The organism is Klebsiella sp. HMSC16A12 (genome assembly GCF_001808265.1).
GTDB lineage: Bacteria > Pseudomonadota > Gammaproteobacteria > Enterobacterales > Enterobacteriaceae > Klebsiella > Klebsiella pneumoniae.
This window is the reverse complement of the sequence record NZ_KV792651.1, coordinates 1-55,477: the sequence shown is the minus strand read 5'-3', so window position 1 is coordinate 55,477 and position 55,477 is coordinate 1. Positions and strand designations below refer to the sequence as shown.

Here is a 55,477-nt window from a genome sequence, read left to right as displayed (position 1 = left end):
TCCATTTAAACGGCTGGTACATCTGATGGAAGAAGCCGACCAGGAAGTATAAAGGGAACACCACCGGCAGCCAGGTCGGCGGCACAAAGAACATTACGACGCCAACCAGGACCAGCAGGAGGTTGATATTTTTAAACAGCGATACCGCGCGATAGCGCTTGGCCAGCCATCCGGCGGCGATGCTGCCGATAATCGTGCCAACGACGCTGGTGGAAACAAAAGCTGATTTCATGGCCGTTCCCGCCGCTGACTCCACACCGCCTAACATCAGGTAGGTTGCATAATAGAGCGTGGCGGCGCTGCGCATAACCCCGGCCATACTGGAGAAAAAAGTAATTATCGCCACAATACGCCACTGGTCATTCGCCAGCAGCTGACGGAGGTCTTCGCGTATGCTCCCCTGCTGTTCAACAGCTGGAGCCACGCGTTCTTTGGTAGAGAAGAAGCAAAAAGCCAGCATTACAATAGCGATCGCGCCCATGATTCCCATTGTCGCCTGAAAACCAAACTGCTTATTTTCTTTACCGAAAAAATCCACCAGGAACAGGGTTGCGACAGAAACCATCAGACCGGCCAGAGATGAGATCGTAAAACGATATGACTGGGCTGAAAGGCGATCCTTCTCATCACGCGTAATGACTCCGCCCAATGCGCAGTAGGGAATATTGATAAAGGTGTAACACAGCATGAGTAAGGTGTAGGTCAGGTAGGCATAAACCAGTTTACCCGATGCGCCAAATTCCGGAGTCGTGAAGGTCATTACCGCCAGCACGGCATAAGGTACGGCAAACCAGATAAGCCACGGGCGAAAATGGCCCCAGCGGGTCTTTACACGGTCTGCAACAATGCCGGTTAGCGGATCGGTAATCGCATCCAGAACCCGCGTCACCAGGAACATCACTCCGACTGCGGCAGCAGAAAGCCCGTAAATATCCGTATAAAACCATGTCAGAAACATGGTTACCGAAGAGTAAACGATACCGCAGGCTGCATCCCCCATGCCATATCCCAGCTTCTCCGCAAATGACAGTTTATTATCGTGATTCACAATATAATCCCTCTCAGATGAAGTGGTATTCACTGTAGAGGCAGGATAAAAACTATCCTATTGTCATTTTTCGCATCGGGTTTATGTTTTCTGTTAACTGAGAAAGTTGTCACACATCTATAAGATTGGTCTTACAAGTTATTGCGCCACCTATTAAAAAGCTGGCGCAAGGCCAGCCTGAGGAGAAAAGTGGAAAGGGGGAGGTTACTTCGCTTTGACGGTCTCTTCGCCCACCAGCCCGATCTTGAGATAGCCCGCCTGATGCAGGGTATCCATCACTTTCATCATCGTCTCGTAATCGACGGTTTTATCCGCGCGGAAGAAGACGGTGGTATCTTTTTTGCCGGCGGTCAGGCTATCCAGGGCGTTAATCATATTCGCTTCGGTAACCGGGTCGTTGCCGAGGAACATGCTCTTATCCGCCTTCACCGACAGGTAGATGGGTTTTTCCGGTCGCGGTTGCGGCTGGCTGGAGGAGGCCGGCAGATTGACCTTCACGTCGACCGTCGCCAGCGGCGCGGCCACCATAAAGATAATCAGCAGAACCAGCATGACGTCGATAAACGGCGTCACGTTGATCTCATGCATTTCGCCGTTATCGTCCAGGTTTTCATTAAGACGCATCGCCATAGCCGATCAACCTACCCGTAATTTCTGCGCGCTGCGCACCGGCTTCACGCCGCTGGCGCTGAGGTCCAGATCGCGGCTTTGCAGCAGGAGTACCTGAGCGGCGACGTCGCCGAGCGAGGCCTTGTAGCTGCCGATCATGCGGGCGAAGATGTTATAGATGACCACCGCCGGGATGGCGGCGAACAGGCCGATGGCCGTCGCCAGCAGCGCTTCTGCGATGCCCGGCGCTACCACCGCAAGATTGGTGGTCTGGGTCTGGGCGATGCCGATAAAGCTGTTCATGATGCCCCAGACGGTACCAAACAGGCCCACAAACGGGGAAATGGCGCCGATGGTCGCCAGATAGCCGTTACCGCGCCCCATATGGCGACCAACCGCCGCAACGCGGCGCTCAAGGCGAAAACCGGTTCGTTCCTTGATGCCTTCATTGTCTTCGGCACCGGCAGAGAGTTCGAGTTCGTTCTGCGCTTCATTGATAAGCTGGGTGGTGAGGCTTTTCGCCTCAAAGGCGCTGGCGATATCGCTGGCCTGATCGAGAGAGCGGGCTTCCGCCAGCTGCTGCTGTTCACGTTTGAGGCGACGCTTGCTGGCAAGGATTTCCGCCCCTTTACCGAAGAAGATGGCCCATGTGACGACCGACGCCAGAATCAGGCCAATCATCACCACCTTAACGACAATATCGGCATGATGATACATACCCCAAACGGAGAGATCCGCCTGCATCAAATTATTACCCACGCTCTATCTCCACGACGATAATCACAAAATCTGCCCACAATAATATCAAAACGACATCGAATTGATAGTGGTTCTCATTAGTATTTACACTGTGCAGCAAATCACGTTTATTTTCCTTGCGCTTACGCAGTAAAAAAGCGGCTAACCGCGGGCCTGGTAAAATTTTCGCCTGTATCGGCGGTGCGCTGGTACAGAAAAGCAGATTCATGTTAGTTTAGACGTCCAGACGTATAAAAACAGGTTCGTCAACATGGCTGATAAACATCTTGATACCGCGCTGGTCAACGCCGGGCGGAGCAAAAAGTACACCCAGGGCTCAGTGAACAGCGTTATCCAGCGCGCGTCATCGCTGGTTTTCGACACCGTCGAGGCCAAAAAGCACGCCACCCGCAATCGGGCCAACGGCGAGCTGTTCTACGGTCGTCGCGGCACCCTGACCCATTTCTCGCTGCAGGAAGCGATGTGCGAGCTGGAAGGCGGCGCCGGCTGCGCCCTCTTCCCCTGCGGCGCCGCGGCGGTGGCTAACACTATCCTGGCGTTTGTCGAGCAAGGCGACCATGTGCTGATGACCAATACCGCCTATGAGCCAAGCCAGGACTTTTGTACCAAAATTCTCGCCAAACTCGGCGTCACCACCAGCTGGTTCGATCCCTTAATCGGCGCCGATATCGCCCGTCTGGTTCGCCCTGAGACCCGCGTGGTGTTCCTCGAATCGCCCGGCTCGATCACCATGGAAGTGCACGATGTGCCGGCGATAGTCGCCGCCGTGCGTCAGGTCGCCCCGGAAGCGATTATCATGATCGATAACACCTGGGCGGCGGGGATCCTGTTTAAAGCCCTGGATTTTGGCATTGATATTTCCATTCAGGCAGGCACCAAATACCTGATCGGCCATTCCGACGCCATGGTGGGCACCGCGGTGGCGAACGCGCGCTGCTGGCCGCAGCTGCGTGAAAATGCCTACCTGATGGGGCAAATGCTGGACGCCGATACTGCCTATATGACCAGCCGCGGCCTGCGCACCCTGGGCGTGCGCCTGCGTCAGCATCATGAAAGCAGCCTGCGCATCGCCGAGTGGCTGGCGCAGCACCCGCAGGTGGCGCGGGTAAACCACCCCGCCCTGCCCGGCAGTAAAGGTCATGAGTTCTGGAAACGTGATTTCACCGGCAGCAGCGGGCTATTCTCGTTTGTGCTCAGCAAGCGCCTCAATGATGCCGAACTGGCGGAGTATCTCGACAATTTCAGCCTGTTCAGTATGGCCTATTCGTGGGGCGGCTTTGAGTCGCTGATTCTCGCCAACCAGCCGGAGCAAATCGCCCACATTCGACCGGATGCTGAAGTCGACTTCAGCGGCACGCTGATCCGCCTGCACATTGGTCTCGAAAATGTTGACGATCTGCAGGCGGATTTAGCAGCGGGCTTCGCGCGTATCGTGTAAAGTGACAGTCAGTGGCAACAATAGCGGACGCTTTTTAGCAAAGCGGCCGCTTTTGTTGCGCCCGGGATCAAGGTGCTCGGGCCTCTTCAGGAGTACACTAGTCAACAATACGGTACCACTTAGGAAAGTCCATGGTTGTCATTCAAGAGATTGTCGCCGCGCTGTGGCAACATGATTTTGCCGCATTGGCGAACCCTCACGTTGTGGGCGTTGTATATCTGGTTATGTTCGCGACCCTGTTTCTGGAAAACGGGCTGCTGCCCGCCTCCTTTTTACCGGGAGACAGCCTGCTGCTGCTCGCCGGCGCGCTGATTGCTAAAGGCGTCATGGACTTTGTGCCCACTATCGCCATTCTGACCGCCGCCGCCAGCCTCGGCTGCTGGCTGAGCTATGTGCAAGGGCGCTGGCTGGGCAATACGCAAACGGTGAAAGGCTGGCTGGCGCATCTGCCGCATAAGTACCATCAGCGCGCCACCTGCATGTTTGACCGCCACGGCCTGCTGGCGCTGCTCGCGGGCCGTTTTCTGGCGTTTGTCCGCACCCTGCTGCCAACCATGGCCGGGATTTCTGGCCTGCCGAACCGCCGCTTCCAGTTCTTCAACTGGCTGAGCGCCCTGCTGTGGGTCTGTGTGGTGACGGGTCTTGGCTATGCGCTGAGCATGATCCCGTTTGTGAAGCGCCATGAAGATCAGGTGATGACCTGTCTGATGATCCTGCCGATTGCCCTGCTGCTGGCTGGCCTGCTCGGCACGCTGTTCGTGGTCATTAAAAAGAAATATTGCAGCGCCTGACGCTTACCTGCCGGGGGGCCTGCGCCCGCCCGGCCGCCCTTTCCCGGTATTACATCCCCTGCATCGTGCGAATACGCGCGGCGTCTTCTCCCGGCGTCAAACCGAAGTAGCGCTTAAACTCGCGGCTGAACTGCGAAGGGCTTTCATATCCCACGCGCATCGCCGCCGCGCTGGCCTTCATGCCGTCATGGATCATCAGCATTCGTGCTTTGTGCAAACGGTAGTTTTTCAGATACTGCAAAGGAGAAGTGCTGGTCACCGCTTTAAAATTATGGTGAAACGCTGACACACTCATATTCGCTTCCGCCGCCAGCCGATCGACGCTGAGGTTTTCGGTGTACTGGCTTTCGATATGCTTGAGCACGCGACTTATCAGGCTGAAGTGGGTCTGCCGGCTGACCAGCGCCAACAGCGCGCCGCCGCAGGGCCCCGTCAGCACATAATACAGAATTTCGCGGACGATTTGCTTGCCAAGGATCCGTGCGTCCAGCGGCCGCTCCATCACGTCAAGCAGCCGTTCGGCAGCGCACAGAATATCCTCCGAGAGTACCGCGGAGTTTATCCCGCTGGAGGCGACCGCGGGCTGAAACAGCGGATCTTCGCCAATATCCATCAGCAGCTCTTGCAGTTGCAGGATATCGACGTTCAGGCGCATCCCGGCGAGGGGCACCTCCGGGGTGGCAAAGGTTTCGCACTCGAAAGGTAGCGGCACGGTCAACAGTAAATATTCGTTTGTATCGTAGCGAAAAGTCCGTTCATTGATATAACCAATTTTATGGCCCGAAAAGAGAAAAACGATCCCCGGCTGATACATCACCGGCGTCCGGGGCCCCGGTTGCGTTCCGTACAGCAAACGGACGTCAGGCAGCAACGAACTTAACATTTCGTGCTTATCTTTCAGCAGGTTAATCTTCTCCGTTAATGTCCGACATATCTCTGCGTGTTGCATTGCCACCGTCTCTCCCGATGTTTCTTCACCTGTACATTGTGCGCAGGCCGCTACAAATTCTCCAGCCATATGGAGAAATAGGCAAGACATCGGCAGGAATGTGCATTGAGGGTCAACGGCGCCAGGACCACAATAACCTTCATCGGGCAGCGGTATCGTCCCTGTCGACGGTTTTACTCTTTGGAGGACTTAAGCAATGAATAATTTCGACCTGCATACCCCAACCCGCATTCTGTTTGGCAAAGGCGCGATTGAAAAGCTGCGTGAACAGATCCCGGCGGAAGCCCGCGTACTGATCACCTACGGCGGCGGCAGCGTCAAAAAAACAGGCGTCCTGGATCAGGTCCTCACCGCTCTGAATGGCCTGGATGTCCTTGAATTTGGCGGCATCGAGCCGAACCCGTCTTACGAAACCCTGATGAATGCGGTGAAACTCGCCCGGGAAGAGAAAGTGACCTTCCTGCTGGCGGTCGGCGGCGGTTCGGTGCTGGATGGCACCAAGTTTATCGCTGCAGCAGCCCACTACGACGCGGATATCGATCCGTGGGAAATTCTGGAAACCTATGGCAGCAAAATTGCCAGCGCCATTCCAATGGGCTCGGTACTGACTCTGCCGGCGACCGGTTCTGAATCCAACAAAGGCGCGGTCATATCGCGGAAAACCACCGGCGACAAACGCGCGTTTATGTCTTCGCACGTCCAGCCGCAGTTCGCGATCCTCGATCCGGTTTATACCTATACCCTGCCACCGCGCCAGGTCGCGAACGGCGTGGTTGACGCCTTCGTCCATACCGTCGAGCAGTACGTGACCTACCCGGTTGACGGCAAAATCCAGGACCGCTTCGCCGAAGGCATTCTCTTGACCCTGATCGAGGATGGCCCGAAAGCCCTGCAGGAACCGGAGAACTATAACGTGCGCGCCAATATTATGTGGGCGGCGACGCAGGCGCTGAACGGCCTGATCGGCGCAGGCGTGCCACAGGACTGGGCGACGCATATGCTCGGCCACGAGCTGACGGCGATGCACGGCCTGGATCACGCCCAGACGCTGGCTATCGTGCTGCCGGCGCTGTGGAATGAGAAACGCGATGCCAAGCGCGAGAAGCTGCTGCAGTATGCCGAGCGCGTGTGGAATATTACCGAAGGCTCTGACGACCAACGTATCGATGCCGCCATCGCCGCAACGCGTCAGTTCTTCGAGCAGATGGGCGTGCCGACCCGCCTTTCCGATTACGGTCTCGACGGTAGCTCCATCCCGGCGCTGCTGGCGAAACTGGAAGAGCACGGCATGACTAAACTTGGCGAACATCAGGATATCACCCTGGACGTCAGCCGCCGTATTTACGAGGCTGCACGCTAAGCGCTCCCCGCCTGATTCACCTCTCCTTACGTTAAACAAACGCCGGGGAGAGGTGTTTTTACTACCGTTTTTAGCTATTTCGTCCAGACTTAATGCTACCCCTCGGCGGATCCTGCTTCGCCGAGTTCATTAACAGGAGGAAGGCATGACACATCCAACCGTTATAAAACTGCACGACGGCAACCTGATGCCGCAGCTGGGTCTCGGCGTGTGGAAAGCTGGCAACGAGGAAGTCGTCTCCGCCATTCATAAGGCGCTGGAAGTCGGTTATCGCTCTTTTGACACCGCCGCCGCGTACCAAAATGAGACCGGCGTCGGCAATGCGCTGCACAGCGCTGGCGTCAACCGCGATGAGCTCTTCATCACCACCAAGCTGTGGAACGACGATCAAAAACGGCCGCACGAGGCGCTGAAAGAGAGCCTCAGCAAACTGAAGCTGGACTATGTGGATCTCTATTTAATCCACTGGCCGGTACCGGCTATCGGCCATTACGTCGAGGCCTGGCAGGCGTTGATCGAGCTGCAGCAGCAGGGGCTGACCAAAAGCATTGGCGTGTGTAATTTCCAGGTACCGCATCTGCAGAAGCTGATTGATGAAACCGGCGTCGCCCCGGTGATCAATCAGATAGAACTCCATCCACTTATGCAGCAGCGTCAGCTGCACGCGTGGAACGCCACCCACAAGATCCAGACCGAATCCTGGAGCCCGCTGGCCCAGGGCGGCGAAGGCGTCTTCGATCAAAAAGTCATCCACCAGCTCGCCGATAAGTACGGCAAAACGCCGGCGCAAATCGTCATCCGCTGGCATCTTGATAGCGGTCTGGTGGTGATCCCGAAATCCGTCACGCCGTCGCGTATCGCGGAAAACTTTGACGTCTGGGACTTCCGTCTCGACAAAGATGAGCTGGGAGCGATCGCGAAGCTGGACCAGGGTAAACGTCTCGGTCCTGACCCGGATCAGTTCGGCGGATAATGCACTCTCTTGCCATCGCCTTTAGCGCCTCGGCGTTAAAGGCGATGGCAGACCAGATGAATATCCTCTGGCTCCAGCGCAAACAGCGCCGGGTCGGGCTTATCCGCTAAGCGACATCCCTGAGCCAGATAAAAATCGACGGTGTTTTTGTTGGGGATCGACGAGATATAGAGGCCGGACGCCCCCATTTCTGGCAGCTGGTGCAGGGCATACTGAAACAGTCGCCGCCCCCAGCCCTGGCCGCGTGTTCCCGCCCCGACATAAAAGAATAATAGCTGGCGCAGCTCGCCATTCATGCCGCGAGGCAGCGTATCCAGCGCCGCTGCGGCAATCATCTGCTCATCGTCAAAAAAGGCGAAAAAAATACCGCCGCGATCGTAACAGGCCTCGTGAATCGGAGTATAAACCTGACGATCGTGAGGGTCCCAGCCACGCACGTCATAATATTCCCGATAAGCCCGCAGCTGACCGTTATCGAGACGGTAGAGCGTATCGATAATTTCGCTGCGGTCTATCTCCCAGAGCTGGTCCAGTTGTTGTCGCGACAGGATGACCGGCGTCATCACCTCTCTCCTTTTTTCACAGATGTTCCCGGCGAGCGATCCCGCCGGGCCAGCCGCTTAGCGTGATACGGCCTTCGGCTTAACGCGTTTTTTCGCGCCCGCAGCGGCAGGCGTCTGGCGTTGATGGGCGATCGGCGTGTGCTTGGTCAGCGCCGGACGAGTATGGCGGTTCTGGCGACGCGCTTCACGCATTTCGTCCAGGGTTGGCGCTGGCACCAGGCAGTCGCGGCGGGAGCCAATCAGGTGCTTCTTGCCCATCGCCTCCAGCGCCTGACGGATCAGCGGCCAGTTTGCCGGATCGTGGTAGCGGAGCAGCGCTTTGTGCAGACGGCGCTGTTTATCGCCCTTCGGCACCACCACCTCTTCGCTCTTATAACCAATTTTACCCAGCGGGTTCTTGCCGGTGTAATACATGGTGGTCGAGTTCGCCAGCGGCGACGGATAGAAGTTCTGCACCTGGTCGAGACGGAAGCGATGCTTCTTCAGCCACAGCGCCAGGTTCACCATATCTTCATCACGGGTCCCCGGATGAGCGGAGATAAAGTACGGGATCAGATACTGCTCTTTACCCGCCTGCTTCGAATAGGTGTCGAACAGCTCTTTAAAGCGGTCGTAGCTGCCCATTCCCGGCTTCATCATCTTCGACAGCGGTCCCTCTTCGGTATGCTCCGGGGCGATCTTCAGATAGCCGCCGACGTGGTGGGTCGCCAGCTCTTTGATATAGCGCGGATCTTCGACCGCGATGTCATAGCGTACCCCGGAGGCGATAAGGATCTTTTTGATGCCCTTCAGCTCGCGAGCGCGGCGATAAAGATTGATCGTCGGCTCATGGTTGGTATCCATGTGCGGGCAAATATCCGGATAGACGCAGGAGAGACGGCGGCAGGTCTGCTCAGCGCGCGGCGATTTACAGCGCAGCATATACATGTTGGCCGTTGGCCCGCCGAGATCGGAGATCACCCCGGTAAAGCCGGGCACGGTGTCGCGAATGGCTTCGATCTCATTAATGATCGAATCCTCAGAACGGCTCTGGATTATGCGTCCTTCGTGCTCGGTGATCGAGCAGAACGAACAGCCGCCGAAGCAGCCGCGCATAATGTTGATTGAGAAGCGGATCATCTCATACGCCGGAATACGCGCATCGCCATAGGAAGGATGCGGCACCCGCTTGTACGGCAGCGCGAAGACGCTGTCCATCTCTTCGGTGGAGAGCGGGATTGCCGGCGGATTGATCCAGATGTAGCGCTCGCCGTGCTTTTGCATCAGCGCCCGGGCGCAGCCGGGGTTGGTTTCGTGGTGCAAAATGCGCGAGGCGTGAGCGTACAGGACCTTATCGCCTTTCACCTTCTCGAAGGAAGGCAGCAGCACATAGGTTTTTTCCCACGGTTTGGGCCGCGGCGGTTGCACAGTAATGCTTTTCGCTTCCTGTTTTTTCGGCGCGACCGGTTTGTTATCGGCGCACGGCAGATCTTCACCGTACGGATGCGGGATGGGGTCAATTTTACCGGGCGTATCCAGACGGGTGGAGTCCACGCCGCTCCAGCCGGGCAGCGCCTCTTTCACCATGATGGCGGTATTGCGCACATCGCGGATCTGGTCGATGGTTTCGCCCATCGCCAGGCGATGAGCCACTTCCACCAGCGGACGCTCGCCGTTGCCGAACATCAGCATATCGGCCTTGGAGTCCACCAGCACCGAGCGGCGCACGGTGTCGGACCAGTAATCATAGTGGGCGGTACGACGCAGGCTGGCTTCGATGCCGCCGAGGATCACCGGCACATCTTTCCACGCCTCTTTACAGCGCTGGGTGTAGACGAGGGTAGCGCGGTCCGGACGTTTGCCCGCCACGTTACCCGCCGTATAGGCATCGTCATGACGTAGTTTACGGTCGGCGGTGTAACGGTTGATCATTGAGTCCATGTTGCCGGCGGTCACGCCGAAGAACAGGTTCGGTTTGCCCAGACGCATAAAGTCGTCTTTGCTGTTCCAGTCCGGCTGGGAGATGATCCCAACCCGGAAACCCTGCGCTTCCAGCATGCGGCCGCAGATAGCCATCCCGAAGCTCGGGTGGTCGACATAGGCGTCGCCGGTGACCAGAATAATGTCGCAGCTATCCCAGCCAAGTTGATCCATCTCTTCACGCGACATCGGTAAAAAGGGCGCAGGGCCAAAACAGGCAGCCCAGTATTGCGGCCAGGAAAAAAGGTCACGATCCGGTTGGATCAGGGATATTGCGCTCATATTGCTTCCGGGGAAAATGATAAAAAAATAACCAAAAGGGCGTGGATTATAAGCCGGAATGATAGTGGAAATGAAGGAGGATTTTCTCAAACCCTGACCGTGCGCCGGCCAGGGTCAAAGAGATTACGGCGCGGGATTCACCAGCATCTGGCCGATCGAGCCGCGATCGGCAAGCTCCAGCGTCTGGCTCAGATACTGGAACGGGAAGTGCGGCCACGACGGTTGAGCGTAATAGACCAGCAGCTCAACCTGCCCGTCGACCCACACGGTGTCCTTCCAGCCGCGATCTTCCGGGAAAGGAGACGAGCCGTTGACATTACGGATCTGGAACATCACCCCTTCAATATGGAACGACTGCGGGCGGTCGGCGCGCACCGTCCAGCGCTCCCAGGTCCCCTGCTGCGCCGTGATATCGATACGCTGCGGATCCCACAGCTGGCCGTTGATGCCCGGATCGTCGCCAAGGGTGATATCCCGGCTGCGGATCGGCGTACCGGAGAGCAGCTCGGTCGGCAGCAGGCGCACCGGCAGACTGTCGGTCACCAGCGGCAGCAGCCCGGTCGGACGCAGCGTCAGCACCAGCGTGGAGACCAGGATGCTTGACGGTTCAAAAAAACCGCGGATACGGTCGACGATGCTCGCCGCTTCGCCGCAGGTAATGGACACTTCATCGCCGTTAGTCATATCGACCAGAATTTCACGCCGCTCCCCCGGGGCCAGCGATAGCTGCTTGAGCGAAACCGGCGCCGGCAGGAATCCCTGATCGCCGGAAATCACATGCAGCAGTCGGCCATCGCTCATCTGCAGCTGATAGCGCCGGGAGTTGGAAGCGTTCAGCAGGCGCAGGCGCACCCAGCCGCGCGACACTTCAACATACGGGCTCTGCACGCCGTTAACCAGCAGCGTGTCGCCCACAAAGCCGCCGCTGCCCGGTTCGCTATATTCTGGCGTGCCGAAGTTATCCAGCCGTTTATCCTGAATAATCACCGGGAAGTCATCGACGCCATAGTGGTTAGGGATCGGCAGGTTCTTGCTGACCTCGTCTTCCACCAGCCACATGCCCGCCAGACCGTTGTAAACCTGTTTCGCCATCCGGTTCGGCGTGTTGGCCTGATACCACAGCGTCGCCGCGCTCTGGCGGATAGGCAGCACCGGCGCCCAGTCGGCGTTCGGCGACATCATGCGCGCCGCGCCGCCAATCAGCGGGCCAGGCACCTGCAGACCGCGGATGGTCATCGCCACGTTCTCCGTCAGGCGGTTGCTGTAGATAAGCTTGACGTCGTCTCCGTTCCAGACGCGGATCGTCGGCCCCATATAGCGGCCATTGATCCCCCAGACGGGGGCGCGGGTGCCGGGGGTAAACGACCAGTGGGAACGCTGCAGCGTCAGAAACAGCGGCTGGCCGCGACGAGATTCCAGCAGCGGCGGAACCGGCAGCGCAGGCTGCTGGCCGGCGGCATGGACCTTCAGCGGCGCGGCGCCAGCGCACAGCGCTACGCCGGAAGCCTTAATAAACTGACGCCGACTGAGTGACATATTAACTCCATGACATACTGACAAATGAAAAAGGGAATTCGTTTCCCGCCAGCAATACGCGCGCGTTGGCGGCGTTTCCTGTCTTATTGCTTTCCAGCCGCTTCGCGCTCGGCCACTTCGTTGTCCAGATCAGCGATTTTGGCGGCCATCAGCTCGCGGCAATGCGTCGCCAGCGCGCGCACGTTGTCTTTACCAAACTGAGTGGTATCTACCGGCGGCAGCATTTCCACAATCACCAGACCGTTGTTCCAGCGATTGAGCTTTATTTTATTCGATGTATTCGAGACACACACCGGAATAATCGGCACCCCAGCGGCAATAGCCGCGTGAAAAGCCCCGGTTTTAAACGGCAGCAGGCCGCGGCCGCGGCTACGGGTCCCTTCCGGGAACATCCAGAACGAAATTTTACGCTTTTTAAAAGCGTTGACGACTTCGGCAATAGTGCCGTGCGCTTTGGTTCGGTTATTACGGTCAATCAGCAAATTGCCCGTCAGCCAGTACAGTTGGCCAAAGAACGGGATCCACAGCAGGCTCTTTTTACCTACAGTGACCGTCGGAGCCTGCACGATATTCGACGCCGTCACCATATCATAGTTGTTCTGGTGGTTAGCGATGTAGATCGCGTTGCCATAGCTTTCCGCGTCGGCGGGTTTGCGTAGCTCTACCTTGAGGCCAAATACCGGAGATAAACGGCCAAACAGATGGCCGAAAGTGGCAACGTGTTTTGGATTACGTGGGCTGAACAAGCAGTACAGACAGCCAAGTACGCACACTACGATGCAATAAATGACCACGAAAATTACTCGAAAAATGAATAGCATAGCTACCTCTAAAACCCAAACCGCTTAGAATTATTCGCTGCTGGCAGAAGGCAGGCTCACAAGTTCTGCGCAGGCCGGGACCGTTCTTCCTGGGTCCCTGATGATGGACATTGTTAATCGCAACGCCTGAATAAACAACGATTTTGCGGCATTTTTTCGTTTCCTCCCGTCAAAGACGGGAGGAGACGCGCTTACTCTTCGCTATCGCCTGCCGCGGCACGACGCGGCGAGTCAATTTCCACGCGGTCAATTTTCTGCAGCCCGCGCATCAGCGAACCGCGGCGGCCGCGCTCGCCGGTGACTTTTTGCAGCTCTTCCGGACGCAGTTTGATCTTCCGTTTGCCGACGTGAATGGTCAGCGTACTCTGCGGCGGCAGAACAAACAGATGTGCCAGACCGTCCTGGCCGGCTGCGGCTTCCGCCGCCGGAATGCTGATAATTTTGTTGCCCTTGCCTTTCGACAGCTGCGGCAGATCGCTGACCGGGAACATCAGCATCCGCCCGGCGGCGGTGATGGCCAGCAGCATATCGGACTCATCCTCAATCACCAGCGGCGGCATCACGTGCGCGTTGTCAGGCAGGGTGATTAGCGCTTTACCGGCACGGTTGCGCGCCACCAGATCGTTGAAGGTACAGACGAAACCGTAGCCCGCGTCGGAAGCCATCAGCAGTTTCTGATCGTCGCTTTCCATTAGCATATGCTCCACGGTCGCGCCCGGCGGCAGGGTCAGTTTGCCGGTAAGCGGTTCACCCTGGCCACGCGCGGAAGGCAGAGTAATCGGATCGATGGCATAGCTGCGTCCGGTGGTATCGATAAACACCACCGGCTGGTTGCTCTTGCCCTTCGCCGAGGCTTTCCAGCTGTCGCCCGCCTTATAGCTCAAGCCCTGGGCGTCAATGTCGTGTCCTTTGGCGCTGCGCACCCAGCCCATCTGCGACAGAACGATAGTCACCGGCTCGGACGGCAGCATGTCATGCTCGCTCATCGCTTTCGCTTCTTCACGCTCGTGAAGCGGCGAGCGACGGTCGTCGCCGAAGGCATCGGCATCGGCCTGCAGCTCTTTTTTCAGCAGGTTGTTCATCTTACGTTCAGACGCCAGAATCGCCTGCAGCTGGTCGCGCTCTTTTTCCAGCTCGCTCTGCTCGCCGCGGATCTTCATCTCTTCCAGTTTGGCGAGGTGGCGCAGTTTTAATTCCAGAATCGCTTCCGCCTGGGTTTCGCTGATGCCAAAGCGCGACATCAGGGCCGGCTTCGGTTCATCTTCAGTGCGGATGATCTCAATCACTTCATCGATATTAAGAAACGCCACCAGCAAACCTTCGAGGATATGCAGGCGCTTCAGCACTTTCTCTAACCGATGGTTTAGACGGCGACGCACGGTATCGCGACGGAACACCAGCCACTCGCTGAGGATCTCCAGCAGGTTTTTCACCGCCGGGCGGCCGTCAAGGCCGATCATATTGAGGTTGATGCGGTAGCTCTTCTCCAGATCGGTGGTGGCGAACAGGTGGTTCATCACCTGTTCCATATCCACCCGGTTGGAGCGCGGGACAATCACCAGACGGGTCGGGTTTTCGTGGTCCGATTCGTCGCGCAGATCGTCAACCATCGGCAGCTTTTTATTGCGCATCTGCGCCGCAATCTGCTCCAGCACTTTGGCGCCAGAGACCTGATGCGGCAGCGCACTGATCACCACCGCGCCGTCCTCTTTACTCCACACCGCGCGCATGCGCACTGAGCCGCGCCCGTTCTGGTAGATTTTGCGAATTTCCGCCCGCGAGGTGATGATCTCCGCCTCGGTCGGGAAATCCGGCCCCTGTACGATATCCAGCAGTTCGTCGAGGGTGGTTTTCGGCTGCTCAATCAGCGTAATCGCCGCTTTGGCCACTTCCCGCAGGTTGTGCGGAGGAATATCGGTCGCCATGCCTACCGCGATGCCGGTGGTGCCGTTCAGCAGGATGTTCGGCAGACGCGCTGGCAGCATTTTCGGCTCCTGCAGCGTGCCGTCAAAGTTTGGCACCCAGTCGACCGTCCCCTGCCCCAGCTCGCTGAGCAGCAGCTCGGCATACTTCGACAGGCGGGATTCGGTGTAACGCATGGCGGCGAAAGATTTGGGATCGTCCGGCGCCCCCCAGTTTCCCTGACCATCCACCAGCGGATAGCGGTAAGAGAACGGCTGCGCCATCAGCACCATCGCTTCATAGCAGGCGCTGTCGCCGTGCGGGTGATATTTACCCAACACGTCGCCGACGGTGCGGGCGGACTTTTTGAATTTCGCGCTGGCGTTCAGCCCCAGCTCGGACATCGCATAGACGATGCGACGCTGGACCGGTTTTAAGCCATCGCCAATAAACGGTAATGCCCTGTCCATGATCACGTACATGGAGTAGTTCAGGTAAGCATTTTCCGTAAATTCATGCAGCGCAAGGCGCTCTGCCATATCGCTCATTAATCGTGGATCCTCAATCTGGGTACCGACCGTTCGGACGGCAAAACTACCCGCGATAATACCCGATCTCACGCCCTGAGTCACAGGCCGTGAGATCGGCTGAGGATTCCGTCACGCTTAATCAGGCCAGCGGCAGATAAATATCGGTTTGCAGTTCATGCTCAGCCACCTCATGGACAAAATTGAGGTAACGGAAGTACACCGGAAAATCCCGTAACGTCTCGCCTGAAGCGGGTAACCAGTCGCGATAGAGAAACCAAACGCTGTTCGCCAGCGTGTCCAGCGAGCCGTGATGGCGCACGACGGCGCAGCGTCCGCCGGGGATTTCGCCGTTAATCACGCCAAAGGCGTTTTCACCAACCGGCCGATCGACCGTACCGCAGATATCAAAACGAAATGCCTCCTGCGGGGTGGTCTGCGGATCGTCCCAGGCGATCCCCCAGGTATCGCTGGTGGCGACGGGCGATAGTCCGCTCGTCTTACGCCAGGCGATAAAACGCGCGGCGGTGGCGTTGACAAGGTCCGGGCTACCGCGATGTTGCAGTACGGCTATCCGGGTGGAGGGGCACGAAATAATGTTGACGTCCATCGACGTTTGCTCCTGTAGCGTATGTTTCGGTACGCGTCGATGCCACTCGGCCCAGTCCGGTTGTTGACGGAATTGGGTCGGGCTTTGGTCAAACGCGGTACGGAAGGCACGACTGAACGACTCCGCATTCTGAAATCCGGCATCAAGGGCAATATCAATGACTTTATCGCGGGGGTTGAACGCCAGGCGCCAACAGGCGCGTCGCAGACGCAACCACTGAATATACCGGTACAATGGAATGCCGGTATAAGCGCTAAATTGCCGGTGAAAATGGTAAGGCGAACTGTGCGCTATCGCGCTCAGCGTCTCCAACGACAGCGGCTCATCAAGATGGCGCGCAATGTACCTACAGACGCGCTGGAAGCGCCCGACATACGCCGGGCTGGCCTTAATATCGTTCATCGTCTCCTCCTCGCGACATACTCTGACAGAGCGAGGATCGCGATTCCTGACCGATCTTGCGCTTATCCGACGGAGACTTATGGCGCGATTTTACGGATCTGTTTAACGTCGATTTCTACCGAGTTCCAGTCCTTATCGACTTCCCCCTGAATTTCTACTGTGTCCTGCGGGCCGACGGTCACGCCGTTCCAGCGCTTGTGGTCGATATCGACATTGATCACCCCGGAAGCATCCTGGAATTTATACAGGTCATCAGAGATGCGCTCGACGATTTTACCGCGCAGGGTCACCCAGGTGTCATCGCGCAGCGACTTGGCGTTCGCCACGGTGGTCACCGCGCCGCTCGGCCCGGTGAAGCCGCCAGCCTGGGTGGTAGTGGTAGTCGACGGTCCGGTGAATCCTCCCTGCCCGGCGGCCAGTACCGGCATGGAAACCAAAGCAATAATCGCGGTCATCGCAGCAATTTTTTTCATCTTATATTCTCCCTTTTGTGTTGGTATGGCTCCTATTACGCCCGACAAAACTTAACGACTTCTTAAGCGGAAAAAAGAAATTTTAATGCTGTACATCACCCGCTTCAACGCGGTTTACTGCGCAAAGAAACGGGATCGTCGGAGGGAAACATGCGCATATTACTGGTGGAAGATGACAAGCTTATCGGCGACGGCATCAAAGCCGGGCTGAGCAAAATGGGCTTTAGCATTGACTGGTTTACCGCCGGGCTGGAGGGCAAAAATGCCTTATACAGCGCCCCCTACGACGCCGCAATCCTTGACCTCACCCTACCCGGCATCGATGGCCTCGATATTCTGCGCGAATGGCGCGATAAAGGCCGCCATGAGCCGGTGTTGATCCTCACCGCCCGCGATGCCCTCAGCCAGCGGGTGGAGGGCCTGCGCCTGGGCGCCGATGACTACCTGTGCAAACCTTTCGCCCTGATTGAGGTGGCAGCGCGCCTCGAAGCGTTGATCCGCCGCGCGCACGGCCAGAGCAGCAGCGAACTGCGCCACGGCAAGGTGATCCTCGATCCGAACCGCTTAACCGCCAGCCTCGACGGCGAAAGCCTGGCGCTGAAGCCGAAGGAGTTCGCCCTGCTGGAACTGCTTATGCGCAACGCCGGGCGCGTATTGCCGCGTAAGCTTATCGAGGAAAAGCTCTACACCTGGGACGACGAGGTCTCCAGCAACGCCGTGGAAGTTCACGTCCATCATCTGCGCCGCAAGCTCGGCAGCGACTTTATCCGTACCGTCCACGGCATCGGCTATACCCTGGGTGACGCATGAAACGACTTGCCCGCCTGAGCCTGCGCCTGCGCCTGACGCTGCTGTTTGCCGTACTGACCACCGCCGCCTGGGGGATGGCCAGCGTTATCGCCTGGCAGCAGACCAGCAAAAAGCTGGATAAGCTGTTCGATACCCAGCAGCTGCTGTTCGCTCGCCGCCTGAGCGTCATGCATTTCGATGAACTGCGCGCCCCGCCCGCCTTGCTCGGGGAAAAGAAAAAGGTACGCCACGGGCACATCGATGACGACGCGCTGGCGTTCGCCATCTTCACCCGCGACGGCAAAATGGTGCTTAATGACGGCGAGAACGGAGAGGATATTCAGTGGAATTCGCAGCGCGAGGGATTCAGCGATGGCTATCTGCGTGACGACGATGACGAGTGGCGTTTCCTGTGGTTAACCACCGCCGACGGCCGCTACCGCATCGCCGTCGGCCAGGAGTGGGATTACCGGCGCGAAATGGCGATGGATATCGTGACCTCGCAGCTCACCCCGTGGATGGTTGCCCTGCCGCTGATGTTCGTGCTGCTTATCGTGCTGTTAAGCCGCGAGCTGGCGCCATTGAAAAATCTGGCGCGCACGCTGCGCCTGCGCGCGCCGGACTCGGCGGATTCGCTCAGCGTGGAGAAGATCCCCGCCGAAGTTCGCCCGCTGGTCGAAGCGCTGAATCAGCTGTTCCGACGCACTCACGACGCCATGCTGCGCGAGCGTCGGTTTACCTCTGATGCCGCCCATGAGCTACGCAGCCCGCTGGCGGCGCTGAAGGTACAGACCGAAGTCGCCCAACTCTCCCTGGACGATCCCGAAGGGCGTGAGAAAGCGTTGGATCAGCTCCACCAGGGGATCGATCGCGCCACCCGACTGGTGGATCAGCTGCTGACGCTGTCGCGGCTGGACTCGCTCGCCCAACTGGATGATGTGCAGCAGGTCGCTATCGCCGATCTGCTGCAGTCGGCAGTGATGGAGATGTATCACCCGGCGCAGCAGTCCGGGATTGAGCTGCGCCTGCATCTTAATGCCAGCCATATCGTCCGCACCGGCCAGCCGCTGCTGCTCAGTCTGCTGGTGCGCAATCTGCTGGATAACGCCGTACGCTATAGCCCGCGCGGCAGCCAGGTCGATATCACGCTCAACGCCCGCGAGTTCCGGGTGCGCGATAACGGCCCAGGCATTAGCCCGCAGGCGCTCTCGCGTATTGGCGAGCGTTTTTATCGTCCGCCGGGGCAGGAGGCGCCGGGCAGCGGCCTGGGCTTGTCGATCGTCCGGCGCATCGCCTCGCTGCACGGCATGCAGGTTGATTTTGCCAACGCGCGCGACGGCGGCTTCGAGGCCCGCGTGTACTGGTAGCGAGATTATTGCTCATTTGGCAAAAGACTTTGCACATTTTGCTCATTTTACTGCCCCGCTTCGCGGGGTAAGATCGTCGGCAATTTTCATATATGAGGGTAAAAAATGAGCAACATCCTGATTATCAATGGGGCGAAAAAGTTCGCGCACTCTAATGGTCAACTGAACGACACCCTGACCGAGGTCGCGGAGAGTTATCTGCGCGACGCCGGGCACGATGTTAAAAGCGTTCGCGCCGAAAGCGAGTACGACGTAAAAGAAGAAGTACAGAATTTCCTGTGGGCCGATGTGGTGATCTGGCAGATGCCGGGCTGGTGGATGGGCGCTCCGTGGACGGTGAAAAAATATATGGATGACGTCTTTACCGAAGGCCACGGCTCGCTGTACGCCAGCGATGGCCGTACCCGCTCCGACGCCAGCAAAAAATATGGCTCCGGCGGCCTGGTGCAGGGGAAAAAATATATGCTTTCTCTGACCTGGAACGCGCCGATGGAAGCCTTCACCGACAAAGACCAGTTCTTCCACGGCGTCGGCGTTGACGGCGTTTACCTGCCGTTCCATAAAGCCAATCAGTTCCTCGGCATGGAGGCATTGCCGACCTTTATCGCCAACGACGTGATTAAAATGCCTGATGTCCCACGGTATATCGCAGAATATCGCAAGCATCTGGCGGAAATTTTTGGTTAACTAGGGGTCTATGCTCTACATATTTCGAGTTATTGGAACCTGGAGTATGACAAGATCCACACAGAAGGAGTTGAGTTAACCATGTTAACAGTGATTGCAGAAATCCGTACCCGCCCGGGCCAGCACCACCGCCAGGCGGTTCTCGATCAGTTCGCGAAAATTATTCCGACCGTTTTGCAGGAGGCCGGCTGCCACGGCTATGCGCCTATGGTGGATCATGCCGCCGGCGTCAGCTTCCAGACCACGGCGCCCGACTCTATCGTCATGGTCGAGCAGTGGGAAAGCGTCGCGCATCTTGAAGCACACCTGCAAACCCCGCACATGAAAGCCTGGTCGGAAGCGGTCAAAGGCGATGTGCTGGAGACCACCATCCGTATTCTGCAGGCCGGCGTTTAAGTCCGCCGACTCAGTAATGCCATGAAAAAGGGAGCCTGAGGCTCCCTTTTACGTCTGGCGCAGCGTACAGACTTACACTTCCAGACCCGCCATATCGCCCTTCTCCTGCAGCCAGTTGCGACGATCTTCCGAACGCTTTTTGGCCAGCAGCATATCCATTATCGCCGTGGTCTGCTGCTCATCCTCATCGCTGATCACCAGCTGCACCAGGCGGCGGGTATTCGGGTCAAGGGTGGTTTCGCGCAGCTGCATCGGGTTCATCTCACCGAGCCCTTTAAAGCGCTGGACGTTTGGCTTGCCCTTCTTGCGCTTTAGCTGCTCCAGCACGCCGGTTTTTTCTTCTTCCGTCAGCGCGTAGTAAACCTCTTTACCGAGGTCGATACGGTACAGCGGCGGTAGCGCCACATAGACGTGCCCCTCTTTCACGAGGGTACGGAAATGTCTTACGAACAGCGCGCACAGCAGGGTGGCAATGTGCAGACCATCGGAGTCCGCATCCGCCAGAATACAAATTTTACCGTAGCGCAGCTGGCTTAAATCATCGCTATCCGGGTCAATACCAATCGCCACCGAAATGTCGTGCACTTCTTGCGAAGCTAAAACTTCATCGGAAGAGACTTCCCAGGTATTAAGGATCTTGCCCTTCAGCGGCATGATCGCCTGATATTCGCGATCGCGCGCCTGCTTGGCTGAGCCGCCCGCCGAATCCCCTTCGACGAGGAACAGCTCGGTACGGTTCAGATCCTGGGCGGTACAGTCCGCCAGCTTACCCGGCAGCGCCGGACCGCTGGTCAGCTTTTTGCGCACCACTTTTTTGGCGGCGCGCAGACGGCGCTGGGCGCTGGAGATGGCCATCTCCGCCAGCAGCTCCGCGGCCTGCACGTTCTGATTCAGCCACAGGCTGAAGGCGTCCTTCACCACGCCGGAGACGAACGCCGCGCACTGGCGCGACGACAGGCGCTCTTTGGTTTGCCCGGCGAACTGCGGATCCTGCATCTTCACCGACAGCACGTAGGCGCAGCGATCCCAGATATCTTCCGCTGACAGCTTCACGCCGCGCGGCAGGATATTACGGTACTCGCAGAACTCACGCATCGCGTCGAGCAGCCCCTGACGCAGGCCATTAACGTGCGTCCCGCCCTGCATAGTCGGGATCAGGTTCACGTAGCTTTCGGTCAGCAGTTCGCCGCCTTCCGGCAGCCACAGTAGCGCCCAGTCCACCGCCTCCGTCTCGCCGGAGAAGGCGCCGACGAATGGTTTTTCCGGCAGCAGCGGCAGGCCGTTCACCGCTTCGCTCAGGTAATCGTTCAGGCCATCGGCATAGCACCAGCTCTGCTCGCTATTGTTCACCTGGTCGCGGAAAACAATTTCCACGCCCGGGCACAGCACCGCTTTCGCTTTTAACAGGTGGGTCAGACGTGAAACGGAAAAGCGCGGGCTGTCGAAGAAGCTTTCGTCCGGCCAGAAATGGACGCTGGTCCCGGTATTGCGTTTGCCGCAGGTGCCGGTGACGTGCAGGTCTTCCACTTTTTCACCATTTTCAAAGGCGATGCTGTAGACCTGACCGTCGCGACGCACGTTGACCTCCACGCGTTTTGACAGGGCGTTGACCACCGAGATCCCCACCCCGTGCAGGCCGCCGGAAAACTGATAGTTTTTATTGGAAAACTTACCGCCCGCATGCAGCCGGCAGAGGATCAGCTCAACCGCCGGCACGCCCTCTTCCGGGTGGATGTCGACCGGCATCCCACGACCATCGTCAATGACCTCCAGGGACTGGTCGGCATGAAGGATAACTTCCACGCGTTTGGCGTGGCCTGCCAGCGCTTCATCCACACTGTTATCAATAACTTCCTGACCAAGATGGTTAGGACGAGTGGTGTCGGTATACATGCCCGGACGGCGGCGCACCGGCTCTAGCCCGGTGAGTACCTCAATGGCATCAGCATTATATGAAGATTGCGTCATGGTGTGTATTCGTAGGTCGTTCAGGGCCGTTTAGCGCAGGCCGAGAAATTCGATAATCTGAGTGAAATGATCGTCAAAGCCGACAAATGCGTGATTACCGCCCTCCTCTACCGTCTGCCGGCAAGAGGCGTAGTAATGCACGGCCTGGCGGTAATCAAGCACTTCATCCCCGGTCTGCTGCAGCAGCCAGAGTAAATCCGGCGCTTCGAGCGGGTCGATTTGCATGACTTTGAGATCGTAAATATGGCGAGACTCTAGCACATATTGCTGCCCGGTGTATGGATTCTCATTGTGGCCGAGAAAATTGTTTAGTAGTTCAAACGGCCGCACCGCCGGGTTAACCACCACCGCCGGCAGCATAAAGCACTGCGAAAGCCAGGTCGCGTAGTAGCCGCCCAGCGACGACCCTACGACCCCCAGCGGCTCGCCGCCGTGCTCCAGCACGATGGACTCCAACAGCTCCGCCGTTTCCGCCGGGTAAGGCGGCAACTCCGGCACCACCATGGTGATCTCAGGATAGTGCTGCGCCAGCCAGGTCTTTAACGCCGTCGCCTTCGCCGAGCGCGGAGAGCTGTTAAAGCCATGCAGATAAAGGAGCGTCGCCATCAGTAGCCTTCTGAAGCAATATCCGGATGAAACGCGGCGCCTTCCAGGCGGCACACTTCGGTGGTCAGCGTCCCGTCAGGGTGAAGCTCCAGCCAGCGCCAGCCCGGTGACACCGTATCCAGAGTGAAATTGGCACAGTGCGGTTTAAACTGGACGCAGGTCGACGGCGTCGCCATCATGCGCCGGCCATTCCAGTCGAGATCCAGTTCCTGATGAATATGGCCGCACAAAAGATGCTTCACCCGCGGCCAGGCGCTCAACGCGCTGTCCAGCGCGCCGGCATTGCGCAGACTATGCTGATCCAGCCAGCTGCAGCCGGCCGGCAGCGGATGATGGTGCAGCAGGAGTAAGGTATAGCGCTCCGGCGCCTCCGCCAGCTTATGTTCGAGCCACTCCAGCTGGAAGTCGCTCAGCTCGCCATGGGGAACGCCAAACACCTGGCTGTCGAGCAGCAGGATCTGCCAGCGATCGCCGAGAAACACGCGCTTGGCAGGGGAAATGCCCGCCTCCTGCAGGGTGCTGTACATCGCCGGCTGGAAATCATGGTTGCCCGGTAGCCAGACGCAGGGTGCAGCAAAACTCGCGATGCCCTCAGCAAAATGCTGATAGGCCGCGGAGGAGTGGTCCTGCGCCAGATCGCCTGTTGCGACAATCAGATCGCATGGACGCTGTGAGGCATGAATGGCCGACAGTACGGCCTGATAGCTATCCCAGGTATTGATGCCTAACAACGTTTCATGCTTTTCAGCAAACAGGTGAGTATCAGTAATTTGTAATATCCTGACTCTGGCCTCACCAGCCAGAGGTAGGTTTAACAGGCTTTCCAAATGGTGTCCTTAGGTTTAACGACGCTAACAAACCGGAATCGCCATCGCTCCATGTGCTAAACAGTAACGCAGCCAGTCGGCCAAAAACTGGTTAATTTGATGCTTTTCGTCGCGTTGATGCAACTTTTTATTAGGATAATCATATCGCGCTTTGAAGCGAAAGATCTGCTGACTCGAACACACTTCGGCCACCATGGCGTCATGGTAGAGGCGGACGGTCATCGATGGCAGGCTCCAGTAGCTCACTGCAGGCAGAGTCTGCTCTATTGCCACCAGAGTAGTGTAGCGGGTCGATTCAACTATCGTTAACCGATACTGCGCGCTTCCCACCTGATAGCTTACCTTCTCACCCGCTGCATCCGTTCGCGGCAACAGGCGGCGCAACTGCGCGAAGTTGGTCTCGCACAGGCGCATCATCTCAGGGAAGTCAGGTGTATAACGCTTCATTTTGTCCACTCATTTCGTAAATTGTGATAATGCAATTGCAGCCATTGCAAGGCGATGACAGAGGCTGCGTTGTCGATTTTCCCCTCTTCTACCCACTGGTAAGCCTGCTCCCGACTCACCACATGCACCCGAATATCCTCGTTTTCCTCGGCCAGGCCGTGAATGCCTTTTGCCGTCGATGCATCAACTTCTCCCACCAGGATCGATAACCGTTCGCTGGTGCCGCCGGGACTGGCCAGATAGCTTAATATTGGTTTCGTCCGCCCAACTTCAAGCCCGGCCTCCTCCAGCGCTTCCCGACGGGCAACATCTTCCACCGTTTCACCCGCTTCAATCATGCCGGCGACCATCTCCAGCAGCCACGGGCTCTCGCTGGTATCATAGGCGGCGATACGGATTTGTTCGACCAGCACCACTTCGTCGCGCACCGGGTCAAAGGGTAGCAAGACGGCGGCGTGCCCGCGCTCAAAAATTTCACGGGTGATTTCGCCACTCATGCCGCCGTTAAACAGGCGGTGGCGAAAACGGTATAAATCGAGCGAAAAAAAACCACGATATAGCGTTTCGCGTGCAATAATTTCTACATCATTTTTGGAGAAGGTAATTCCCTGCTGCGTGGGTTTGCTCATTGTCATGTCCTGCGAATCTGAAATTAGGGATTTCCAAACCGTTTGGCTACCGTTTTACGGTCCGTATGTTAGATTGGTGCAAATTACCGCCGGATGGCACGTAACGCCAACTTTTTACGGCGGCAGAATCGATACAATCAGCGGAATTTTTCTTAGAATTAGACCAGCGCTAAATGCTTCACAACAAGGAATGCAAATGAAGAAATTGCTCCCCATTCTTATCGGCCTGAGCCTGACCGGGTTCAGCGCCATGAGCCAGGCGGAAAACCTGCTTCAGGTTTACCAGCAGGCACGCATCAGCAACCCCGATCTGCGTAAATCGGCAGCCGATCGTGACGCCGCGTTCGAAAAGATCAACGAAGCGCGCAGTCCATTACTGCCTCAGCTTGGGCTGGGAGCGGATTATACCTATAACAATGGCTATCGCGACAGCAACGGCATCAATTCAAACGTCACCAGCGGCTCGCTGCAGTTAACGCAGGTTCTGTTTGATATGTCGAAATGGCGCGCCCTGACGCTGCAGGAAAAAACGGCAGGGATTCAGGATGTCACGTATCAGACCGATCAGCAAACACTGATTCTGAATACCGCGACGGCCTATTTTAAAGTGCTGGCCGCCATCGACACGCTCTCCTATACCGAAGCGCAGAAACAGGCTATTTACCGCCAGTTGGATCAAACCACGCAGCGCTTTAACGTAGGCCTGGTGGCGATCACCGACGTACAGAACGCCCGTTCACAATACGATGCCGTGCTGGCGAACGAAGTCACCGCGCGTAACGATCTCGACAACGCCGTCGAAGAACTGCGTCAGGTCACCGGTAATTACTATCCGGAGCTGGCCTCCCTGAACGTGAATGGCTTCAAAACCAACAAGCCGCAGGCGGTCAACGCCCTGCTGAAGGAAGCGGAGAACCGCAACCTGTCGCTGCTGCAGGCGCGTCTGAACCAGGACCTGGCTCGCGAGCAGATTCGCCAGGCGCAGGACGGCCATTTGCCGACGCTCAGCCTATCCGCGTCGAGTGGGATATCGAATACTAGCTACAGTGGTTCAAAAACCCATAATAATCCTCAGCAATACCAGGATAACGATGCCGGGCAGAACCAAATCGGCCTGAACTTCTCTCTGCCACTGTATCAGGGCGGCGCGGTGACCTCGCAGGTCAAACAGGCGCAATACAACTTCGTTGGCGCCAGCGAGCAGCTGGAAAGCGCCCACCGCAGCGTCGTGCAGACTGTGCGTTCATCGTTTAACAACGTGAACGCCTCCATCAGCAGCATCAACGCCTACAAACAGGCGGTGGTCTCTGCGCAAAGCTCCCTGGATGCCATGGAAGCTGGCTACTCGGTGGGTACGCGTACTATCGTTGACGTCCTCGACGCCACCACTACGCTGTATAACGCTAAGCAGCAGCTCTCGAATGCGCGCTACAACTACCTGATCAACGAGCTGAACATTAAGTCGGCGTTAGGTACCCTGAACGAGCAGGATCTGGTCGCCCTGAACAACACGCTGGGTAAACCCATCTCCACCTCCGCAGATAGCGTCGCGCCGGAAAATCCGCAACAGGATGCCACCGCTGATGGCTACGGCAACACTACCGCGGCGGTGAAGCCGGTGTCCGCACGAACCAACCAGAGCAGCGGCAGCAATCCGTTCCGTCAGTAATTCTCATACTGTGATGCGCATCGCCTGTCCGTCGGCCAGGCGATGCGTTAAACGTAAGGCAACGTAAAGATCCCCCGCTTAGCGCCCCTCTTCGCTTCATTTTCCACCACTCATCCTCTATCCTGAGCGTTAACACACGCCATACCACTGGGTCCTGGAAGACAAATATGAAACGGACAAAAAATATTAATCATTCGTCGTTCCGCAAAAGCTGGAGCGCACGCCATCTGACGCCGGTCGCGCTGGCCGTTACCGCGGTCTTTATGCTCGCCGGTTGTGAAAAAAGCGACGAAACGGTGTCGCTGTACCAGAACGCCGATGACTGCTCCGCCGCCAACCCGGGCAAAGCAGCCGAATGCACCACGGCCTACACCAACGCGGTAAAAGAGGCAGAGCGCACTGCGCCGAAGTATGCCACCCGCGAAGACTGCGTCGCCGAGTTTGGCGAAGGCCAGTGCCAGCAGACGCCAGCCCAGGCGGGCGTCGCCCCGGAAAACCAGGCGCAGGCGCAAAGCAGCGGCAGCTTCTGGATGCCGCTGATGGCCGGCTACATGATGGGCCGCCTGATGGGCGGCGGCATGGCGCAACAGCAGCCGCTGTTCAGCTCGAAAAATCCGGCCAGCCCGGCCTACGGTCAGTACACTGACGCCAGCGGCAAGAGCTATGGCGCCGCCCAGCCGGGCCGCACCATGAACGTGCCGAAAACCGCGATGGCGCCGAAGCCAGCCACCACCACCACCGTCACCCGCGGCGGCTTTGGCGAGTCGGTAGCGAAACAGTCGACCATGCAGCGTAGCGCCGCAGGCTCAACGTCCTCTTCTCGCTCAATGGGCGGCTAAGCAACATGGAAAGAGTCAGTATTACCGAGCGCCCGGACTGGCGCGAGAAAGCGACCGAGTACGGTTTCAACTTCCATACCATGTACGGCGAGCCCTACTGGAGCGAAGAGGCGTATTACAAGCTGACCCTCGCGCAGGTGGAAAAGCTGGAAGCGGTCACCGCTGAGCTACATCAGATGTGCCTCCAGGTGGTGGAAAAAGTGATCGCCAGCGATGAGCTGATGACCAAATTCCGCATCCCTAAACACACCTGGGGTTTTGTACGCCAGTCGTGGAAAACCAACCAGCCGTCGCTCTACTCACGTCTCGACCTGGCCTGGGATGGCGTCGGCGAACCGAAGCTGCTGGAGAACAATGCCGACACCCCGACCTCGCTGTATGAAGCGGCCTTCTTCCAGTGGATCTGGCTGGAAGATCAGCTCAACGCCGGCAAGCTGCCGGCGGGCAGCGACCAGTTCAACAGTTTGCAGGAAAAGCTGATCGATCGCTTCGGCGAGCTGCGCGAGCAGTTTGGCTTTCAGCTGCTGCATATGGCCTGCTGCCGCGATACCGTTGAAGATCGCGGTACCGTGCAGTATCTGCAGGACTGCGCCGCTGAAGCGGGGCTGGCGACGGAATTCCTCTACGTTGAAGATATCGGCCTGGGCGAAAAAGGCCAGTTTACCGATCTGCAGGATCAGGTGATTGGCAATCTGTTCAAGCTCTATCCGTGGGAGTTTATGCTGCGGGAGATGTTCTCCACCAAGCTGGAAGACGCTGGCGTCCGCTGGCTGGAGCCGGCGTGGAAAAGCATTATCTCCAACAAGGCGCTGCTGCCGATGCTGTGGGAGATGTTCCCCAATCACCCTAATCTGCTGGCGGCCTACTTCAGCGAAGATGCTCACCCGGAGATGGAGAAGTACGTCATTAAGCCAATCTTCTCCCGCGAAGGCGCTAACGTGTCGATCGTTGAAAATGGCAAAGTGGTGGAGGCAGTAGAAGGCCCGTACGGGGAAGAAGGCACCATCGTGCAGGCGTTTTACCCGCTGCCGAAGTTTGGCGATAGCTATACGCTGATTGGCAGCTGGCTCATCAACGACCAGCCTGCAGGGATCGGTATTCGCGAAGACCGGGCGCTGATCACCCAGGATCTGTCGCGCTTCTATCCGCACATTTTCGTCGAATAATGCCGCGCTCCGGCGACGGTAAATGCCGCCGGAGCGCGCTATCATCAGGCGCCAACCAACACCGACAGCATGCTCAGCGAGCCCATCTCGATACCATCGACCGGGATCGTCATCGCCTCAACGCCATCCCACGTCCCCAGGACATACAGCAGCGGCAGGAAATGCTCCGCCGTCGGATTGGAGAGCGAGCCCCCTTCGTGTGCCAGGTAGTTAACCAGCGGGTGTTGCTCGTCCAGCCCCTGCCATTGCAGATTCGCTTTCACGTAGTTATTGAAGGACTCTGCCCAAGGGTACGGCGTGTTCTCGCCATGCCAGCGGGCGGTGCGCAGGTTATGCACCACGTTGCCGCTGGCCACCAGCATAATGCCTTCATCACGCAGCGAGGTCAGTTTCCGCCCCATTTCGAGATGCCAGGCCGGCGGTTTGGTGCTGTCGATGCTCAACTGAACCATCGGGATATCCGCCTGCGGATACATTTTAATCAGCACGCCCCACGAGCCATGGTCAAATCCCCAGGCTTCTGTATCGAGGGTGACCGGCACCGGCGAGAGCAGCTCCACCAGCCGTTGCGCCAGCGCCGGAGAGCCCGGCGCCGGATAATGCGTGTCATACAGCGCCTGCGGAAAACCGCCGAAGTCATGAATGGTCTTCGGCGCCTCCATCGCCGTTACGCCCGTACCGCGCGTAAACCAGTGCGCAGAGACCACCACGATCGCTTTCGGACGCGGCAGGGTTTCGCCCAGTTGAGCCCAGGCGCGGGTATAACGGTTGTCTTCCAGCACGTTCATTGGGCTGCCATGGCCGAGAAACAACGCGGGCATTCGGGTACGGGACATGATGATATCCTTAGGGTGTCAATGTGATGTGCTCACATTACGCGCTTTTGCGCCAGGATAAACTCAGATAACCATGATGATGATCGTCAGAAAATTTGAATGTAATTCGCGGTAAAGGGACGTGTCCCGTACGCGCATCCTCAGGCAATATACTCGTATGTAATTATTTTCACAGGGAGAGAAGCGATGTCATCACCCTTAATATTGACGCTGTTAGCCGGTAGCGCAACCTTCATTGGCGCCATATTCGGCGTGATTGGCCAGAAACCCTCTAACCGCCTGCTTGGCTTCTCCCTCGGCTTTGCCGCCGGGATTATGCTATTAATTTCGTTGATGGAAATGCTGCCTGCCGCGCTGGCCGCCGAGGGCATGTCGCCGCTGCTCGGCTACGGAATGTTTGTTGTCGGCCTGCTGGGTTACTTTGGTCTTGACCGCCTGCTGCCGCACGCCCACCCGCAGGATCTGATGACTCCCGCCATGCCGCGCCCGCGCAACTTACGCCGCACCGCTATTCTTCTGACGCTGGGGATCAGCCTGCATAACTTTCCGGAAGGGATCGCCACCTATGTCACGGCCAGCAACAACCTCGAGCTTGGCATGGGCGTCGCCCTTGCCGTCGCCCTGCACAATATTCCGGAAGGACTGGCGGTTGCCGGACCGGTGTATGCCGCCACCGGCTCGCGCAGCAAAGCGGTGCTCTGGGCCGGGCTTTCCGGCATGGCGGAAATTTTGGGCGGCGTGCTGGCGTGGTTGATTCTGGGGAGCCTGGTCTCGCCGCTGGTGATGGGCGCGATCATGGCTGCCGTCGCCGGGATTATGGTGGCGCTGTCGGTCGATGAACTGATGCCGCTGGCGAAAGAGATCGATCCGCAAAGCAATCCAAGCTACGGCGTCCTGTGCGGGATGTCGGTCATGGGGCTGAGCCTGGTGGTACTCCAGACGATGGGCATCGGTTAAAGCGCAGAAACAACACAGCCCACTAACAAGTGGGCTGTGCTCGGGCATAGCGAACCGCTATTTAGCTGGCTTTACGCTCATGTTCGCGACGATAGGCCACCAGATCTTCAATCGTGACTACCGCCATATTGTGCTGCTGAGCGAACTTGATGCACTCCGGCGCGCGGGCCATGGTGCCATCGTCATTGGTCAGCTCGCACAGCACGCCTGCCGGTTTAAAGCCAGCCAGGGTCACGAGGTCGATAGTGGCTTCGGTGTGGCCGCCGCGGGTCAGTACGCCGCCCGGCTGCGCACGCAGCGGGAAGACGTGACCTGGACGGTTGAGATCGGAAGGTTTCGCGCCGTCGGCGATGGCCGCGCGGACGGTGGTCACGCGGTCGGCAGCGGAGACGCCGGTGGTCACACCTTCGGCCGCTTCGATGGTCACGGTGAAGCCAGTGCCGTAGGCGCTGGTGTTGTTCTCTACCATCATCGGCAGATCCAGCTGTTTGCGGCGATCTTCGGTCAGGCACAGGCACACAATGCCGCTGCCGTGACGAATGGTCAGCGCCATCTGCTCAACGGTCATGGTTTCAGCGGCGAAGATCATATCGCCTTCGTTTTCACGGTCTTCATCATCAAGCACCATCACGCCGCGGCCTTCGCGCAGGGCGTCCAAAGCGTGTTCCACACGTTCAAAAGCGGTACCAAAAGAAGAAAGGAGCGTCTGATTCATGGTAAAAAAACCTCATTAAAATTATGGTTACCAGAATCAGGGCAGTCTTAGGAGCGCCGGTTTAGCGGCAAAAGTCAACGCGAGCGGGCCTGGGCCCGACTGTGCCGTTACTCTCTCCCATCCGGACTTTAACCGTCGGCCCCGGAATTACACCGGATCTGCTGACCTTCCCGTAGTCACGGGAAGCGCTCGCGGGCTTTCAACGCCATGGTTGATTTACCGCCGGTGGGGAATTTCGCCCCGCCCTGAGAATAAGCGAGATAACTATAACGCTATTGACTATCCTCGGCAATGCATAAGCTTCAAACATTTCTGGTTTATAGGCGGCCTGGTTCGCACTACAATGATCAATCATCCGACCCGAGCAGGAAACCACCATGATTGACCCGAAAAAAATTGAACAAATCGCCCGCCAGGTCCATGAGTCGATGCCAAAAGGACTTCGCGATCTGGGTGAGGATGTTGAGAAGAAAATCCGCCAGGCGCTGCAGTCGCAGCTGACCCGTCTGGATCTGGTTAGCCGCGAAGAGTTTGACGTGCAGACTCAGGTGCTGCTGCGGACCCGGGAAAAACTGGCGCTGCTGGAGCAGCGCCTGAATGATCTCGAAAACCGCCCGGCGGCGACGCCGGGCAGCGAAGAGCAGCAGTAAAAAACGGGCCCCTGGGGGCCCGTTTTGCGTTTGGCTTAATGGGCGGCTTCCGCCTGACTACTCACCTGGCGACAGTACAGTTCATAGCGCTGGCAAAACCATTCACGATGTTCTTCATCCATATTGCCGACAATGGCCTGAAGATCAACTGGCTGGCCCTGGGCGTGCATTCTGGCGAAACTCCGCGCCAAAAAATCAAAATTCTTCATTGAATACATATCGTTATGGTTCATGCGCATACTCCTTCAGCGGTGGATGTTCTGATCAGTCATATGCCTTTTACTCACTTCAGTATTTACGCTTACCTTAACGCGATTTGTACGAAAAATGCGCTTAACATGATTATTTATTGCGCTAAATCATTTTCCACATGATTAAATAAAAACGGCCCGCGATACGTCTATCGCAGGCCGTGATGCTTCACCGTACAAACCGGTGAATAGCGAAAAGCTTATTTGTCGCTATCTTTTTGTATTTTCTTAATAATATTGGTAGTTGAGCAGCCATCTTCAAAGTTGAGCACCAGCACTTCGCCACCGTTCGCCCAGACCTCTTCACTGCCGGCGATCTGCTCCGGTTTGTAGTCGCCGCCCTTGACCAGCAGATCCGGCAGGATGCCAGCGATCAGGCGCTGCGGAGTATCTTCTTCGAAGGAGACCACCCAGTCGACGGCTTCCAGCGCCCCCAGCACGATCATCCGCTGTTCCAGCGGGTTCACCGGGCGGGTTTCGCCTTTCAGACGTTTGGTGGAGGCATCGCTGTTGACCGCCACGATCAGACGGTCGCCCAGCTTGCGCGCATTCGCCAGATAGGAGACATGACCGGCATGCAGAATGTCGAAGACGCCGTTGGTCATCACCACTTTCTCGCCGCGCTTGCGCGCCGCCGCAACCGCCTGTTTGAGCTCCTCTTCGCTCATCACGCCAAAGCCGGTCTCAGCCCGGCCGCGGACCGCGTTTTCCAGCTCGACAGGGGAAACGGTGGATGTACCCAGCTTACCGACCACCACGCCCGCCGCGGCGTTAGCGAAATAGCAGGCCTCTTCCAGGGTGTTGCCGGACGCCAGGGTCGCCGCCAGCACGCCAATCACCGTGTCGCCGGCGCCGGTCACGTCGTACACTTCCTGGGCCTGGGTCGGCATATGCAGCGGCGGACGCCCCGGCTGCAGCAGCGTCATCCCCTGCTCAGAGCGCGTCACCAGCAGCGCCGACAGTTCGAATTCGGCGATGAGCTTCATGCCGCGCTCAACGATCTGCGCTTCATCCTGGCACTTGCCCACCACCGCTTCAAACTCAGAGAGGTTCGGGGTGAGCAACGTCGCGCCGCGATAGCGTTCGAAATCGGTGCCTTTCGGATCGATCAGCACCGGCACGCCCGCTTCGCGTGCGAGTCGGATCATGGTCTGGACGCTGGTCAGCGCCCCTTTGGCATAGTCCGAAAGGACCAGCGCGCCAATAGAGCCCAGCGCCTGCTGAATGCGCTCGTGCATCGGCTGCGGATCGACGCCGGAGAAGCCCTCTTCAAAGTCGAGGCGGATCAGCTGTTGATTGCGCGACAGCACCCGCAGCTTGGTGATAGTCGGGTGAGTCGGGACGGAGACGAAGTCGCACTTCACATTGACGTTGGCCAGCGCCTGGCTCAGCGCGCGGGCGGCGTCATCAATCCCGGTCAATCCCACCAGGCGCGAGGTTGCCCCCAGCGAGGCAATGTTCATCGCTACGTTTGCCGCGCCGCCAGGACGTTCTTCGATATTTTCCACCTTCACCACCGGCACCGGGGCTTCCGGGGAAATACGACTGGTGGGGCCGTACCAGTAGCGGTCCAGCATCACATCACCCACCACCAACACTCCTGCACGTTCAAACTCCGGCAGCGTTACTTTCATGACTCTCTCCTGCGAGACGCAAACTTTGCGCGCGATAATAGCACACCCGATTTTATAGTTAAGCCATCAGCCATTTCTGCCAGCTGGCGCTGACCTGCTCGCGCTCCCGGCTGAAGGCCTCTGGCGCCACGTGTCCCGGCAGCTCCTGCAGGGCCAGGTGATGGAGCGCGTCACGCAAGGTGGTGTACGCGTGCGTTAAGGCGCGCGCTTCCTCCTCGTCCATGATGTCGTTCTGCGCCAGCAGCTCGAGAATACGCACATTATCAGACCAGCGGGTCAGCTTCGGCTTGTCGCTGGCATAGCGTAGGACCAGATACTGGGTAATAAATTCAATATCCGTGATCCCGCCGGCATCGGCTTTGATATCAAAACGATTGGGATGCTTGTTGCCGAGGTGGGCGCGCATCTTCTCGCGCATCTCGCGAACCTCGGTCTGCAGGGTTGCGCCCTCCCGCGGGGTGGTCAGGATATCGCGACGAATGGCGTCAAAGCGCGCCTGCAACGCCGGGTCGCCATAGACCACGCGGGCGCGCACCAGCGCCTGATGCTCCCACGTCCAGGCCTCGTTCTGCTGATAGTCGGCAAACGCGTCAGCGGTGGTAACCAGCATCCCCGCCGCGCCGGAAGGGCGCAGCCGGGCGTCCACTTCGTAGAGAATACCGGACGAGGTGCGGGTGCTGAACAGATGCATGATCCGCTGGGCCAGCCGCAGGTAGAACTGACGGCCGTCAATCTCCCGCTCGCCGTCGGTCATCACCTCCGCCGGGCAGTCATGGAGGAACACCAGGTCGAGATCGGAGCTGTAGCCCAGCTCCCAACCGCCGAGCTTACCGTAGCCGACGACGGCGAAGCCGCGCCCCTGGCGATCGTGCAGATGGGTCGGCAGGCCGTAGCGAGCCACCATCTGCCCCCATGCCTGCTGCACCACCGCATCGAGGATCGCTTCGGCAAGCCAGGTTAAATGATCGCTGACCTTCATCACCGGCAGGGTGCCGGCGATATCCGCCGCCGCGATATGTAGCTGCTGCGCCTGCTTGAACTGGCGCAACGCCTCCAGCTGCTGCTCTTCATCCTCTTCCGGCACCCGCAGCAGATACTGACGCAGCTCGTCGCGATAGGCATCGGTCGCCGTCGGCTGATAGAGGGTGTTGGGATCCAGCAGCTCATCCAGCAGCAGCGGGTGGCGCGCCAGCTGGCTGGCGACCATCGGCGATGCCGCGCAGGGCGTAATCAGGTGTTTCAGCGCGCCGGGGAATTCGCTCAGCAGTTCAAGATAGGTGGTGCGGGTGACGATGCCGGTCAACAGCGGCGTGATCCGCGCCAGAGGCAGCGGCGCATCGGCGCGCGAGCAGATTTCGCTCAGCAGATGCGGCATCAGCTGATCCAGCACCTGGCGGCCGCGCGGGCCGATGGTGCGCCGATCCAGCTCTTTGCGGAAATCGGCAATCAGCGCCAGCACGCTGCGGCGGTCGGCGTCGTTTAAATGCGCCAGCGCCGGACTGGCGTCATCTTCTTCCAGCGCATCCTGCCACAGCTCGCGCCAGTACTCGGCCAGCTGCTCATCTGGCGACTGAGCCTCGTCATCGCCGATCAGTTCATTAAACCCCCGCCGTACGTTGGCCATATGGTTCGCCAGCTGCGCGCTCAGCGTCTCCCAGTCATCGGTATGCATCCCCCACGCCAGTCTGGCGCGGTTCAGTTCATCCTGCGGCAGGGTCTGGGTCTGTTCATCGTTGATACTTTGCAGCAGGTTTTCCAGCCGGCGCAGGAACAGATAGGCCGCGCGCAGCAGCGTCGCGTCGCCTTCCGGCAGCAGATGCAGCTCATCAATCGCCGCCAGTGTCGGCAATAGCGCGCGCTGCTGCAGCGCAGGTTCGCGACCGCCGCGGATCAGCTGAAAGACCTGAACGATAAATTCAATTTCACGAATGCCGCCGGCGCCGAGCTTGATGTTGTCTTTCAGCCCGCGACGCCGCACTTCACGGGCGATCATGCCTTTCATGTTACGCAGCGACTGGATCACGCTGAAGTCGATATAGCGGCGGAAGACGAAGGGGCGAAGCATCGCGCGCAGTTCGCTGGCGTAGGCGCCGTCGTTATCGCCCATGATCCGCGCTTTCACCATCGCGTAGCGTTCCCAGTCCCGCCCCTGCTCCTGGTAATAATCTTCCAGCGCCGCAAAGCTGAGCACCAGCGGCCCGCTGTCGCCAAAGGGCCGCAGGCGCATGTCCACCCGATAAACAAAGCCGTCCTGCGTCGGCTGGTCGAGCGCCTTGATAAGCCGCTGCCCCAGGCGGGTAAAGAACTGGGCGTTATCCAGCTCGCGGCGGCCGCCGCGGGTGGCGCCATGCTCCGGCCAGGCAAAGATCAGATCGATATCGGAAGAGAAGTTCAGCTCGCCGCCGCCCAGCTTTCCCATCCCGAGGATCAGCAGCGGCTGCGGCTGACCCTCGGCGTTGCATGGCGTTCCCCACTCTTTACAGCAGGCGGCGTACAGCCAGTCGCGGGCGGCGACAATCAGGGTCTCCGCCAGGACGCTCAGCTGCTGCAGCGTCTCTTCTTCGCGCACCAGCGACAACGCCTGCGCCCAGGCGATGCGGACCATCATCTGGCGGCGGAAGAGACGCAGCTCTCGCATCAACCCCGCTTCGTCAGTGACGGCCTGCAGGCGCTCCTGCAGCCAGGCTTCGTAATGCCGCCACTCTTCCGCCGCCGGCGCGGAGTCCGCAAGCTCATTCAGCCAGCCCGGCTGAGCGATCACACTCTGTTCGACAAAATCGCTGAACGCCATCACCGACCTGGCCTGTGGGCTCAGTTCGGCAACGGGAAAATCCGTTGGCAGACGGTCAGCGACCGTCTGCCAGTGCTGCTGTAACTGCGGAGAAAGCGGCATCATAAGGGCTCCCTGGCCTGTAATTATCGTTTTCCACTATGCAGCCAGAACGGCTCGGCAGCCAGCGCCTGGCGACGGAAATATTCAAACACGCTGCGGTCGTCATGCTCTATCGCACGCTGAAGTTCCTGCCAGTTCTCCAGCCAGGGCGCGACGGCGTCGCCATAGGCGCCCGCCAGCAGCTGGACGCTGTCGATGTCGCGGGACAGCTTCGGCAACTGGTCAGCGGCATCTTCTACCGCCAGATGCTGCACGGCGCTGCGCAGCTCGGCCGCCACCCGCGAGAGGTGAATATCGGCAAACCGTTTGAACGAGCCGGCTATTTTTTTCTCTCCCGCCTCGTTGAGGAACGGACGCCACCCGCGCTGGACCAGCCATTCGGTCAGGGCCAGTTTGGCGCCAACGACCTCGGTGCGGAATAACGCTTCGTCGGCGGTGTCCGCAGCCAGCAGAACGGCGTCGGCGTCGTTCAGCAACGCGCGGAGGTGGGTGGTCGCCTTACGCGGCACGATGCCGCCAAACAGCACGAGGGCATGGCGCACGCGGGCTATCGCCAGCAGAATTTCCACTTTGGCTTTTGCGTTGCCGCGCAGCCAGATCTCGTCGTGATACAGCCAATGCGCCAGGGCGCTCTCCAGCGCCGCCTCCAGCCCCTGCTCCACGCTGGCCTTCGCTGCCACCGGCAGCACCGCCAGCCGGGTCACCGGACGCTCATTGTTACCTTGCGCCAGATGATACCCGCGCGCGGCTTTGCTCAGGCTCCCCTGACGCAGGACGCCGCTCTCCAGCAAACGATGCGCGAGGCGCAGCAGATCGGCGGTCTCCCCGGCGAGCAGCTCCAGCTCCAGTTCGCAGATCGGCTCCTGATGTTCGCCCGCCTTTACTTCGCCGCGATCGAGGGCAATCTCAATCTCACTCTTTCCTTCCTGGATCACCCAGCGTTCACGGGCAAAATCGGTGCTGAACAGCGGCTGGACATGCTCCGCCAGCGCGGCCGGAAGTTCCCCTTGCGGCCAGACCTCCGCCGGCAGGCGCTCAAGCGCCAGCTCCGGTTTATCCAGTGGAATATTATATTCCGGGCGCTGGTGCAGGCCGCCGACCACCCGACCGGCGATTTTCAGCGTCATCTCGTAACGCCCCTGATCGCCGCGGATGCGCAGCCCCATATCGTGACGACGCAGCCAGTTATCGGCGGTTTCGTAATAAATGTTCAGCAACTGGCCCGCGGGCGTATGTTTCGCCTCGAGCGCATTGAGCTGCTCGCGCAGCGTCTCTACCCCATCCTGAGCGACGATAAACTTGAGTTCGATTTCTTGAGCCATGACTGAATTCTTCCGCTTCTGTGCTGCGCCGACAAATTGCGGCGAACTTACGACAATATTTTTTGTCAGTAGATAGTATTTTGCGGTGAATCGCCATGCAACGCGCTTTTTGCCGGGCCACCTCCTGGATGATTCCGATTGTGGCGGAAAACTTTGCGTCGCTCTGGCGATGCCTCTACTATCGTTCCACTTTTTATGACCAAACGATGACCTGATGCCAAAATTACGCCTGATTACTTTTACTTTGCTCGCGCTTAGCGCCGCCACGGCGGTTCACGCAGAAGAAAAGCGCTACGTTTCCGATGAGCTGAACACCTGGGTTCGCAGCGGCCCGGGCGATAATTATCGTCTGGTCGGCACCATCAACGCCGGGGAAGAAGTGTCGGTACTGCAAACGAACGACAGCACCAGTTACGCGCAAATTCGCGACAGCAACGGCCGTACCGCCTGGATCCCGCTGAAAGAACTGAGCAACGAGCCCAGCCTGCGCACCCGCGTCCCGGATCTGGAAAACCAGGTCAAAACGCTGACCGATAAGCTGAATAACATCGATGCCACCTGGAACCAGCGCACGGCGGATATGCAGAAGAAAGTCGCCGGCAGCGACAGCGTGATTAACGCGCTGAAGGACGAGAACCAAAAGTTGAAAAACGAGCTGGTTGTCGCGCAGAAGAAGGTGAATGCGGCAAATCTGCAGCTTGATGATAAACAGCGCACCATTATCATGCAGTGGTTTATGTACGGCGGCGGTGTGCTGGGCGTCGGTCTGCTGCTCGGTCTGGTGCTGCCGCATCTGGTGCCAAGCCGCAAACGTAAAGACCGGTGGATGAACTAATTCGTCTTCTCTGCCAGACTTACGTATCATCTTGCGAAAAACGGATACGGGAGAATCAGGCGTGAAGAGTTATCTGGTCGGTGGCGCGGTGCGTGACGCGCTGTTAGGGCTGCCGGTCAAAGACCGAGACTGGGTGGTGGTGGGCGCCACCCCGCAACAGATGCTAGACGCGGGCTATCAACAGGTAGGCCGCGATTTTCCCGTGTTCCTCCATCCGCAAAGCCGGGAAGAGTATGCCCTGGCCCGCACCGAGCGCAAATCCGGCGCGGGCTATACCGGTTTTACCTGCTATGCCGCCCCGGACGTCACCCTCGAAGCCGATCTGCTGCGCCGCGACCTGACGGTCAACGCCCTCGCCCAGGATGCCGACGGCGCAATTATCGACCCCTACGGCGGACAGAACGATCTCCGTCAGCGCCTGCTGCGCCATGTCTCTCCCGCGTTTAGTGAAGATCCGCTGCGCGTGCTGCGCGTCGCGCGCTTTGCCGCCCGCTACGCCCACCTCAGTTTTCGCATTGCCGAAGAGACCCAGGCCCTGATGGCCGCGATGGTTGAGGCCGGCGAGCTGGCGCATTTAACGCCGGAGCGGGTGTGGAAGGAGACGGAAAGCGCATTAACTACTCGCAACCCGCAGGTATTTTTCCAGACGCTGCGCGACTGTCAGGCCCTCAAGGTGCTGTTCCCGGAGATTGACGCCCTGTACGGCGTGCCGGCCCCGGCGAAATGGCATCCGGAAATCGACACCGGCCTGCACACCCTGATGACCGTCACGATGGCCGCGATGCTGTCGCCGGATGTCGACGTACGTTTCGCCACCCTGTGCCATGACCTCGGCAAAGGGCTGACGCCGAAGGCGCTCTGGCCGCGTCACCACGGCCATGGTCCGGCGGGAGTCAAGCTGGTGGAGCAGCTCTGCGCGCGTCTGCGGGTGCCGAACGATATCCGCGATCTCGCGAAACTGGTGGCGGAGTACCATGACCTAATCCACACCCTGCCAATTCTGCAGCCGAAAACCCTCGTCAAACTCTTCGACAGCATTGACGCGTGGCGCAAACCGCAGCGCGTGCAGCAGATCGCGCTCACCAGCGAAGCCGACGTCCGCGGACGCACCGGTTTCGAGGCCAGCGATTACCCGCAGGGGCGCCTGCTGCTGGAGGCCTGGGAAGTGGCGCAGTCGGTCTCCACTAAAGAGGTCGTGGCGGCGGGCTTTAAAGGGGCGGAAATTCGCGAGGAGCTGACGCGGCGGAGAATTGCGGCGGTAGCGCAGTGGAAGGAACAGCGTTGCCCCCAGCCGCAAGGCTGAGGGCGCAGGCCTTAGAAGAAGACCACGTACACCGCTGCCGCGACGATAAAGCGGTAGATAGCGAACGGAATGAACGAGATCCGTTTGATCAGCTGCAGGAAGGTTTTAATCGCAATCAGCGCCACGATAAACGCCATCACGAAGCCGACGGCGAACATCGGGACGTCGCCCATGTTCAGGAAGCCGATGCTCTTGTAGACGTCCAGCACGGTGGCGCCCATCATCATCGGTACCGCCAGCAGGAAAGAGAACTCCGAGGCCGCATAGCGGCTGACGCCCATCAGCATGCCGCCGGAGATAGTCGCCCCCGAGCGGGAGAAACCTGGCCACAGCGCCAGGCACTGAAAGCAGCCGATGACGAACGCCTGACGGTAGGTCATATCGTCAATCCCGACCGCGCGCGGCTGTTTCGGCTTCAGCACTTCCGCTGCAATCAGCAATACGCCGCCGACAATCAGGGCGTACATCACGTTCACCGGGTTAAACAAGGATTTAATGGTGTCATGGAAAATCAGCCCCATCACCACCGCGGGGATCATGCCGAGAAGGATATGGATAAGCGACAAACGGCCGCTGCCCTGGCCTTCATGCGCCGGCGGTTTCCCGAAATGGATGCCGATCAGGCCGAACAGGCGACGCCAGAACATCACCACCACGGCGAGTATCGAACCTAACTGAATCACCACTTCAAAGGTATTTGCGGTATCACCTTCAAACCCCAGCAGGTGACCAACAATAATCATATGACCGGTACTGGAAACAGGTAAAAACTCTGTCAAACCCTCAACCACACCCAATATTGCCGCCACCAGCAGCGAGTGTATATCGCTCATCCAATTAAACCCTTTAAAAAAGTAAAATGAAAAAAACCAGGAACACGGTATCGTTCAACAGGCACAACCCGGCTGCCAGAGCGCGCGTAATCCGCAGCGTACAGGAAGTACACACGGATTCGTCCACCGTTCTGGAAGGACATCGCCAGTAAAATTGCCTGATGACCGGATGCTATGACCGGTATAAACGCAATTTGTTTAACAAGTATGACCTGAAAAGTTTTGTTTCAGATTAAGGCCACGTTCAATAATCACCCCGACGTTTGCCGCGCGAGCCACGGCGCCAGGTTTGCTGACTTTTATGCGCACCCATGGCGACTGGAATGTTTCCAGCAGCAGGTCGGCCACCTCTTCCGCCACCCGCTCCACTAACGCAAATTTTCCCCCCTCCACATGCGCGATCACGCGCTCGCTGATATCAGCATAGCTGAGGCAATCGCTGACATCATCGCTGGCGGCCGCCTTGCGGTTATCCCATGCAATTTCGATATCGAACACCAGCTTCTGCTCAATGGTTTGTTCCCAGTCATAAACACCAATGGTGGTGATTACCGAAAGTTGCTCTATAAATACAATATCCATCACGCCCTGCCTGCTTTTTAGCTAAACCGGATACCACTTCCGGCGAATTATGCGTATTATCCACAGATGCAGAGAATACAACGACATTTTCAAAACGGAACAGCGTTATGAGTGCAATCGCGCCTGGACTGGTACTCCTCGCCTACCTCTGCGGCTCCATTTCCAGCGCCATTCTGGTATGTCGCCTTGCTGGCCTGCCCGACCCACGCGACAGCGGCTCAGGCAACCCCGGGGCCACTAACGTACTACGAATTGGCGGAAAAGGGGCGGCCGTAGCGGTACTTATTTTTGATGTGCTGAAGGGCATGCTCCCGGTGTGGGGCGCCTGGGCGCTGGGCCTTACGCCGTTCTGGCTGGGGTTAGTGGCGATTGCCGCCTGCGTGGGCCATATCTGGCCAGTCTTCTTTCATTTCCGCGGCGGTAAAGGCGTCGCCACGGCCTTCGGCGCTATCGCCCCCATCGGGCTCGATCTCACCGGGGTGATGGCCGGGACCTGGCTGCTGACCATCCTGCTCAGCGGCTACTCTTCCCTGGGCGCTATCGTCAGCGCGCTGATCGCCCCGTTCTACGTCTGGTGGTTCAAACCGCAGTACACCTTTCCGGTGTCGATGCTCTCCTGCCTGATCCTCCTGCGCCATCACGACAACATTCAGCGTCTGTGGCGCCGCCAGGAGAGCAAAATCTGGACCCGCGTGAAGAAGAAAAAAACGCCAGAGCAGAAGTAATCTCCCCTCCCGGCTCCGCCAGCCGGGGAACTCCCCTGCGCTAATCGCGCCTTTCACCCGCCCTTTTACGCTTCCTCGCAATCAAAGGCGATCATCGCCACATCCTCCTTTTGTAACAATACGTTAGCAGCATGGAAAGGCAAAAGTTGCGCTGGCGGCTGGCGGCGCGGCGCAACCCGATCCGCCGCCTTTTCCGCCGCGCCCAGGCTGCGGATCAGGATATTGACGGCAAAGATTATCCGGGTGAATAATCCGGAGCGGTTATGCCGCTTTCCCCTCGCGCCCGTCGCGACGCTCCGGGTTACGGATGACATAAGCGTTTCGTATGACCGGGATAAACTCCCGCCGATCAATACTCATTGCTGCTGTTTTATCTTGATTTTGCAGGGGCGCAACATTGCACGGCACCGTGTTACCACCACTCAAAAAAGGCTGGCAGGCCACGCTGGATCTCCGCTTTCAGCAGGCCGGCGGCAAGACCGTTCTCGCCAGCGCCCAACACGTCGGCCCGCTGACCGTCCAGCGCCCGTTTTACCCGGAAGAAGAGACCTGTCACCTCTATCTGCTTCACCCGCCCGGCGGCATCGTCGGCGGTGATGAGCTGACAATTAGCGCGCACCTTGCCCCCGGCTGCCATACGCTGATAACCATGCCTGGCGCCAGCAAGTTTTACCGCAGCAGCGGCGCGCAAGCGCTAGTTCGCCAGCAGTTGACCCTTGCCCCACAGGCAACCCTGGAGTGGCTCCCGCAGGATGCCATCTTCTTTCCCGGGGCCAATGCCCGGCTGTTCACCACCTTTCATCTTTGCGCCTCCAGCAGGCTGCTGGCCTGGGATCTGCTCTGCCTTGGCCGCCCGGTGATTGGCGAAACCTTCAGCCACGGCACCCTCAGCAACCGGCTGGAGGTATGGGTGGACGATGAGCCGCTGCTGGTCGAGCGCCTGCAGCTGCAGGAGGGAGAGCTCTCCAGCGTCGCCGAACGTCCCTGGGTCGGCACTTTACTGTGCTATCCGGCTACCGATGCCCTGCTCGACGGGGTGCGCGACGCGCTGGCGCCGCTCGGTCTCTACGCCGGCGCCAGCCTGACCGACCGCCTGCTGACGGTGCGTTTCCTCAGTGACGATAATCTGATTTGCCAGCGGGTGATGCGCGACGTATGGCAGTTTCTGCGCCCTCATCTTACCGGCAAATCTCCCGTACTTCCCCGAATCTGGCTGACTTAAGAGAACGTTATGGAACTGACCCCCCGAGAAAAAGACAAGCTGTTGCTGTTTACCGCCGCGCTGGTGGCGGAGCGTCGCCTGGCCCGCGGCCTGAAGCTCAACTATCCGGAGTCCGTGGCCCTGATCAGCGCCTTTATTATGGAAGGCGCTCGGGACGGCAAAAGTGTGGCCTCGCTGATGGAGGAAGGCCGTCACGTCCTGACCCGCGAGCAGGTGATGGAGGGCGTCCCGGAAATGATCCCGGATATCCAGGTCGAAGCCACCTTCCCGGACGGCTCGAAGCTGGTCACCGTTCACAACCCGATTATCTGAGGTAGCGCCATGATCCCCGGTGAATATCACGTTAAGCCCGGTCAGATAGCCCTGAATACCGGCCGGGCAACCTGTCGCGTGGTCGTTGAGAACCACGGCGATCGGCCGATTCAGGTCGGTTCGCACTACCATTTCGCCGAGGTTAACCCGGCGCTGAAGTTCGACCGTCAGCAGGCCGCCGGCTATCGCCTGAATATCCCGGCGGGCACGGCGGTACGCTTTGAACCCGGCCAGAAACGCGAGGTCGAGCTGGTGGCCTTCGCCGGTCACCGCGCCGTCTTCGGCTTCCGCGGCGAGGTCATGGGCCCTCTGGAGGTAAACGATGAGTAATATTTCACGCCAGGCCTATGCCGATATGTTCGGCCCCACCGTCGGCGACAAGGTGCGCCTGGCAGATACCGAGCTGTGGATCGAGGTGGAGGACGATTTGACCACCTACGGGGAAGAGGTCAAATTCGGCGGCGGCAAAGTGATCCGCGACGGCATGGGCCAGGGGCAGATGCTGGCCGCCGACTGTGTCGACCTGGTGCTCACCAACGCGTTGATCGTCGATCACTGGGGGATCGTTAAGGCCGATATCGGCGTGAAGGACGGCCGGATCTTCGCCATCGGCAAAGCCGGCAACCCCGACATCCAGCCCAACGTCACCATCCCCATCGGTGCCGCGACGGAAGTGATTGCCGCCGAAGGAAAAATTGTCACCGCCGGCGGGATCGATACCCATATTCACTGGATCTGTCCGCAGCAGGCGGAAGAGGCGCTGGTCTCCGGCGTGACCACCATGGTCGGCGGCGGCACCGGCCCGGCCGCGGGCACCCATGCCACCACCTGCACCCCGGGCCCGTGGTATATCTCACGCATGCTGCAGGCGGCCGACAGCCTGCCGGTCAATATCGGCCTGCTGGGCAAGGGAAACGTTTCTCAGCCGGATGCCCTGCGCGAGCAGGTGGCGGCGGGCGTTATTGGCCTGAAGATCCATGAGGACTGGGGCGCCACCCCGGCGGCGATCGACTGTGCGTTAACCGTCGCCGATGAAATGGACATCCAGGTCGCCCTGCACAGCGACACCCTGAATGAATCCGGTTTTGTGGAAGACACCCTCGCCGCCATCGGCGGACGCACCATCCACACCTTCCATACCGAAGGGGCCGGCGGCGGCCATGCGCCGGACATCATCACCGCCTGCGCCCACCCGAACATTTTGCCGTCGTCCACCAACCCAACGCTGCCCTACACCCTCAACACCATCGATGAACATCTCGATATGCTGATGGTCTGCCACCATCTGGACCCGGACATCGCCGAGGACGTGGCCTTTGCCGAGTCGCGCATTCGCCGGGAAACCATCGCTGCGGAAGACGTGCTGCACGATCTCGGCGCCTTCTCGCTCACCTCCTCCGATTCGCAGGCCATGGGCCGCGTCGGGGAAGTGATTCTCCGCACCTGGCAGGTGGCGCATCGCATGAAGGTGCAGCGCGGAGCGCTGGCGGAGGAAACCGGGGATAACGACAACTTCCGCGTGAAGCGCTACATCGCCAAATACACCATCAACCCGGCGCTGACCCACGGCATCGCACACGAAGTCGGATCCATTGAGGTGGGTAAGCTGGCTGACCTCGTGGTCTGGTCACCAGCCTTCTTCGGCGTGAAACCGGCCACCGTGATCAAAGGCGGCATGATCGCCATCGCGCCGATGGGCGATATCAATGCCTCTATTCCGACCCCGCAGCCGGTGCACTACCGCCCGATGTTTGGCGCGCTGGGCAGCGCCCGCCATCACTGCCGCCTCACCTTCCTGTCGCAGGCGGCGGCAGCCAATGGCGTTGCCGAGCGGCTGAACCTGCGCAGCGCGATCGCCGTGGTGAAAGGCTGCCGTACGGTGCAGAAAGCCGACATGGTGCACAACAGCCTGCAGCCTAACATCACCGTCGACGCCCAGACCTATGAGGTGCGGGTGGATGGCGAACTTATCACCAGCGAGCCGGCAGACGTTCTGCCGATGGCGCAACGATATTTTCTGTTTTAAGGAGAGCGGATGCTTTATTTAACTCAACGTCTGGAGATCCCCAGCGCCGCGACCGCCAGCGTTACGCTGCCGATTGATGTTCGCGTCAAAAGCCGGGTTAAGGTCACCCTCAACGATGGCCGGGAAGCCGGCCTGCTGCTGCCCCGCGGCCTGCTGCTGCGCGGCGGCGATGTGCTCAGCAACGAAGAAGGCACCGAGTTTGTGCAGGTGATTGCCGCTGATGAAGGGGTGTCGGTAGTGCGCTGCGACGATCCGTTTATGCTGGCGAAGGCCTGCTACCACCTCGGCAACCGTCACGTGCCGCTGCAGATCATGCCTGGCGAGCTGCGCTACCATCACGATCACGTGCTGGACGATATGCTGCGCCAGTTCGGCCTGACGGTGACCTTTGGCCAGCTGCCGTTCGAGCCGGAAGCCGGCGCTTACGCCAGCGAGAGCCACGGTCATCATCATGCTCATCATGACCACCACGCTCACAGCCACTAGCATGTCGACAGCGGAACAACGCCTGCGGCTGATGCAGCTGGCCAGCAGCAACCTGCCGGTAGGGGGTTACAGCTGGTCCCAGGGGCTGGAGTGGGCTGTGGAAGCCGGCTGGGTGCCGGACGTCGCGGCCTTCGAGCGCTGGCAGCGACGCCAGATGACGGAAGGCTTTTTTACCGTTGACCTGCCGCTGTTCGCCCGCCTGTACCGCGCCTGCGAACAAGGCGATATCGCTGCGGCCCAGCGCTGGACCGCCTATCTGCTGGCCTGCCGGGAAACTCGTGAACTGCGGGAGGAAGAGCGCAACCGCGGCGCGGCGTTTGCCCGTCTGCTGAGCGACTGGCAGCCGGACTGTCCGCCGCCGTGGCGCTCCCTGTGCCAGCAAAGCCAGCTCGCCGGGATGGCCTGGCTCGGCGTGCGCTGGCGTATCGCCCTGCCCGAGATGGCCCTCAGCCTGGGCTATAGCTGGATTGAGAGCGCCGTGATGGCCGGCGTCAAGCTGGTCCCCTTCGGCCAGCAGGCCGCCCAGCAGCTGATTTTACGTCTTTGTGACCACTACGCGGCCGAGATGCCCCGCGCGCTGGCCGCGCCGGACGGCGATATCGGATCGGCCACCCCGCTCGCCGCCATCGCCTCTGCCCGGCATGAAACCCAATACTCTCGATTATTCCGTTCCTAGGAGAAGCCATGAACTTTTATAAACACCCGCTGCGCGTCGGCGTCGGCGGCCCGGTCGGCTCCGGTAAAACAGCTCTGCTGGAAGCGCTGTGTAAAGCGATGCGCGATACCTGGCAGCTGGCGGTGGTCACTAACGACATCTATACCAAAGAAGATCAGCGCATCCTCACCGAAGCGGGCGCGCTGGCGCCTGAACGCATCGTCGGTGTGGAAACCGGCGGCTGCCCGCATACGGCGATCCGCGAAGATGCCTCAATGAACCTCGCCGCCGTGGAAGCGCTGAGTGAAAAGTTCGGTAACCTCGACCTTATCTTCGTGGAAAGCGGCGGCGATAACCTGAGCGCCACCTTCAGCCCGGAGCTGGCGGATCTGACCATCTACGTCATCGATGTGGCCGAAGGGGAGAAGATCCCGCGCAAAGGCGGACCGGGGATCACCAAATCCGATTTCCTGGTGATCAATAAAACCGACCTTGCCCCCTATGTGGGCGCGTCGCTGGAGGTGATGGCGAGCGATACCCAGCGTATGCGCGGCGATCGCCCATGGACCTTCACCAATCTGAAGCAGGGCGACGGCCTGAGCACCATTATCGCCTTCCTCGAAGACAAAGGCATGCTTGGCAAATAGGCCTGTTGCACCAGCCGGGCGCAAGCGCGTCCGGATGGTGCAGCCTCTGCTCTCTCTTTATATCATCCTGCCTCCACCTCCGCGCCACGCCTGCCCTGCAATATGGCATAAGGTTTGCTAATTCAAGTCATGCCTAACCATTAAGGAATGACTATGTCATCACTGGATCTTAACCCTGAATTACCCGCGACAACGCGGACTTCCGGCTCCCGGGAAACCTTAGAAGATTACACCTTACGTTACGCCCCGCTGAGCTTCCGCCGCTGGGGTCCGGGCGTCGTCGCGGTCACCGCGCTGGGCGGCATCGCCTATCTGGCCGACTTTTCCATCGGCGCCAGCATCGGTATGGCCTGGGGCACCAGCAACGCCATCTATTCGATCCTGGTGGCGGCGCTGGTGATCTTCCTCACCGGCATTCCGCTGGCGATCACCGCCGCGCGCTACAACATTGACCTTGACCTGATCACCCGCAGCGCCGGCTTCGGCTATTTCGGCTCGGTGATCACCAGCATTATTTTTGCCGGCTTCACCTTTATCTTCTTCGCCCTCGAAGGCTCGATCATGGCCCAGGGGCTGCTGGTGGGCCTCGGGATCCCGCTGTGGATGGGGTATCTGATCGCCACCCTGATGGTGCTCCCGCTGGTGGTCTATGGCATGAAAGCTCTGACCCGCCTGCAGGTGTGGACCACGCCGCTGTGGCTGGTGCTGATGGTGGTGCCGGTGGTGTGGCTGATTGTCAAAGATCCGCAGCTGGTGGACGGCTTCCTGCATTTCGCCGGTAAAAACAGCGCGTCGACGGTGGATATCACCGCCATCATGCTCGGCGCCGGGGTATGCCTGTCGCTGATCATGCAGATTGGCGAGCAAATTGATTACCTGCGCTTTATGCCGCCTAAGACCGCGGAGAACCGTAAAAGCTGGTGGCTGGCGGTCTTTTCCGCCGGCCCGGGCTGGGTGGTGTTAGGCGCGATCAAACAGATCATCGGCGCCTTCCTCGGCTTCTATCTGTTGACCCGTTTCCCGGCGGTGCCCAATACCGAACCGGTGCAGCAGTTCGTCAGCGTCTTCGATAACCTGGTGCCCGGCTGGCTGGCCCTGACGCTGGCGGTGGTGCTGGTGGTGATCTCGCAGATCAAAATTAACGTCACCAATGCCTACTCCGGCTCGCTGGCGTGGACCAGCGCCTGGACCCGCACCACCAAACGCTATCCGGGACGGATTATTTTTGTGGTGGTCAACCTGGCGATTGCCCTGGCGCTGATGGAAGGCGATATGTTCAGCGCCCTGTCGTGGATCCTCGGCTTTTACTCCAACTTCGCTATCGCCTGGGTCGTGGTGGTGGCGACCGACATCACCTTTAATAAAGGCTTGCTCAAGCTGGCGCCGACGCAGCCGGAGTATCGTCGCGGCATGATCTACAACGTTAACCCGGTGGGCGTGGTCTCCTTTGGTCTGGCCGCCGGGCTGTCGATCTGCGCCTTCTTCGGTCTGCTGGGGGCGACGCTGGCGCCGTTCTCGCCGCTGATTGCGCTGGTCGTCGCCTTTGTCATGACCCCGCTGATGGGGCTCCTTACCCGCGGGCGCTACTATATTAAGCAGGTGGATGACGGCATCGCCGAGCCGCGCTATGACGCGGCGGGGAACCCCTCCACCACCGTGTATCAATGCGTTAGCTGTGAGGAAGAGTACGAGCGCCCGGACGTGATGCACTCGCACAAGCATCAGGGAGCCATCTGCTCGCTGTGTAAAAGTATGGAGTAGTCAGGAAGGCAGGCCGACGTGACGTCGGCCTGTTTCAGGATGCGTTAGGCGGCAGGCAGTTCGGCCAGCGGCCAGCGCGGGCGAACCGTCACGCCGAGCTCGGCTTTGGCGCCGGTTTGCAGACGCACCATGCCGGCGTAGGCGATCATCGCGCCGTTGTCAGTACAGAACTCAGGGCGGGCGTAGAACACCTCGCCGCCGCGTTTTTGCATCATCTCCGCCAGCTTCGCCCGCAGGGTACGGTTGGCGCTCACGCCTCCCGCCATCACCAGACGCTTAAAGCCGGTTTGCTCCAGCGCGCGGCGACATTTAATCATCAGCGTATCGACGACCGCATCCTCAAACGCCCGGGCGATGTCGGCGCGGGTTTGCTCATCGTCGCCGTTGCCGCGAATGGTGTTGGCGGCGAAGGTCTTCAGGCCGGAGAAGCTGAAGTCCAGCCCCGGACGGTCGGTCATCGGCCGCGGGAAGACAAAGCGGCCTTCGGTGCCCTGGGACGCCATTTTCGACAGCATCGGCCCGCCGGGATAATCCAGTCCCAGCAGCTTCGCCGTCTTATCAAAGGCTTCGCCCGCCGCATCGTCAATCGACTCGCCCAACAGTTCATACTGACCAATACCGGTGACGCTAATCAACTGGGTGTGGCCGCCGGAAACCAGCAGCGCGACGAACGGGAACGCCGGCGGATTATCTTCCAGCATCGGCGCCAGCAGATGCCCTTCCATATGGTGTACCGGGATCGCCGGCACGTTCCAGGCGAAGGCTAGCGACCGGCCAACGGTCGCCCCGACCAGCAGCGCGCCGACCAGGCCTGGACCCGCCGTATAGGCGACGGCGTCGATATCTTTCGCCGTCAGACCGGCTTCTTTCAGCGCCGCCTGGATCAGCGGCACCGTTTTGCGCACGTGGTCGCGCGATGCCAGCTCCGGCACCACGCCGCCGTAATCCGCATGCAGTTTCACCTGACTATACAATTGGTTGGCTAACAGACCTTGCTGGTCGTCATAAATCGCGATGCCGGTTTCATCGCAGGATGTTTCAATGCCCAGTACACGCATGAGTTGTTTTACCTCGCTTCAATACCGCGCAGTGTAGGTCCAATGGCCGGCGATGTAAAACTTTGCTCACCCCTGGTGCTCTCTTCGTGTATACTCCTCACCCTTATAAAAGTCCCTTTCAAAAAAGGCGCCGGTGCTTTACAAAGCAGCAGTAGTTGCAGTAAAATTCCGCACCATTTTGAAATAAGCTGGCATTGCGGCCAGCGGCAAACCGAATTAATCAAAGGTGAGAGGCACATGCCGGTAATTAAAGTACGTGAAAACGAGCCGTTCGACGTAGCTCTGCGTCGCTTCAAGCGTTCCTGCGAAAAAGCAGGTGTTCTGGCGGAAGTTCGTCGTCGTGAGTTCTATGAAAAACCGACTACCGAACGTAAGCGCGCTAAAGCTTCTGCAGTGAAACGTCACGCGAAGAAACTGGCTCGCGAAAACGCACGCCGTACTCGTCTGTACTAATCTGTTGAGAGCGACGCTCTCAATTCAGACCGAGTTGTAGTTGTAAGGCCGTGCTTCCGAAAGGAATGCGCGGCTTATTTTCGTTTATAGTCATCAGAAATAACGGGGCTTATGGCTGGACGAATTCCACGTGTATTTATTAGCGATCTGCTTGCCAGAACCGACATCGTCGATCTGATCGATGCGCGGGTAAAGCTGAAAAAGCAGGGCAAAAATTTTCACGCGTGCTGTCCGTTCCATAACGAAAAAACCCCCTCTTTCACCGTCAACGGTGAAAAACAGTTTTACCACTGCTTCGGCTGCGGGGCGCACGGCAATGCTATCGACTTCCTGATGAACTACGACAAGCTCGAGTTCGTGGAAACGGTCGAAGAGCTGGCCGCCATGCACAACCTCGAAGTGCCTTATGAAGCAGGCAACGGACCCAGCCAGATAGAGCGCCATCAACGGCAGAACCTCTACCAGTTACTGGATGGTCTGAATGCGTTTTATCAACAGTCTCTGATGCAGCCCGCCGCCGATCCTGCGCGCCAGTACCTGGCGAAACGGGGGTTAAGCAGCGAGGTGATTACGCGCTTTGCCATCGGCTATGCTCCCCCAGGTTGGGATAACGTTTTAAAACGGTTTGGCGGCAATCAGGAAAACCGCCAGTCGCTTATTGATGCCGGCATGCTGGTCACCAACGATCAGGGACGCAGTTACGACCGCTTCCGCGAACGGGTGATGTTCCCCATCCGCGATAAGCGAGGCCGGGTGATTGGGTTTGGCGGACGGGTGCTGGGCGATGCCCTGCCGAAGTATCTGAACTCCCCGGAAACCGACATATTCCATAAAGGCCGCCAGCTGTATGGCCTGTATGAAGCGCAGCAGGATAACCCCGAACCACCGCGTTTGCTGGTTGTCGAAGGGTATATGGACGTCGTGGCGCTGGCGCAGTACGACATTAATTATGCCGTGGCCTCGCTGGGTACCTCGACCACGGCCGACCATATCCAGCTGCTGTTCCGGGTGACCAATAACGTCATCTGCTGCTACGACGGCGACCGGGCCGGCCGCGATGCCGCCTGGCGCGCGCTGGAGACGGCGCTGCCGTACATGACCGATGGTCGCCAGCTACGCTTTATGTTTCTGCCTGACGGCGAAGACCCTGATACGCTGGTGCGTAAAGAGGGCAAAGCGGCGTTCGAGGCGCGGATGGAGCAGGCTCAGCCGCTCTCCACGTTCTTGTTTAACAGCCTGCTGCCGCAGGTCGATCTGAGTACTCCGGACGGGCGCGCGCAGCTGAGCACGCTGGCGCTGCCGCTGATAACCCAGGTCCCGGGCGAAACGCTGCGCATCTATTTGCGTCAGGAGTTGGGCAATAAGCTGGGCATTTTAGATGACGCGCAGCTTGAACGATTAATGCCAAAACAGGCGGAAAATGGCGCGCCGCGTCCCGCACCGCAGCTAAAACGCACGACCATGCGTATACTGATAGGACTGCTGGTGCAAAACCCGGATCTGGCGCCGTTAGTCCCGCCGCTGGAGGGACTGGACTCGCGCAAAATGCCGGGACTGAGCCTGTTCAGCGAACTGGTGAAGAGCTGTCTGGCGCAGCCTGGTCTGACAACCGGGCAACTTTTAGAGCAATATCGCGGCACAAAAGAGGCGGCAACCCTTGAAAAACTGTCGATGTGGGACGATATAGCAGATAAAGACATCGCTGAACAAACCTTCACCGACTCGCTCAACCATATGTTTGATTCACTGCTGGAACTGCGACAGGAAGAGTTGATAGCTCGCGATCGCACACACGGTTTAAGCAGTGAAGAACGCCGGGAGCTCTGGACCATCAGCCAGGAGCTGGCGAAAAAATAAATGACAGACAATATCCTTCACGTTGTATCAAAGCAGTAAGAAAACGCAGAACAACGTGAAGGAAAAGTATTTAACGGCTTAAGTGCCGAGTATCGATCGGGAAGCCCCCGACAGCCGCGCAGAGGCGCAGCGGCAATAATATAAGTACGCCCTCGCTTTAAATGTCGACAGCCCGTCTGCCGACACCAATCAAACGAATTAAGTGTGGATACCGTCTTATGGAGCAAAACCCGCAGTCACAGCTGAAGCTTCTTGTCCAACGTGGTAAGGAGCAAGGCTATCTGACCTATGCCGAGGTCAATGACCATCTGCCGGAAGATATCGTCGATTCCGATCAGATCGAAGACATCATCCAAATGATCAACGACATGGGTATTCAGGTGATGGAAGAAGCACCGGATGCCGATGATCTGATGCTTGCCGAAAACACCGCGGATGAAGATGCTGCCGAAGCCGCCGCGCAGGTGCTCTCCAGCGTGGAATCCGAAATCGGGCGCACGACCGACCCGGTGCGTATGTACATGCGTGAAATGGGTACCGTAGAGCTGCTGACCCGTGAAGGCGAAATTGACATCGCCAAACGCATCGAAGACGGCATCAATCAGGTGCAGTGCTCCGTTGCCGAATATCCGGAAGCGATCACCTACCTGCTTGAGCAGTACGACCGCGTTGAAGCGGAAGAAGCCCGTCTGTCCGATCTGATCACCGGTTTCGTCGATCCGAACGCCGAAGAAGATATGGCGCCAACCGCCACCCACGTTGGCTCCGAGCTGTCTCAGGAAGAGATGGATGACGACGAAGACGAAGACGAAGATGAAGACGCCGACGACAACAGCGATGACGACAACAGCATCGACCCAGAGCTGGCCCGTGAGAAATTCGCCGAGCTGCGTACCCAGTACGAGCTGACGCGCGACACCATCAAAGCCAAAGGTCGTAGCCATGCCGCCGCCCAGGAAGAGATCCTGAAGCTGTCTGAAGTCTTCAAGCAGTTCCGCCTGGTGCCGAAGCAGTTCGATTACCTGGTCAACAGCATGCGCAGCATGATGGATCGCGTTCGTACTCAGGAACGTATCATCATGAAGCTGTGCGTTGAGCAGTGCAAAATGCCGAAGAAAAACTTCATCACCCTGTTCACCGGCAACGAAACCAGCGAAACCTGGTTCAACGCCGCGGTGGCAATGAACAAGCCGTGGTCTGAGAAGCTGCTGGAAGTGAAAGAAGATGTGCAGCGCGGCCTGCAGAAGCTGCAGCAGATTGAAGAAGAGACCGGCCTGACCATCGAGCAGGTTAAAGATATCAACCGTCGCATGTCCATCGGCGAAGCGAAAGCCCGTCGTGCGAAGAAAGAGATGGTTGAAGCGAACCTGCGTCTGGTTATCTCTATCGCCAAGAAATACACCAACCGCGGTCTGCAGTTCCTCGACCTGATTCAGGAAGGCAACATCGGTCTGATGAAAGCGGTCGATAAGTTCGAATACCGTCGCGGCTACAAGTTCTCGACCTACGCCACCTGGTGGATCCGTCAGGCCATCACCCGCTCTATCGCGGACCAGGCGCGCACCATCCGTATTCCGGTGCATATGATTGAGACCATTAACAAGCTCAACCGTATCTCCCGTCAGATGCTGCAGGAGATGGGCCGTGAACCGACCCCGGAAGAGCTGGCTGAGCGTATGCTGATGCCGGAAGACAAAATCCGTAAAGTGCTGAAGATCGCCAAAGAGCCTATCTCCATGGAAACGCCGATCGGCGACGATGAAGATTCGCATCTGGGGGATTTCATCGAGGATACCACCCTCGAGCTGCCGCTGGATTCTGCGACCACCGAGAGCCTGCGCGCGGCAACGCATGACGTGCTGGCCGGCCTCACCGCTCGTGAAGCGAAAGTGCTGCGTATGCGTTTCGGTATCGACATGAACACCGACCACACGCTGGAAGAAGTGGGTAAACAGTTCGACGTTACCCGCGAACGTATCCGTCAGATCGAAGCGAAGGCGCTGCGTAAACTGCGCCACCCGAGCCGTTCTGAAGTGCTGCGTAGCTTCCTCGACGATTAATCGTCGCGGGGCATCGTCTACAGCCTGTTAAAAAGCTCCCTGCGGGGAGCTTTTTTTATGGCGTTCAGGTGGCCATCCCGGGAAAGTCGCCTCTCTCCGCTACTGGCCGCGGGTTGCCAGGGCATCGTCCAGTTCACGATAGGCCGCCACCAGCTTATCGAGCGTCGCCCGGTTTAAGCCGCTGGGATTAGGCAGCACCCACACCTGGGTCGTCCCGATGGTCATGGCCTGTTTCCCCCACTTCGCGCCGCGCTGGTTAAAGGCCAGCTCGAAGGCCTGCTTGCCGAGCACCGCCAGCGCCTGCGGCTGATACTCTTCAATTTTCCGCACCAGCTCACGGCCGCCGCTGCGCAGCTCCTGCAAGGCGACCTCGCTGGCCTGCACCGTCGGACGCTCTACCAGCATGGTGATGCCGCAGCGCGTATCCAGCAGCTGCAGCTCCTCTTCCGGCCTGAGCTGCCGATCGGTGAACCCGGCCTGATGGATGACCTTCCAGAAGCGATTGCCAGGATGGGCAAAATGAAAGCCGGTATGGGCAGAGGACTTCCCCGGGTTGATACCGCAAAAGACAACGCGCAGGCCCGGCGCAAGGATATCGCTAATCATGTTTTCTCCGGCTGTATGGCTAAAACATGATTATAAAGGATTGAAAATGCATTGTTTATAAAAACAGCAGCTGCGCGCTTTACGCTGGATTGCAATCGCCAGTTACTTTATAATCCCTCGCCACGGCCCCTTAGCTCAGTGGTTAGAGCAGGCGACTCATAATCGCTTGGTCGTTGGTTCAAACCCAACAGGGGCCACCAAATTTTAGCTTTAAAATCATATAATTAAGCCACTCGAAAGAGTGGCTTTTTTGTTCCTGAATTTTAAAATGGCACCACAAACCGCTGAGCAGCGCGCATGGCTTAGCGTGTTGTCGCTATCCCATTAAGAGGATAAAAAGTCCGTTATAACGCAGGGAAAATTTGCGCTTACGCTAAGGAAGGTGCGAATAAGCAGGTCATTTCTT

At 58.6% G+C, this 55,477-nt stretch carries 55 protein-coding genes, 1 tRNA gene, 1 pseudogene and 1 riboswitch (1 of these 58 cut by a window edge); of the genes and pseudogenes, 30 read left to right on the top strand and 27 right to left on the bottom strand.

The window, feature by feature from the left end; all coding sequences use genetic code 11:
- From HMPREF3140_RS26165 to exbB, 3 genes are all read right to left on the bottom strand, one after another.
- On the bottom strand, positions 1-1,048 hold the 5' portion of the coding sequence (locus HMPREF3140_RS26165) for a glycoside-pentoside-hexuronide (GPH):cation symporter (RefSeq protein ID WP_002916782.1). The gene continues 371 nt to the left of window position 1, outside the view; only the first 1,048 of its 1,419 coding nucleotides appear in the window; its start codon is at positions 1,046-1,048; the stop codon falls past the left edge of the window.
- A 204-nt stretch (positions 1,049-1,252) separates the two neighbouring features.
- Positions 1,253-1,678, bottom strand: a complete 426-nt coding sequence (exbD, locus tag HMPREF3140_RS26160) for a TonB system transport protein ExbD (protein ID WP_002916785.1) — start codon at positions 1,676-1,678, stop codon at positions 1,253-1,255.
- A gap of 6 nt (positions 1,679-1,684) precedes the next feature.
- A complete protein-coding gene (gene exbB, locus HMPREF3140_RS26155; RefSeq protein WP_004174395.1) occupies positions 1,685-2,416 on the bottom strand; it encodes a tol-pal system-associated acyl-CoA thioesterase in 732 nt (243 codons plus the stop codon).
- Positions 2,417-2,666: 250 nt separating this feature from the next.
- Between exbB and metC the strand changes: the two genes are divergently transcribed.
- Together metC and yghB are read left to right on the top strand one after the other, a co-directional pair.
- Positions 2,667-3,854: a cystathionine beta-lyase gene (gene metC / locus HMPREF3140_RS26145; RefSeq protein WP_004149836.1), complete on the top strand. Its 1,188-nt coding sequence runs from the start codon at positions 2,667-2,669 to the stop codon at positions 3,852-3,854.
- A 131-nt stretch (positions 3,855-3,985) separates the two neighbouring features.
- Positions 3,986-4,645 carry a DedA family general envelope maintenance protein YghB gene (yghB, locus tag HMPREF3140_RS26140; RefSeq protein ID WP_002916791.1) on the top strand — a complete coding sequence of 220 codons (660 nt, stop codon included), beginning with the start codon at positions 3,986-3,988 and terminating at the stop codon, positions 4,643-4,645.
- A 49-nt stretch (positions 4,646-4,694) separates the two neighbouring features.
- Here yghB and HMPREF3140_RS26135 read toward each other — a convergent pair whose 3' ends face one another.
- Positions 4,695-5,594, bottom strand: a complete 900-nt coding sequence (locus HMPREF3140_RS26135; protein ID WP_004144552.1) for an AraC family transcriptional regulator — start codon at positions 5,592-5,594, stop codon at positions 4,695-4,697.
- 196 nt (positions 5,595-5,790) lie between these two features.
- Here HMPREF3140_RS26135 and yqhD point away from each other — a divergent pair, with 196 nt between their 5' ends.
- Positions 5,791-6,954: an alcohol dehydrogenase gene (gene yqhD / locus HMPREF3140_RS26130; protein WP_004144551.1), complete on the top strand. Its 1,164-nt coding sequence runs from the start codon at positions 5,791-5,793 to the stop codon at positions 6,952-6,954.
- A 145-nt stretch (positions 6,955-7,099) separates the two neighbouring features.
- A complete protein-coding gene (gene dkgA, locus HMPREF3140_RS26125; RefSeq protein WP_002916796.1) occupies positions 7,100-7,927 on the top strand; it encodes a 2,5-didehydrogluconate reductase DkgA in 828 nt (275 codons plus the stop codon).
- A gap of 35 nt (positions 7,928-7,962) precedes the next feature.
- Here dkgA and HMPREF3140_RS26120 read toward each other — a convergent pair whose 3' ends face one another.
- The 7 genes and pseudogenes from HMPREF3140_RS26120 to HMPREF3140_RS26090 form a co-directional block, all read right to left on the bottom strand.
- Positions 7,963-8,490 (bottom strand): GNAT family N-acetyltransferase, encoded by a 528-nt coding sequence (locus HMPREF3140_RS26120; protein WP_020802399.1) that lies wholly within the window; start codon positions 8,488-8,490, stop codon positions 7,963-7,965.
- Positions 8,490-10,821: pseudogene (locus tag HMPREF3140_RS26115) on the bottom strand (YgiQ family radical SAM protein). The gene HMPREF3140_RS26120 and the pseudogene HMPREF3140_RS26115 overlap by 1 nt, the downstream one beginning before the upstream one ends.
- Before the next feature lie 33 nt (positions 10,822-10,854).
- Positions 10,855-12,267, bottom strand: coding sequence for a cell division protein FtsP (gene ftsP, locus HMPREF3140_RS26110; RefSeq protein ID WP_004213774.1), 1,413 nt, complete (start codon positions 12,265-12,267; stop codon positions 10,855-10,857).
- A gap of 83 nt (positions 12,268-12,350) precedes the next feature.
- Positions 12,351-13,088, bottom strand: coding sequence for a 1-acylglycerol-3-phosphate O-acyltransferase (gene plsC, locus HMPREF3140_RS26105; protein ID WP_002916826.1), 738 nt, complete (start codon positions 13,086-13,088; stop codon positions 12,351-12,353).
- Positions 13,089-13,279: 191 nt separating this feature from the next.
- Positions 13,280-15,538 (bottom strand): DNA topoisomerase IV subunit A, encoded by a 2,259-nt coding sequence (gene parC, locus HMPREF3140_RS26100; RefSeq protein WP_004181324.1) that lies wholly within the window; start codon positions 15,536-15,538, stop codon positions 13,280-13,282.
- 121 nt (positions 15,539-15,659) lie between these two features.
- The gene (locus tag HMPREF3140_RS26095; protein ID WP_002916831.1) at positions 15,660-16,529 is read right to left on the bottom strand and encodes an AraC family transcriptional regulator; all 870 of its coding nucleotides are present in this window, start codon (positions 16,527-16,529) and stop codon (positions 15,660-15,662) included.
- Between the two features lie 77 nt (positions 16,530-16,606).
- Entirely contained in the window at positions 16,607-17,002 is a 396-nt protein-coding gene (locus tag HMPREF3140_RS26090; protein WP_002916833.1) for a YgiW/YdeI family stress tolerance OB fold protein, read from the bottom strand.
- A 150-nt stretch (positions 17,003-17,152) separates the two neighbouring features.
- Here HMPREF3140_RS26090 and qseB point away from each other — a divergent pair, with 150 nt between their 5' ends.
- The 4 genes from qseB to HMPREF3140_RS26070 all read left to right on the top strand — a co-directional run bounded on the left by qseB (position 17,153) and on the right by HMPREF3140_RS26070 (position 20,241).
- Entirely contained in the window at positions 17,153-17,812 is a 660-nt protein-coding gene (gene qseB / locus HMPREF3140_RS26085; protein WP_002916836.1) for a quorum sensing response regulator transcription factor QseB, read from the top strand.
- Positions 17,809-19,158: a quorum sensing histidine kinase QseC gene (gene qseC / locus HMPREF3140_RS26080; protein WP_004149844.1), complete on the top strand. Its 1,350-nt coding sequence runs from the start codon at positions 17,809-17,811 to the stop codon at positions 19,156-19,158. Before qseB ends, qseC begins: the two co-directional genes overlap by 4 nt.
- A 105-nt stretch (positions 19,159-19,263) precedes the next feature.
- Positions 19,264-19,845: an NAD(P)H-dependent oxidoreductase gene (locus HMPREF3140_RS26075; protein ID WP_002916840.1), complete on the top strand. Its 582-nt coding sequence runs from the start codon at positions 19,264-19,266 to the stop codon at positions 19,843-19,845.
- An 81-nt stretch (positions 19,846-19,926) separates the two neighbouring features.
- Entirely contained in the window at positions 19,927-20,241 is a 315-nt protein-coding gene (locus tag HMPREF3140_RS26070; RefSeq protein ID WP_004205233.1) for a putative quinol monooxygenase, read from the top strand.
- Between the two features lie 72 nt (positions 20,242-20,313).
- On the opposite strand, the gene parE is transcribed toward HMPREF3140_RS26070, so the two are convergent.
- Genes parE through nudF form a run of 5 tightly spaced genes read right to left on the bottom strand, consistent with a single transcriptional unit; the run spans position 20,314 to position 24,718 of the window.
- Complete coding sequence (gene parE / locus HMPREF3140_RS26065; RefSeq protein ID WP_070553174.1) at positions 20,314-22,209, bottom strand: DNA topoisomerase IV subunit B; 1,896 nt, start codon at positions 22,207-22,209, stop codon at positions 20,314-20,316.
- Between the two features lie 30 nt (positions 22,210-22,239).
- Positions 22,240-22,815: an esterase YqiA gene (gene yqiA / locus HMPREF3140_RS26060; RefSeq protein ID WP_002916845.1), complete on the bottom strand. Its 576-nt coding sequence runs from the start codon at positions 22,813-22,815 to the stop codon at positions 22,240-22,242.
- On the bottom strand, positions 22,815-23,642 hold the full coding sequence (gene cpdA, locus HMPREF3140_RS26055) for a 3',5'-cyclic-AMP phosphodiesterase (RefSeq protein WP_002916846.1): 828 nt from the start codon (positions 23,640-23,642) through the stop codon (positions 22,815-22,817). Before cpdA ends, yqiA begins: the two co-directional genes overlap by 1 nt.
- 24 nt (positions 23,643-23,666) lie before the next feature.
- Positions 23,667-24,089, bottom strand: a complete 423-nt coding sequence (locus tag HMPREF3140_RS26050) for a DUF1249 family protein (RefSeq protein WP_002916847.1) — start codon at positions 24,087-24,089, stop codon at positions 23,667-23,669.
- Positions 24,086-24,718 (bottom strand): ADP-ribose diphosphatase, encoded by a 633-nt coding sequence (gene nudF / locus HMPREF3140_RS26045; RefSeq protein WP_002916848.1) that lies wholly within the window; start codon positions 24,716-24,718, stop codon positions 24,086-24,088. The genes HMPREF3140_RS26050 and nudF overlap by 4 nt, the downstream gene beginning before the upstream one ends.
- Before the next feature lie 196 nt (positions 24,719-24,914).
- Between nudF and tolC the strand changes: the two genes are divergently transcribed.
- The 3 genes from tolC to HMPREF3140_RS26030 all read left to right on the top strand — a co-directional run bounded on the left by tolC (position 24,915) and on the right by HMPREF3140_RS26030 (position 28,392).
- Complete coding sequence (tolC, locus tag HMPREF3140_RS26040; RefSeq protein WP_020316753.1) at positions 24,915-26,387, top strand: outer membrane channel protein TolC; 1,473 nt, start codon at positions 24,915-24,917, stop codon at positions 26,385-26,387.
- Positions 26,388-26,554: 167 nt separating this feature from the next.
- Entirely contained in the window at positions 26,555-27,226 is a 672-nt protein-coding gene (locus HMPREF3140_RS26035; protein ID WP_002916849.1) for a DUF1190 family protein, read from the top strand.
- Between the two features lie 5 nt (positions 27,227-27,231).
- Positions 27,232-28,392 (top strand): glutathionylspermidine synthase family protein, encoded by a 1,161-nt coding sequence (locus HMPREF3140_RS26030; protein ID WP_004900674.1) that lies wholly within the window; start codon positions 27,232-27,234, stop codon positions 28,390-28,392.
- Positions 28,393-28,436: 44 nt separating this feature from the next.
- Here the strand turns inward: HMPREF3140_RS26030 and ygiD are convergent, their stop codons facing one another.
- Positions 28,437-29,228 carry a 4,5-DOPA-extradiol-dioxygenase gene (gene ygiD / locus HMPREF3140_RS26025; protein ID WP_070553172.1) on the bottom strand — a complete coding sequence of 264 codons (792 nt, stop codon included), beginning with the start codon at positions 29,226-29,228 and terminating at the stop codon, positions 28,437-28,439.
- Positions 29,229-29,414: 186 nt separating this feature from the next.
- Here ygiD and zupT point away from each other — a divergent pair, with 186 nt between their 5' ends.
- Positions 29,415-30,185, top strand: coding sequence for a zinc transporter ZupT (zupT, locus tag HMPREF3140_RS26020; protein ID WP_002916852.1), 771 nt, complete (start codon positions 29,415-29,417; stop codon positions 30,183-30,185).
- A gap of 61 nt (positions 30,186-30,246) precedes the next feature.
- Here zupT and ribB read toward each other — a convergent pair whose 3' ends face one another.
- Positions 30,247-30,900: a 3,4-dihydroxy-2-butanone-4-phosphate synthase gene (gene ribB, locus HMPREF3140_RS26015; RefSeq protein WP_004174356.1), complete on the bottom strand. Its 654-nt coding sequence runs from the start codon at positions 30,898-30,900 to the stop codon at positions 30,247-30,249.
- A gap of 105 nt (positions 30,901-31,005) precedes the next feature.
- A riboswitch (FMN riboswitch) is annotated at positions 31,006-31,157 on the bottom strand.
- Positions 31,158-31,277: 120 nt separating this feature from the next.
- Between ribB and ubiK the strand changes: the two genes are divergently transcribed.
- Entirely contained in the window at positions 31,278-31,550 is a 273-nt protein-coding gene (gene ubiK / locus HMPREF3140_RS26010) for a ubiquinone biosynthesis accessory factor UbiK (RefSeq protein WP_002916856.1), read from the top strand.
- A 35-nt stretch (positions 31,551-31,585) separates the two neighbouring features.
- Here ubiK and glgS read toward each other — a convergent pair whose 3' ends face one another.
- Entirely contained in the window at positions 31,586-31,783 is a 198-nt protein-coding gene (gene glgS / locus HMPREF3140_RS26005) for a cell surface composition regulator GlgS (protein ID WP_002916857.1), read from the bottom strand.
- Here glgS and HMPREF3140_RS29035 point away from each other — a divergent pair.
- A complete protein-coding gene (locus tag HMPREF3140_RS29035) occupies positions 31,775-31,924 on the top strand; it encodes a hypothetical protein (protein ID WP_004144536.1) in 150 nt (49 codons plus the stop codon). The two genes, glgS and HMPREF3140_RS29035, sit on opposite strands and share 9 nt — an antisense overlap.
- Before the next feature lie 77 nt (positions 31,925-32,001).
- Here the strand turns inward: HMPREF3140_RS29035 and hldE are convergent, their stop codons facing one another.
- From hldE to HMPREF3140_RS25985, 3 genes are read right to left on the bottom strand one after another with little or no spacing between them, the layout of a single operon-like run.
- Complete coding sequence (hldE, locus tag HMPREF3140_RS25995) at positions 32,002-33,435, bottom strand: bifunctional D-glycero-beta-D-manno-heptose-7-phosphate kinase/D-glycero-beta-D-manno-heptose 1-phosphate adenylyltransferase HldE (protein ID WP_002916858.1); 1,434 nt, start codon at positions 33,433-33,435, stop codon at positions 32,002-32,004.
- A 58-nt stretch (positions 33,436-33,493) separates the two neighbouring features.
- The gene (gene glnE, locus HMPREF3140_RS25990) at positions 33,494-36,331 is read right to left on the bottom strand and encodes a bifunctional [glutamate--ammonia ligase]-adenylyl-L-tyrosine phosphorylase/[glutamate--ammonia-ligase] adenylyltransferase (protein ID WP_070553170.1); all 2,838 of its coding nucleotides are present in this window, start codon (positions 36,329-36,331) and stop codon (positions 33,494-33,496) included.
- Between the two features lie 20 nt (positions 36,332-36,351).
- Complete coding sequence (locus HMPREF3140_RS25985; RefSeq protein WP_032412426.1) at positions 36,352-37,650, bottom strand: CYTH domain-containing protein; 1,299 nt, start codon at positions 37,648-37,650, stop codon at positions 36,352-36,354.
- A 214-nt stretch (positions 37,651-37,864) separates the two neighbouring features.
- On the opposite strand from HMPREF3140_RS25985, the gene HMPREF3140_RS25980 reads away from it, so the two are divergent.
- Positions 37,865-38,485 carry a TIGR04211 family SH3 domain-containing protein gene (locus tag HMPREF3140_RS25980; RefSeq protein ID WP_002916862.1) on the top strand — a complete coding sequence of 207 codons (621 nt, stop codon included), beginning with the start codon at positions 37,865-37,867 and terminating at the stop codon, positions 38,483-38,485.
- 61 nt (positions 38,486-38,546) lie between these two features.
- Complete coding sequence (locus HMPREF3140_RS25975) at positions 38,547-39,788, top strand: multifunctional CCA addition/repair protein (RefSeq protein ID WP_070553168.1); 1,242 nt, start codon at positions 38,547-38,549, stop codon at positions 39,786-39,788.
- 11 nt (positions 39,789-39,799) lie between these two features.
- Here the strand turns inward: HMPREF3140_RS25975 and bacA are convergent, their stop codons facing one another.
- Positions 39,800-40,621 (bottom strand): undecaprenyl-diphosphate phosphatase, encoded by an 822-nt coding sequence (gene bacA / locus HMPREF3140_RS25970; RefSeq protein WP_004144532.1) that lies wholly within the window; start codon positions 40,619-40,621, stop codon positions 39,800-39,802.
- Between the two features lie 198 nt (positions 40,622-40,819).
- On the bottom strand, positions 40,820-41,203 hold the full coding sequence (gene folB / locus HMPREF3140_RS25965; protein ID WP_004150923.1) for a bifunctional dihydroneopterin aldolase/7,8-dihydroneopterin epimerase: 384 nt from the start codon (positions 41,201-41,203) through the stop codon (positions 40,820-40,822).
- Between the two features lie 107 nt (positions 41,204-41,310).
- On the opposite strand from folB, the gene plsY reads away from it, so the two are divergent.
- Both plsY and HMPREF3140_RS29030 read left to right on the top strand, forming a co-directional pair.
- Positions 41,311-41,928 carry a glycerol-3-phosphate 1-O-acyltransferase PlsY gene (gene plsY / locus HMPREF3140_RS25960; protein ID WP_004144530.1) on the top strand — a complete coding sequence of 206 codons (618 nt, stop codon included), beginning with the start codon at positions 41,311-41,313 and terminating at the stop codon, positions 41,926-41,928.
- Between the two features lie 131 nt (positions 41,929-42,059).
- Positions 42,060-42,179 carry a hypothetical protein gene (locus HMPREF3140_RS29030; RefSeq protein ID WP_020324810.1) on the top strand — a complete coding sequence of 40 codons (120 nt, stop codon included), beginning with the start codon at positions 42,060-42,062 and terminating at the stop codon, positions 42,177-42,179.
- A gap of 10 nt (positions 42,180-42,189) precedes the next feature.
- On the opposite strand, the gene HMPREF3140_RS25950 is transcribed toward HMPREF3140_RS29030, so the two are convergent.
- Entirely contained in the window at positions 42,190-42,336 is a 147-nt protein-coding gene (locus HMPREF3140_RS25950; protein ID WP_004144529.1) for a short-chain dehydrogenase, read from the bottom strand.
- Between HMPREF3140_RS25950 and HMPREF3140_RS25945 the strand changes: the two genes are divergently transcribed.
- The 8 genes from HMPREF3140_RS25945 (at position 42,326) to HMPREF3140_RS25910 (ending at position 49,037) form a co-directional block, all read left to right on the top strand.
- Positions 42,326-43,150 (top strand): urease accessory protein UreD, encoded by an 825-nt coding sequence (locus HMPREF3140_RS25945; protein ID WP_004174349.1) that lies wholly within the window; start codon positions 42,326-42,328, stop codon positions 43,148-43,150. The genes HMPREF3140_RS25950 and HMPREF3140_RS25945 overlap by 11 nt on opposite strands.
- A gap of 9 nt (positions 43,151-43,159) precedes the next feature.
- Positions 43,160-43,462, top strand: a complete 303-nt coding sequence (locus HMPREF3140_RS25940) for an urease subunit gamma (protein ID WP_002916871.1) — start codon at positions 43,160-43,162, stop codon at positions 43,460-43,462.
- Positions 43,463-43,471: 9 nt separating this feature from the next.
- Entirely contained in the window at positions 43,472-43,792 is a 321-nt protein-coding gene (locus HMPREF3140_RS25935; protein ID WP_002916872.1) for an urease subunit beta, read from the top strand.
- Positions 43,785-45,488: an urease subunit alpha gene (gene ureC / locus HMPREF3140_RS25930; protein ID WP_015958999.1), complete on the top strand. Its 1,704-nt coding sequence runs from the start codon at positions 43,785-43,787 to the stop codon at positions 45,486-45,488. The genes HMPREF3140_RS25935 and ureC overlap by 8 nt, the downstream gene beginning before the upstream one ends.
- A gap of 9 nt (positions 45,489-45,497) precedes the next feature.
- Positions 45,498-45,974, top strand: coding sequence for an urease accessory protein UreE (gene ureE, locus HMPREF3140_RS25925; RefSeq protein ID WP_004215466.1), 477 nt, complete (start codon positions 45,498-45,500; stop codon positions 45,972-45,974).
- Between the two features lies 1 nt (position 45,975).
- Entirely contained in the window at positions 45,976-46,650 is a 675-nt protein-coding gene (locus tag HMPREF3140_RS25920) for an urease accessory protein UreF (protein WP_016532672.1), read from the top strand.
- An 8-nt stretch (positions 46,651-46,658) separates the two neighbouring features.
- Positions 46,659-47,276 carry an urease accessory protein UreG gene (gene ureG, locus HMPREF3140_RS25915; RefSeq protein WP_023288006.1) on the top strand — a complete coding sequence of 206 codons (618 nt, stop codon included), beginning with the start codon at positions 46,659-46,661 and terminating at the stop codon, positions 47,274-47,276.
- Between the two features lie 153 nt (positions 47,277-47,429).
- Positions 47,430-49,037 carry a purine-cytosine permease family protein gene (locus HMPREF3140_RS25910; protein ID WP_032412428.1) on the top strand — a complete coding sequence of 536 codons (1,608 nt, stop codon included), beginning with the start codon at positions 47,430-47,432 and terminating at the stop codon, positions 49,035-49,037.
- Positions 49,038-49,081: 44 nt separating this feature from the next.
- Here the strand turns inward: HMPREF3140_RS25910 and tsaD are convergent, their stop codons facing one another.
- Positions 49,082-50,095 carry a tRNA (adenosine(37)-N6)-threonylcarbamoyltransferase complex transferase subunit TsaD gene (gene tsaD, locus HMPREF3140_RS25905; RefSeq protein WP_004185679.1) on the bottom strand — a complete coding sequence of 338 codons (1,014 nt, stop codon included), beginning with the start codon at positions 50,093-50,095 and terminating at the stop codon, positions 49,082-49,084.
- A 237-nt stretch (positions 50,096-50,332) separates the two neighbouring features.
- Between tsaD and rpsU the strand changes: the two genes are divergently transcribed.
- From rpsU to rpoD, 3 genes are all read left to right on the top strand, one after another.
- Complete coding sequence (rpsU, locus tag HMPREF3140_RS25900; RefSeq protein WP_001144069.1) at positions 50,333-50,548, top strand: 30S ribosomal protein S21; 216 nt, start codon at positions 50,333-50,335, stop codon at positions 50,546-50,548.
- 111 nt (positions 50,549-50,659) lie between these two features.
- A complete protein-coding gene (dnaG, locus tag HMPREF3140_RS25895; RefSeq protein WP_004149864.1) occupies positions 50,660-52,405 on the top strand; it encodes a DNA primase in 1,746 nt (581 codons plus the stop codon).
- A 218-nt stretch (positions 52,406-52,623) separates the two neighbouring features.
- On the top strand, positions 52,624-54,465 hold the full coding sequence (rpoD, locus tag HMPREF3140_RS25890; RefSeq protein ID WP_004174339.1) for an RNA polymerase sigma factor RpoD: 1,842 nt from the start codon (positions 52,624-52,626) through the stop codon (positions 54,463-54,465).
- A 99-nt stretch (positions 54,466-54,564) separates the two neighbouring features.
- On the opposite strand, the gene mug is transcribed toward rpoD, so the two are convergent.
- Complete coding sequence (mug, locus tag HMPREF3140_RS25885) at positions 54,565-55,071, bottom strand: G/U mismatch-specific DNA glycosylase (RefSeq protein ID WP_002917636.1); 507 nt, start codon at positions 55,069-55,071, stop codon at positions 54,565-54,567.
- A gap of 124 nt (positions 55,072-55,195) precedes the next feature.
- Here mug and HMPREF3140_RS25880 point away from each other — a divergent pair.
- A tRNA-Ile gene (locus tag HMPREF3140_RS25880) sits at positions 55,196-55,271 on the top strand.
- The last annotated feature ends 206 nt before the right edge of the window (positions 55,272-55,477 follow it).

What these genes read in the sequence shown, in the direction of transcription:
- exbD (WP_002916785.1), bottom strand. Translation starts at nt 1,678, where the DNA reads ATGGCGATGCGTCTTAATGAAAACCTGGACGATAACGGCGAAATGCAT.
- metC (WP_004149836.1), top strand. Translation starts at nt 2,667, where the DNA reads ATGGCTGATAAACATCTTGATACCGCGCTGGTCAACGCCGGGCGGAGC.
- yghB (WP_002916791.1), top strand. Translation starts at nt 3,986, where the DNA reads ATGGTTGTCATTCAAGAGATTGTCGCCGCGCTGTGGCAACATGATTTT.
- HMPREF3140_RS26135 (WP_004144552.1), bottom strand. Translation starts at nt 5,594, where the DNA reads ATGCAACACGCAGAGATATGTCGGACATTAACGGAGAAGATTAACCTG.
- yqhD (WP_004144551.1), top strand. Translation starts at nt 5,791, where the DNA reads ATGAATAATTTCGACCTGCATACCCCAACCCGCATTCTGTTTGGCAAA.
- dkgA (WP_002916796.1), top strand. Translation starts at nt 7,100, where the DNA reads ATGACACATCCAACCGTTATAAAACTGCACGACGGCAACCTGATGCCG.
- HMPREF3140_RS26120 (WP_020802399.1), bottom strand. Translation starts at nt 8,490, where the DNA reads ATGACGCCGGTCATCCTGTCGCGACAACAACTGGACCAGCTCTGGGAG.
- ftsP (WP_004213774.1), bottom strand. Translation starts at nt 12,267, where the DNA reads ATGTCACTCAGTCGGCGTCAGTTTATTAAGGCTTCCGGCGTAGCGCTG.
- plsC (WP_002916826.1), bottom strand. Translation starts at nt 13,088, where the DNA reads ATGCTATTCATTTTTCGAGTAATTTTCGTGGTCATTTATTGCATCGTA.
- parC (WP_004181324.1), bottom strand. Translation starts at nt 15,538, where the DNA reads ATGAGCGATATGGCAGAGCGCCTTGCGCTGCATGAATTTACGGAAAAT.
- HMPREF3140_RS26095 (WP_002916831.1), bottom strand. Translation starts at nt 16,529, where the DNA reads ATGAACGATATTAAGGCCAGCCCGGCGTATGTCGGGCGCTTCCAGCGC.
- HMPREF3140_RS26090 (WP_002916833.1), bottom strand. Translation starts at nt 17,002, where the DNA reads ATGAAAAAAATTGCTGCGATGACCGCGATTATTGCTTTGGTTTCCATG.
- qseB (WP_002916836.1), top strand. Translation starts at nt 17,153, where the DNA reads ATGCGCATATTACTGGTGGAAGATGACAAGCTTATCGGCGACGGCATC.
- qseC (WP_004149844.1), top strand. Translation starts at nt 17,809, where the DNA reads ATGAAACGACTTGCCCGCCTGAGCCTGCGCCTGCGCCTGACGCTGCTG.
- HMPREF3140_RS26075 (WP_002916840.1), top strand. Translation starts at nt 19,264, where the DNA reads ATGAGCAACATCCTGATTATCAATGGGGCGAAAAAGTTCGCGCACTCT.
- HMPREF3140_RS26070 (WP_004205233.1), top strand. Translation starts at nt 19,927, where the DNA reads ATGTTAACAGTGATTGCAGAAATCCGTACCCGCCCGGGCCAGCACCAC.
- parE (WP_070553174.1), bottom strand. Translation starts at nt 22,209, where the DNA reads ATGACGCAATCTTCATATAATGCTGATGCCATTGAGGTACTCACCGGG.
- yqiA (WP_002916845.1), bottom strand. Translation starts at nt 22,815, where the DNA reads ATGGCGACGCTCCTTTATCTGCATGGCTTTAACAGCTCTCCGCGCTCG.
- HMPREF3140_RS26050 (WP_002916847.1), bottom strand. Translation starts at nt 24,089, where the DNA reads ATGAAGCGTTATACACCTGACTTCCCTGAGATGATGCGCCTGTGCGAG.
- nudF (WP_002916848.1), bottom strand. Translation starts at nt 24,718, where the DNA reads ATGAGCAAACCCACGCAGCAGGGAATTACCTTCTCCAAAAATGATGTA.
- tolC (WP_020316753.1), top strand. Translation starts at nt 24,915, where the DNA reads ATGAAGAAATTGCTCCCCATTCTTATCGGCCTGAGCCTGACCGGGTTC.
- HMPREF3140_RS26035 (WP_002916849.1), top strand. Translation starts at nt 26,555, where the DNA reads ATGAAACGGACAAAAAATATTAATCATTCGTCGTTCCGCAAAAGCTGG.
- HMPREF3140_RS26030 (WP_004900674.1), top strand. Translation starts at nt 27,232, where the DNA reads ATGGAAAGAGTCAGTATTACCGAGCGCCCGGACTGGCGCGAGAAAGCG.
- ygiD (WP_070553172.1), bottom strand. Translation starts at nt 29,228, where the DNA reads ATGTCCCGTACCCGAATGCCCGCGTTGTTTCTCGGCCATGGCAGCCCA.
- zupT (WP_002916852.1), top strand. Translation starts at nt 29,415, where the DNA reads ATGTCATCACCCTTAATATTGACGCTGTTAGCCGGTAGCGCAACCTTC.
- ribB (WP_004174356.1), bottom strand. Translation starts at nt 30,900, where the DNA reads ATGAATCAGACGCTCCTTTCTTCTTTTGGTACCGCTTTTGAACGTGTG.
- ubiK (WP_002916856.1), top strand. Translation starts at nt 31,278, where the DNA reads ATGATTGACCCGAAAAAAATTGAACAAATCGCCCGCCAGGTCCATGAG.
- HMPREF3140_RS29035 (WP_004144536.1), top strand. Translation starts at nt 31,775, where the DNA reads ATGGTTCATGCGCATACTCCTTCAGCGGTGGATGTTCTGATCAGTCAT.
- glgS (WP_002916857.1), bottom strand. Translation starts at nt 31,783, where the DNA reads ATGAACCATAACGATATGTATTCAATGAAGAATTTTGATTTTTTGGCG.
- hldE (WP_002916858.1), bottom strand. Translation starts at nt 33,435, where the DNA reads ATGAAAGTAACGCTGCCGGAGTTTGAACGTGCAGGAGTGTTGGTGGTG.
- glnE (WP_070553170.1), bottom strand. Translation starts at nt 36,331, where the DNA reads ATGATGCCGCTTTCTCCGCAGTTACAGCAGCACTGGCAGACGGTCGCT.
- HMPREF3140_RS25985 (WP_032412426.1), bottom strand. Translation starts at nt 37,650, where the DNA reads ATGGCTCAAGAAATCGAACTCAAGTTTATCGTCGCTCAGGATGGGGTA.
- HMPREF3140_RS25980 (WP_002916862.1), top strand. Translation starts at nt 37,865, where the DNA reads ATGCCAAAATTACGCCTGATTACTTTTACTTTGCTCGCGCTTAGCGCC.
- bacA (WP_004144532.1), bottom strand. Translation starts at nt 40,621, where the DNA reads ATGAGCGATATACACTCGCTGCTGGTGGCGGCAATATTGGGTGTGGTT.
- folB (WP_004150923.1), bottom strand. Translation starts at nt 41,203, where the DNA reads ATGGATATTGTATTTATAGAGCAACTTTCGGTAATCACCACCATTGGT.
- plsY (WP_004144530.1), top strand. Translation starts at nt 41,311, where the DNA reads ATGAGTGCAATCGCGCCTGGACTGGTACTCCTCGCCTACCTCTGCGGC.
- HMPREF3140_RS29030 (WP_020324810.1), top strand. Translation starts at nt 42,060, where the DNA reads ATGGAAAGGCAAAAGTTGCGCTGGCGGCTGGCGGCGCGGCGCAACCCG.
- HMPREF3140_RS25940 (WP_002916871.1), top strand. Translation starts at nt 43,160, where the DNA reads ATGGAACTGACCCCCCGAGAAAAAGACAAGCTGTTGCTGTTTACCGCC.
- HMPREF3140_RS25935 (WP_002916872.1), top strand. Translation starts at nt 43,472, where the DNA reads ATGATCCCCGGTGAATATCACGTTAAGCCCGGTCAGATAGCCCTGAAT.
- ureC (WP_015958999.1), top strand. Translation starts at nt 43,785, where the DNA reads ATGAGTAATATTTCACGCCAGGCCTATGCCGATATGTTCGGCCCCACC.
- ureE (WP_004215466.1), top strand. Translation starts at nt 45,498, where the DNA reads ATGCTTTATTTAACTCAACGTCTGGAGATCCCCAGCGCCGCGACCGCC.
- HMPREF3140_RS25920 (WP_016532672.1), top strand. Translation starts at nt 45,976, where the DNA reads ATGTCGACAGCGGAACAACGCCTGCGGCTGATGCAGCTGGCCAGCAGC.
- ureG (WP_023288006.1), top strand. Translation starts at nt 46,659, where the DNA reads ATGAACTTTTATAAACACCCGCTGCGCGTCGGCGTCGGCGGCCCGGTC.
- HMPREF3140_RS25910 (WP_032412428.1), top strand. Translation starts at nt 47,430, where the DNA reads ATGTCATCACTGGATCTTAACCCTGAATTACCCGCGACAACGCGGACT.
- tsaD (WP_004185679.1), bottom strand. Translation starts at nt 50,095, where the DNA reads ATGCGTGTACTGGGCATTGAAACATCCTGCGATGAAACCGGCATCGCG.
- rpsU (WP_001144069.1), top strand. Translation starts at nt 50,333, where the DNA reads ATGCCGGTAATTAAAGTACGTGAAAACGAGCCGTTCGACGTAGCTCTG.
- dnaG (WP_004149864.1), top strand. Translation starts at nt 50,660, where the DNA reads ATGGCTGGACGAATTCCACGTGTATTTATTAGCGATCTGCTTGCCAGA.
- rpoD (WP_004174339.1), top strand. Translation starts at nt 52,624, where the DNA reads ATGGAGCAAAACCCGCAGTCACAGCTGAAGCTTCTTGTCCAACGTGGT.
- mug (WP_002917636.1), bottom strand. Translation starts at nt 55,071, where the DNA reads ATGATTAGCGATATCCTTGCGCCGGGCCTGCGCGTTGTCTTTTGCGGT.